This window comes from Leptospira andrefontaineae, assembly GCF_004770105.1.
Classification (GTDB): Bacteria; Spirochaetota; Leptospiria; order Leptospirales; family Leptospiraceae; genus Leptospira_B; species Leptospira_B andrefontaineae.
Window position 1 is genome coordinate 57672 of record NZ_RQEY01000019.1, and the last position, 57671, is coordinate 115342.

General features: G+C 39.6%; 54 protein-coding genes and 1 tRNA gene (2 of these 55 cut by a window edge). 30 read left to right on the plus strand and 25 right to left on the minus strand.

The features are described 5' to 3' along the window. Nucleotides 1-314, plus strand: partial view of an LA_0442/LA_0875 N-terminal domain-containing protein gene (locus EHO65_RS14350; RefSeq protein WP_244243541.1) — the 3' portion only. Its footprint begins 970 nt before the window's first position; 314 of the gene's 1284 nt are visible here — the last part of the coding sequence; its start codon lies beyond the left edge, outside the window; it ends in the stop codon at nucleotides 312-314. Nucleotides 315-334: 20 nt separating this feature from the next. Beyond that, nucleotides 335-1639 carry an LA_0442/LA_0875 N-terminal domain-containing protein gene (locus EHO65_RS14355; protein WP_425269352.1) on the plus strand — a complete coding sequence of 435 codons (1305 nt, stop codon included), beginning with the start codon at nucleotides 335-337 and terminating at the stop codon, nucleotides 1637-1639. Here EHO65_RS14355 and EHO65_RS14360 read toward each other — a convergent pair. Together EHO65_RS14360 and EHO65_RS14365 are read right to left on the minus strand one after the other, a co-directional pair. After that, entirely contained in the window at nucleotides 1633-2394 is a 762-nt protein-coding gene (locus tag EHO65_RS14360; protein WP_135775276.1) for a HesA/MoeB/ThiF family protein, read from the minus strand. The two genes, EHO65_RS14355 and EHO65_RS14360, sit on opposite strands and share 7 nt — an antisense overlap. Nucleotides 2395-2403: 9 nt before the next feature. Beyond that, nucleotides 2404-2877 (minus strand): HEAT repeat domain-containing protein, encoded by a 474-nt coding sequence (locus EHO65_RS14365; RefSeq protein ID WP_135775277.1) that lies wholly within the window; start codon nucleotides 2875-2877, stop codon nucleotides 2404-2406. A gap of 102 nt (nucleotides 2878-2979) precedes the next feature. On the opposite strand from EHO65_RS14365, the gene EHO65_RS14370 reads away from it, so the two are divergent. After that, entirely contained in the window at nucleotides 2980-4140 is a 1161-nt protein-coding gene (locus EHO65_RS14370) for an LptF/LptG family permease (protein ID WP_135775278.1), read from the plus strand. 70 nt (nucleotides 4141-4210) lie between these two features. On the opposite strand, the gene EHO65_RS14375 is transcribed toward EHO65_RS14370, so the two are convergent. Further along, the gene (locus EHO65_RS14375; protein WP_135775279.1) at nucleotides 4211-4732 is read right to left on the minus strand and encodes a hypothetical protein; all 522 of its coding nucleotides are present in this window, start codon (nucleotides 4730-4732) and stop codon (nucleotides 4211-4213) included. A gap of 324 nt (nucleotides 4733-5056) precedes the next feature. Between EHO65_RS14375 and EHO65_RS14380 the strand changes: the two genes are divergently transcribed. From EHO65_RS14380 to EHO65_RS14400, 5 genes are all read left to right on the plus strand, one after another. After that, complete coding sequence (locus EHO65_RS14380; RefSeq protein WP_135775280.1) at nucleotides 5057-5788, plus strand: ABC transporter ATP-binding protein; 732 nt, start codon at nucleotides 5057-5059, stop codon at nucleotides 5786-5788. Continuing rightward, the gene (locus EHO65_RS14385) at nucleotides 5782-8124 is read left to right on the plus strand and encodes an ABC transporter permease (RefSeq protein WP_135775281.1); all 2343 of its coding nucleotides are present in this window, start codon (nucleotides 5782-5784) and stop codon (nucleotides 8122-8124) included. Before EHO65_RS14380 ends, EHO65_RS14385 begins: the two co-directional genes overlap by 7 nt. Nucleotide 8125: 1 nt before the next feature. Continuing rightward, a complete protein-coding gene (locus EHO65_RS14390) occupies nucleotides 8126-8998 on the plus strand; it encodes an efflux RND transporter periplasmic adaptor subunit (RefSeq protein ID WP_135775282.1) in 873 nt (290 codons plus the stop codon). Between the two features lie 211 nt (nucleotides 8999-9209). After that, entirely contained in the window at nucleotides 9210-9737 is a 528-nt protein-coding gene (locus tag EHO65_RS14395) for an LIC10415 family protein (protein WP_135775283.1), read from the plus strand. Nucleotides 9738-9772: 35 nt separating this feature from the next. Continuing rightward, nucleotides 9773-10858, plus strand: a complete 1086-nt coding sequence (locus EHO65_RS14400; RefSeq protein WP_135775284.1) for an SH3 domain-containing protein — start codon at nucleotides 9773-9775, stop codon at nucleotides 10856-10858. A 49-nt stretch (nucleotides 10859-10907) separates the two neighbouring features. On the opposite strand, the gene EHO65_RS14405 is transcribed toward EHO65_RS14400, so the two are convergent. The 5 genes from EHO65_RS14405 to EHO65_RS14425 form a co-directional block, all read right to left on the minus strand. After that, nucleotides 10908-12011: an alkene reductase gene (locus EHO65_RS14405; RefSeq protein WP_135775285.1), complete on the minus strand. Its 1104-nt coding sequence runs from the start codon at nucleotides 12009-12011 to the stop codon at nucleotides 10908-10910. A gap of 131 nt (nucleotides 12012-12142) precedes the next feature. Beyond that, nucleotides 12143-13249, minus strand: a complete 1107-nt coding sequence (locus EHO65_RS14410) for a CapA family protein (RefSeq protein ID WP_135775286.1) — start codon at nucleotides 13247-13249, stop codon at nucleotides 12143-12145. Then, entirely contained in the window at nucleotides 13246-14331 is a 1086-nt protein-coding gene (locus tag EHO65_RS14415; protein ID WP_135775287.1) for an LIC_10091 family lipoprotein, read from the minus strand. The genes EHO65_RS14410 and EHO65_RS14415 overlap by 4 nt, the downstream gene beginning before the upstream one ends. Before the next feature lie 134 nt (nucleotides 14332-14465). Then, entirely contained in the window at nucleotides 14466-15254 is a 789-nt protein-coding gene (locus EHO65_RS14420) for a hypothetical protein (protein ID WP_135775288.1), read from the minus strand. A gap of 166 nt (nucleotides 15255-15420) precedes the next feature. Further along, nucleotides 15421-16602: an acyl-CoA dehydrogenase family protein gene (locus tag EHO65_RS14425; RefSeq protein WP_135775289.1), complete on the minus strand. Its 1182-nt coding sequence runs from the start codon at nucleotides 16600-16602 to the stop codon at nucleotides 15421-15423. 158 nt (nucleotides 16603-16760) lie between these two features. On the opposite strand from EHO65_RS14425, the gene EHO65_RS14430 reads away from it, so the two are divergent. The 9 genes from EHO65_RS14430 to rsmA all read left to right on the plus strand — a co-directional run bounded on the left by EHO65_RS14430 (nucleotide 16761) and on the right by rsmA (nucleotide 27571). Beyond that, nucleotides 16761-19193, plus strand: a complete 2433-nt coding sequence (locus tag EHO65_RS14430; RefSeq protein ID WP_135775290.1) for a glycosyltransferase family 39 protein — start codon at nucleotides 16761-16763, stop codon at nucleotides 19191-19193. Nucleotides 19194-19205: 12 nt separating this feature from the next. After that, nucleotides 19206-19502, plus strand: a complete 297-nt coding sequence (locus EHO65_RS14435) for an LIC10362 family protein (protein WP_135775291.1) — start codon at nucleotides 19206-19208, stop codon at nucleotides 19500-19502. 96 nt (nucleotides 19503-19598) lie between these two features. After that, nucleotides 19599-20360, plus strand: a complete 762-nt coding sequence (locus EHO65_RS14440; protein WP_020769329.1) for an electron transfer flavoprotein subunit beta/FixA family protein — start codon at nucleotides 19599-19601, stop codon at nucleotides 20358-20360. Nucleotides 20361-20371: 11 nt separating this feature from the next. Next, the gene (locus EHO65_RS14445; protein WP_135775292.1) at nucleotides 20372-21331 is read left to right on the plus strand and encodes an electron transfer flavoprotein subunit alpha/FixB family protein; all 960 of its coding nucleotides are present in this window, start codon (nucleotides 20372-20374) and stop codon (nucleotides 21329-21331) included. A gap of 32 nt (nucleotides 21332-21363) precedes the next feature. Beyond that, complete coding sequence (locus tag EHO65_RS14450) at nucleotides 21364-21954, plus strand: LolA family protein (protein ID WP_135775293.1); 591 nt, start codon at nucleotides 21364-21366, stop codon at nucleotides 21952-21954. 2 nt (nucleotides 21955-21956) lie between these two features. Then, the gene (locus tag EHO65_RS14455) at nucleotides 21957-23789 is read left to right on the plus strand and encodes a hypothetical protein (RefSeq protein ID WP_135775294.1); all 1833 of its coding nucleotides are present in this window, start codon (nucleotides 21957-21959) and stop codon (nucleotides 23787-23789) included. Further along, nucleotides 23786-24766, plus strand: coding sequence for a tryptophan--tRNA ligase (gene trpS, locus EHO65_RS14460; protein WP_135775295.1), 981 nt, complete (start codon nucleotides 23786-23788; stop codon nucleotides 24764-24766). Before EHO65_RS14455 ends, trpS begins: the two co-directional genes overlap by 4 nt. Nucleotides 24767-24831: 65 nt before the next feature. Beyond that, nucleotides 24832-26721, plus strand: a complete 1890-nt coding sequence (locus EHO65_RS14465; RefSeq protein ID WP_135775296.1) for a ComEC/Rec2 family competence protein — start codon at nucleotides 24832-24834, stop codon at nucleotides 26719-26721. Continuing rightward, entirely contained in the window at nucleotides 26693-27571 is an 879-nt protein-coding gene (gene rsmA, locus EHO65_RS14470; protein WP_167482039.1) for a 16S rRNA (adenine(1518)-N(6)/adenine(1519)-N(6))-dimethyltransferase RsmA, read from the plus strand. Before EHO65_RS14465 ends, rsmA begins: the two co-directional genes overlap by 29 nt. 35 nt (nucleotides 27572-27606) lie before the next feature. Here the strand turns inward: rsmA and rsgA are convergent, their stop codons facing one another. From rsgA to EHO65_RS14490, 4 genes are all read right to left on the minus strand, one after another. Continuing rightward, nucleotides 27607-28734, minus strand: coding sequence for a ribosome small subunit-dependent GTPase A (gene rsgA / locus EHO65_RS14475; protein WP_135775298.1), 1128 nt, complete (start codon nucleotides 28732-28734; stop codon nucleotides 27607-27609). A 177-nt stretch (nucleotides 28735-28911) separates the two neighbouring features. Then, a complete protein-coding gene (locus EHO65_RS14480) occupies nucleotides 28912-30435 on the minus strand; it encodes an HDOD domain-containing protein (protein WP_135775299.1) in 1524 nt (507 codons plus the stop codon). 85 nt (nucleotides 30436-30520) lie between these two features. Then, nucleotides 30521-31336 carry an ABC transporter permease gene (locus tag EHO65_RS14485; RefSeq protein WP_135775300.1) on the minus strand — a complete coding sequence of 272 codons (816 nt, stop codon included), beginning with the start codon at nucleotides 31334-31336 and terminating at the stop codon, nucleotides 30521-30523. Continuing rightward, nucleotides 31333-32250: an ABC transporter ATP-binding protein gene (locus tag EHO65_RS14490; RefSeq protein ID WP_135775301.1), complete on the minus strand. Its 918-nt coding sequence runs from the start codon at nucleotides 32248-32250 to the stop codon at nucleotides 31333-31335. Before EHO65_RS14490 ends, EHO65_RS14485 begins: the two co-directional genes overlap by 4 nt. A 99-nt stretch (nucleotides 32251-32349) precedes the next feature. Here EHO65_RS14490 and sixA point away from each other — a divergent pair, with 99 nt between their 5' ends. Together sixA and EHO65_RS14500 are read left to right on the plus strand one after the other, a co-directional pair. Further along, nucleotides 32350-32832, plus strand: coding sequence for a phosphohistidine phosphatase SixA (gene sixA, locus EHO65_RS14495; protein WP_135775302.1), 483 nt, complete (start codon nucleotides 32350-32352; stop codon nucleotides 32830-32832). Nucleotides 32833-32913: 81 nt separating this feature from the next. Next, nucleotides 32914-32985 (plus strand) — tRNA-Pro (locus EHO65_RS14500). A gap of 22 nt (nucleotides 32986-33007) precedes the next feature. Here the strand turns inward: EHO65_RS14500 and EHO65_RS14505 are convergent. Further along, nucleotides 33008-33838 (minus strand): penicillin-binding transpeptidase domain-containing protein, encoded by an 831-nt coding sequence (locus EHO65_RS14505; RefSeq protein ID WP_135775303.1) that lies wholly within the window; start codon nucleotides 33836-33838, stop codon nucleotides 33008-33010. 34 nt (nucleotides 33839-33872) lie between these two features. Continuing rightward, entirely contained in the window at nucleotides 33873-34130 is a 258-nt protein-coding gene (locus EHO65_RS14510; protein WP_100705174.1) for an LIMLP_16025 family protein, read from the minus strand. 121 nt (nucleotides 34131-34251) lie between these two features. On the opposite strand from EHO65_RS14510, the gene EHO65_RS14515 reads away from it, so the two are divergent. Together EHO65_RS14515 and EHO65_RS14520 are read left to right on the plus strand one after the other, a co-directional pair. Continuing rightward, nucleotides 34252-35292: an SMP-30/gluconolactonase/LRE family protein gene (locus tag EHO65_RS14515; protein ID WP_135775304.1), complete on the plus strand. Its 1041-nt coding sequence runs from the start codon at nucleotides 34252-34254 to the stop codon at nucleotides 35290-35292. 35 nt (nucleotides 35293-35327) lie between these two features. Then, nucleotides 35328-35825 carry an acyl-CoA thioesterase gene (locus EHO65_RS14520; protein WP_135775305.1) on the plus strand — a complete coding sequence of 166 codons (498 nt, stop codon included), beginning with the start codon at nucleotides 35328-35330 and terminating at the stop codon, nucleotides 35823-35825. On the opposite strand, the gene EHO65_RS14525 is transcribed toward EHO65_RS14520, so the two are convergent. The 3 genes from EHO65_RS14525 to EHO65_RS14535 all read right to left on the minus strand — a co-directional run bounded on the left by EHO65_RS14525 (nucleotide 35826) and on the right by EHO65_RS14535 (nucleotide 38445). Continuing rightward, nucleotides 35826-37322, minus strand: coding sequence for an ArnT family glycosyltransferase (locus EHO65_RS14525; protein WP_135775306.1), 1497 nt, complete (start codon nucleotides 37320-37322; stop codon nucleotides 35826-35828). It abuts the gene before it with no gap. Between the two features lie 22 nt (nucleotides 37323-37344). After that, nucleotides 37345-37680: an STAS domain-containing protein gene (locus EHO65_RS14530; RefSeq protein ID WP_020769420.1), complete on the minus strand. Its 336-nt coding sequence runs from the start codon at nucleotides 37678-37680 to the stop codon at nucleotides 37345-37347. Between the two features lie 180 nt (nucleotides 37681-37860). After that, nucleotides 37861-38445, minus strand: a complete 585-nt coding sequence (locus tag EHO65_RS14535; RefSeq protein WP_135775307.1) for a tyrosine-type recombinase/integrase — start codon at nucleotides 38443-38445, stop codon at nucleotides 37861-37863. 319 nt (nucleotides 38446-38764) lie between these two features. Here EHO65_RS14535 and EHO65_RS14540 point away from each other — a divergent pair, with 319 nt between their 5' ends. After that, complete coding sequence (locus tag EHO65_RS14540; RefSeq protein WP_135775308.1) at nucleotides 38765-39805, plus strand: alpha/beta hydrolase; 1041 nt, start codon at nucleotides 38765-38767, stop codon at nucleotides 39803-39805. A gap of 1 nt (nucleotide 39806) precedes the next feature. Here the strand turns inward: EHO65_RS14540 and EHO65_RS14545 are convergent, their stop codons facing one another. Further along, nucleotides 39807-42182, minus strand: a complete 2376-nt coding sequence (locus tag EHO65_RS14545) for an ATP-binding protein (RefSeq protein WP_244243542.1) — start codon at nucleotides 42180-42182, stop codon at nucleotides 39807-39809. 295 nt (nucleotides 42183-42477) lie between these two features. Next, complete coding sequence (locus EHO65_RS14550; protein ID WP_135775309.1) at nucleotides 42478-42909, minus strand: SET domain-containing protein; 432 nt, start codon at nucleotides 42907-42909, stop codon at nucleotides 42478-42480. A gap of 174 nt (nucleotides 42910-43083) precedes the next feature. On the opposite strand from EHO65_RS14550, the gene EHO65_RS14555 reads away from it, so the two are divergent. The 4 genes from EHO65_RS14555 (at nucleotide 43084) to EHO65_RS14570 (ending at nucleotide 45527) form a co-directional block, all read left to right on the plus strand. Then, entirely contained in the window at nucleotides 43084-43566 is a 483-nt protein-coding gene (locus tag EHO65_RS14555; protein WP_135775310.1) for an RNA pyrophosphohydrolase, read from the plus strand. Beyond that, entirely contained in the window at nucleotides 43567-43995 is a 429-nt protein-coding gene (locus EHO65_RS14560; protein WP_135775311.1) for a globin domain-containing protein, read from the plus strand. Between the two features lie 35 nt (nucleotides 43996-44030). After that, a complete protein-coding gene (locus tag EHO65_RS14565) occupies nucleotides 44031-44318 on the plus strand; it encodes an acylphosphatase (protein ID WP_086447896.1) in 288 nt (95 codons plus the stop codon). An 84-nt stretch (nucleotides 44319-44402) separates the two neighbouring features. Next, nucleotides 44403-45527, plus strand: a complete 1125-nt coding sequence (locus EHO65_RS14570) for a TolB-like translocation protein (protein ID WP_135775312.1) — start codon at nucleotides 44403-44405, stop codon at nucleotides 45525-45527. A gap of 36 nt (nucleotides 45528-45563) precedes the next feature. On the opposite strand, the gene EHO65_RS14575 is transcribed toward EHO65_RS14570, so the two are convergent. Beyond that, complete coding sequence (locus tag EHO65_RS14575) at nucleotides 45564-46844, minus strand: MFS transporter (protein ID WP_135775313.1); 1281 nt, start codon at nucleotides 46842-46844, stop codon at nucleotides 45564-45566. Nucleotides 46845-47025: 181 nt separating this feature from the next. On the opposite strand from EHO65_RS14575, the gene EHO65_RS14580 reads away from it, so the two are divergent. Next, nucleotides 47026-48942 carry a gamma-glutamyltransferase family protein gene (locus tag EHO65_RS14580; RefSeq protein ID WP_135775314.1) on the plus strand — a complete coding sequence of 639 codons (1917 nt, stop codon included), beginning with the start codon at nucleotides 47026-47028 and terminating at the stop codon, nucleotides 48940-48942. Nucleotides 48943-48953: 11 nt separating this feature from the next. Continuing rightward, entirely contained in the window at nucleotides 48954-49973 is a 1020-nt protein-coding gene (locus tag EHO65_RS14585; RefSeq protein WP_135775315.1) for an aldo/keto reductase, read from the plus strand. Here the strand turns inward: EHO65_RS14585 and EHO65_RS14590 are convergent, their stop codons facing one another. The 5 genes from EHO65_RS14590 to EHO65_RS14610 form a co-directional block, all read right to left on the minus strand. Continuing rightward, nucleotides 49974-50672: a DUF4136 domain-containing protein gene (locus tag EHO65_RS14590; RefSeq protein WP_135775316.1), complete on the minus strand. Its 699-nt coding sequence runs from the start codon at nucleotides 50670-50672 to the stop codon at nucleotides 49974-49976. A gap of 99 nt (nucleotides 50673-50771) precedes the next feature. Beyond that, nucleotides 50772-51461, minus strand: a complete 690-nt coding sequence (locus tag EHO65_RS14595; RefSeq protein WP_135775317.1) for a potassium channel family protein — start codon at nucleotides 51459-51461, stop codon at nucleotides 50772-50774. 12 nt (nucleotides 51462-51473) lie between these two features. Then, nucleotides 51474-53276, minus strand: a complete 1803-nt coding sequence (locus EHO65_RS14600; protein ID WP_135775318.1) for a TrkH family potassium uptake protein — start codon at nucleotides 53274-53276, stop codon at nucleotides 51474-51476. Nucleotides 53277-53282: 6 nt separating this feature from the next. Then, nucleotides 53283-54056: a hypothetical protein gene (locus EHO65_RS14605; protein WP_135775319.1), complete on the minus strand. Its 774-nt coding sequence runs from the start codon at nucleotides 54054-54056 to the stop codon at nucleotides 53283-53285. Nucleotides 54057-54058: 2 nt separating this feature from the next. Further along, the gene (locus EHO65_RS14610; RefSeq protein ID WP_135775320.1) at nucleotides 54059-55384 is read right to left on the minus strand and encodes an amidohydrolase family protein; all 1326 of its coding nucleotides are present in this window, start codon (nucleotides 55382-55384) and stop codon (nucleotides 54059-54061) included. A gap of 108 nt (nucleotides 55385-55492) precedes the next feature. Between EHO65_RS14610 and EHO65_RS14615 the strand changes: the two genes are divergently transcribed. Next, complete coding sequence (locus EHO65_RS14615; protein ID WP_208744100.1) at nucleotides 55493-56857, plus strand: MATE family efflux transporter; 1365 nt, start codon at nucleotides 55493-55495, stop codon at nucleotides 56855-56857. Between the two features lie 98 nt (nucleotides 56858-56955). Next, nucleotides 56956-57671, plus strand: partial view of a GDP-mannose 4,6-dehydratase gene (gene gmd / locus EHO65_RS14620; RefSeq protein WP_135775322.1) — the 5' portion only. 307 nt of this gene lie beyond the right edge of the window; the window shows 716 of its 1023 coding nt (coding positions 1-716); it begins with the start codon at nucleotides 56956-56958; its stop codon lies beyond the right edge, outside the window.

The window sequence follows — 57671 nt, forward strand, 5'->3', positions numbered from 1 at the left end:
ATCAAACTCAATCAGAAGATATAGATGTGTACAATAAATGGGTCGCAAAAGGAGCGATCATTGATCTAAAATTTCTGTACCCTTGGAAATATGGAGTCAGCTTCTGGATGGGACTAAATAGTATGAGTTGGAAGTATACTATGTCAGAGACCGCTTTGGCCGTAGGTAATGCAGATTCTTCCGGAGTGGATCCTCAAAGTTATATACTAGGAAAATTATTGTTCGAATCCCTGATCGGCCCTGGATCACTCAAAGAAACAAAGGCAACAACAATCCAAATCGGGGCTACTTATTCGTACGACTTTAACAAATAAAATCGTCTAATATTTCCGATATGTTTTATCTGAAACGAATTTTCGTTTTAAGCTTAGTTGCACTTATTCCAATAAATATCTTTTCTGAAATACAATATGTTTACATGAAAGATGGAAGAATTTTAAAAGGAGAAGTTCTCCATCAAAGTGCATTCAAAATCAGATTTAAAAGTGAAGAAGGAAAAGAAGAAGAAATACTAAAATCTACAATCCGAAGAATTACATTCAAAAATCCTGGGGTAAAAGAAATTCCTAAACAAGAAAAGATCGAAACCCCTACTCCTTTGCTCGAAACAAAATTAAAAGCAGAAGAGCCAAAACCTTCTCAAGAAAAAGCCACCTCTATTCTATCTAATCGCCATAGTTTTGAAATTCTGGGAGGAATAGGAAAAAGTAGTTATGAAAGTCAGGTAGCCAACTTCCACAGAAATGTGGAACAATATGGTACGATTTTAGGAGGAAACGGCGGATTTTTTTATAATTCTCCGGATCGAAAAGATTCAAACGCAAAAACTATTAACCTAAGATATACTTGGAAACGTTTTGTAGGAGAACTTGGCGGATCTCATCTCAACTCTCTTGAATCAGTAAACAATTTCGGAACTATAGTATATCCGGATCTTTCCGGAGCAACAACAGTTACACAAGCTGCATTTACACCGGGCGTCCCCTATCATACGATCAGTTACAAACAATTAAACGTCCAATTTTCCTACACGGCATATTCTAGGTCCGGATTAGAAATCAGACCTATATTAGGTTATTATAAAGTCTGGCAGAAAGGAAAAGATGATTCCACTTACGAAATTTCTCCAAAAGATCCGGGAAATACGGACGCAATAGATTGGACCATAAAGTATGGAACCAGTTTTAGTGATTATTTGAGCGGCCCTTCCGTGGGAGCTGCGCTTGAATACAAATGGAAAGAGAAATGGGAAACCAGGTGGGAATTTCAAAAACAATTTTTACAGGGAAATTCGATCTATACTAGAGACCAGATCGCTTATCTTGTAGGAAGTTTTTTCGAAGAAAGAGCAGCATTGAATAACCAATGGAAAGTAAACTCCCAATCTATTTCAGGAAAGTTAGTCTACCATTGGAGGGATTCAGTCTTCTTTTGGTCAGGATTCCAATATTCTAAACTCACTTATAAAATGGAACATTTGGGAGGAGATTTGGATTTAAATGGAAGTCCTTTCGAAGCTTATATAAACACGGTATTGATCCAATCTTTAACCCAAGGACTTGCGGGAAATTCTACAGCAAAAGCGATCTTTGTAGGAGCCGGATATTCTTTAGACTTCTCCAAAAAAGAAGCTCAATGAGATAAACCGCAAGCAAAACAATCTTTACGTCTAGTTGTAGAGATAGTCCTGAATTCCATAAATTTAGAATCTACTTGTAAAATTCTGCCGAACAAACCTGAATCTCTCTCGGAATCACTTAATATAAATTGAATACTTTCTGTGGCTTGAATTGTGCCTATCATTCCTGCCATACTACCAATCACTCCCGCATCCGCACAGGAAGGTACATACTCCGGAGGTGGGGGATTTTCATAAACACATCTAAAACATGCGTCTTTTCCTGGGCGAACTCCCATCACCATTCCTTCAAAACGAAGCACACCTGCGGTGATAAATGGGATCCTCTTCTCTATACAGATATCATTCACAAGAAACTTAGTATCGAAATTATCGGAACCTTCTAAAACTAAGTCGGACCCGTTCAGTAGATCTTTTGCATTTTCTCTATTAAGTCTAGCCTGTATACCTTCTACCCTTATATAAGGATTTAAAGATCTAAGGTTTTCTGAAGAAGCTTCTGATTTGGATCTTCCTATATCAGAATGTTTGAATATGATTTGTCTTTGTAGATTAGTGGTTTCGACGATATCGGAGTCTATGATCCGGATATTTCCTAGTCCGGCAGCCCCTAAATACAACAAAGCCGGAGATCCAAGACCCCCGGCTCCGATTACCGTTACTACGGATTTTTTGAGTTTTTCCTGACCTGCGCGCTTAACTTCGTTTAGAAGAATATTCCTGGAATAGCGACTCAGTTCTTCCGGACTCAACACCGAAAAGGATTAACCCTTCAGTTTTTTAGTGAGAACGTTTAAGAAATCGGAAACAAACTCATCGGATCTACGGTTTTTATCCGCAAACTCAAGAGCTTCTTTCGCGGCATCTTCTGCTTTCTCATTTTTGATAACGATGTTTAGGATAGAAACAAGAGCAGTGTAAACGATATCTCCGTTATCGGAGCTGATCACTTTGTTTTTCAAAGCGATAGTGGAATCACCTGCTTCTCCGATTTGACCCAGAGCAATCCCTGCAGGAACTGCAACTTTAGGATCGTTTGTACGGTTCAGAAGGTTGATCAATTCCGGAATTGCGGATTTTTCTTTTTTATCTCCCAAATAAAGAGACGCTTCGATTTTTTCCTGATCGGATCCGCTGGAAAGTGCCTTAATATGATCTTCCGTACTTTTTTCGGCAGAAACCGAAACGGTAAAAATAAGAGTGGCGAGTATTGCGAGCGTAATGGCGCTTTTTTTCATGATCTCCTCCTGTAACCGAGGAATCTTCCCTCGGGAGCCAAGATCGTCAACCCAAATAAATGGTTCGTAGGAATCGATCGGGCTTTTGATGATGGATTCGGAATGCAATTCAGTCTTCCAGAAATCCGTCCCAAAGAATGGATCCATAGAATAAAGGAGGAATTTTTTCCTCCTAGGATCCTGGATAAGTATGTATTCTCAGAGTTTGTAAAAATATTTATCGGGGCTTTGATCACTTTAGGATTTTTGGCCCTTATGTCTTCCTATAGCGATATCAAGGGGGACATGGCTTCCTCAAAAGGTGGAAAGATCCACGGTTGGCTTTTCATTTTATTCCGACTTCCCCAGATGCTCATTCAATACATCATGAACATCGCTATATTATTCTCGGTATCTTTCACTGTGGGACAGTTTTCGGCGAACAAAGAATTGGTCGCAATGATGGCTGCAGGTATCTCTTTCAGAAGAATTGTAGCTCCAATCGTTGCATTCAGTTGTGTACTCTGGTTTGCGGCATTCTTCTTAAAACAAACGGTCGTTGCCCCCTTAAACGCGAGAGCAAACGAAGAACATAAAATGTTAAAAGAAGGAGACCTGAACACTTTAGTTGGAGTGGTCTACCAAAAACATTTTAAAGGCCAAGAAGGTTTTTATTATATCTACTACTACGATACCAAGGAAGAAGAGATCAAAGGTGGATTCAATTATATCTGTCTGACAAAGGAACAAACTCCTGATTATCTTTTAGTAGCACAAAAAGCAAAGTTCGACTTTCAAAAAGAAGTTTGGATCTTAAAAGGTGTAGAAGAAACCAAATTCGACGATGAACTACAAGTAGTCTCCGTTCAAAAGTTTACGGAAAAAGAATACACTCTTCCGGAAAAGCCCGACTATTTTAAAAAGTTAAAAGGTTCAGTAGAAGAGATGAATTTTTTTGAACTTTCGGAAGAAAAGGAAAATCGTATCCGAAAAGGTTTATCGTATGGAGATGTGGATATAGCAAAACATACATTGTTTGCGGAACCTTTGCTTATTGTGGTCTTAACTTTGGTAGGTTGTGCCAGCGGATTTTTCACCAAAAGAATGGCGATTGTTTCTTCCTTAGGAGTGAGCATCGGAGTAGCACTTCTTTATATGATCATGGACCCTTCTTTCAAATCATTGGGAGAAAACGAAGTCATTCCTATTTGGCTAGCAAGTTGGATCACACCTTTACTTTTCCTATCAGGGCTTTACGTAATTTATAAAAGGCTAAAAGTCTGACCTAAAATAAAAAAGCCCCCTATGAGGAGGCTTTAAGAATCCCTTCAGAAAAAAAGAATTCTATTAAATATTATTTTCCACCTTTAGGTGTAACAGTCGCTTTCGGTACGATCACTCTTATATTATTCTTTTGGATCTTATATCCTCCGGAAACAGTAATGATCCCTTTGAATAGATCGGAAGTATCGGTAATTTTTGCCATGAACCAGCTTCCAGTCCTAGCTTCTTCCTTGGATTCAGGAGCTCTGTATCCGTCTTCCGTTCCCATATCAAACATGATTACTTTTACTCCCAGCTTCAGATCCTTATCCGTAGCGAGTCGGGTCATGTAAAAGTTTTTGGTCCAATACTTCTTACCGTCAGTCACTTGTAGGAATTCCCCTTCTCCTTTTGTTTTGGTGGCAGAAGCGGGAGTCATTTCCTTAGCGATATATACGTTGATATAAGTTTGGTCGTTATATTCTTCCCTGGAAACGAAAAAGTCGTCCGGTTGGATGTAATGATCATCCTCTTCTGCAAACAAACCTGTCGGTAACATGCTGAGACAAAACGCAACGATCGCCATCACTCTAAATACATTTCTGTTTTTCATTCCTAAACTCCGTGAAACCTATCCATTCACCGAAATAATTTCGGCGGTGAATAATTTATTGCATATTAAAGATCGCTCCCTTTTAGTCAAGGCTTCCAGAAGAATGACTCGGTTTGTTTTTTGTAAAGTTTTCGATTCTACTGATCCGATTTTTTTGATCAGGCAGTCTTTAATCGTAAAAAAATGGATAGATTACTTTTCCGAAAAGGGCTAACAATCCCTTAAACCGATCCTATATAGAAACTTTAAAAAATATTAACATAGATCAATCCCGGTCTTTAAAATTTTATTTTACTTAGGCCACTAAACATAAATAGTCTTTATATGAAAAATTCCGGGAAAAAAGATTTGAAAGATCCGGTCTTCGAAACTAAAAAGCTCGGCAAAATTTACGATATGGGCCAAGTGAAGGTCCCGGCTTTGACAGATATCAACGTTCGATTTTTCCGGTCCGAATTTTCAGTTCTATTAGGGCCTAGCGGTAGCGGAAAATCCACCCTATTGAATATATTGGGCGGATTAGATTCTCCCAGTTCCGGAGAGGTACTTTTTAATAAACGACCTTTGCGTGGGGACCAAGACGCAGACCTTACCGAATTCAGAAGGAAATACGTGGGATTCGTATTCCAATTTTATAATTTGATCCCCAGCTTAACTGCAGAAGAAAACGTAAAACTCGTTACCGATATCTCCGATAATCCGATGTCTTCTTCGGATGCATTAGAATTAGTCGGCCTTACGGAAAGAAAAGACCATTTTCCTTCTCAACTTTCCGGAGGAGAACAACAAAGGGTCGCAATCGCAAGAGCAATTGCCAAACGCCCTGAAATACTTCTTTGCGACGAACCTACGGGAGCCCTGGATTTTCAGACAGGAAAGATCGTATTGGATGCGATCTCTAAGATCAACAGAGAGTTAGGCACGACCACAATTATAATTACACATAATGTAAGTATCACTTCTATCGCGGATAGGGTCGTCGAAATGAGGGACGGGTTGATAATCTCCGATAAACAAAACCCGAAAAAAACCTCCACAGAGAGTCTTCATTGGTAAAGATCCTAGACAAAAAAGTCCTTAGGGAGTTGCTCGCCTGGAAGTCCCAGGCCTTGACAATCACATTAGTGATCGCTTCCGGGATTACGGTCTATTTAACCTCCTTAAGCGCTTACGATTCACTTCTCGTTTCCAGAAATAATTTTTATGCGGAATACTCACTCTCTCAAGGATTCGTTTCGCTTCATAAGGCGCCTGAATCTATAATTTTAGATATTTCTAAAATACCCGGAATATCCTACGCGGAAGGAAGGATCATCAAAGATATAGTTCTGGATTTCGAATCCGAATCTATTCCAAGCGGAGGACGAATAGTCACCTTAACGGAAGGTCTGAACCGATTAGCAGTCTTGCAAGGAAGATTGCCTAGGGAAAAGGACGAAACCGTGATTAGCGAGGCATTCTCCTTAGCAAATCGATTAGCTCCGGGCTCCAAACTTACCGCACTTTTAGAAGGAAAGAGAAAGATACTAACAGTCTCAGGGATCGCACTTTCGCCTGAATATGTTTACGTTTTTCGGCCAGGGGGATTCTTGCCCGACGATAAACATTATGGCATCTTATGGATGAAGAAAGAAAGTGTAGAAGAGATCTTCGATATGAACGAAGCAGTAAACGATATTGTATTCGATTTTGCTCCCAATGCAAAGAAGAGCTCAGTGTTAAAGGAAGTAGATCTAAAGTTGAACATATATGGAGGACTAGGCTCTTACGATAGAGACAAACTTCCGTCCCATTCCTTTCTGAGAGATGAATTCAAACAATTAAGAACTACTGCATTCTCCATTCCGATGGTATTTTTGGGAGTAGCAGCCTTCCTGCTCCATATAGTCTCTTCCAGAATGATCTCCAAGCAGAGGGAACAGATCGCCACTCTAAAAGCGCTTGGATACGGGAACAGAAGTATCGCATTCCATTATTTAAAAATAATATTATTCGTCTGTATTCTAGGTTCAATTTTAGGGATCCTATTCGGATATTATTTAGGGACCCAGATGGTGGATCTATACGGGGACTATTATAGATTTCCTAACTTAAAATTCTTATTCGACCCTAGATTGGTGATCCAAGCGGTGTTGATCGGTATAATTTCAGGTATGGCGGGTTCTTTATTATCTATCCGAAAAGCCACTTCTCTCCAACCTGCCCAAGCAATGAGACCTCCTTCTCCGGAAAATTTTTCTAAAAGTTTCTTGGAGGAATATTGGAAGGATCTTCCTGTAATTTATAGGATCGCAATACGAAATCTGATCAGAAGGCCAGGAAGAACAGTTTTATTCGTATTAGGAGTTTCTTCTTCCGCAATGATCATGATCCTGGGTTTGTTTTCCAGGGATACGATGAATTCTATTATTAAAATACAATTCGAGGATCTGCAAAGGGATACGGTTACATTAAATTTTCAGAATGCGATTTCTTCCGATTCCATCTTTGACATAAAGAAGAAGGAAGGAGTCTTATTGGCGGAAGGATATAGATCCGTTCCTATCCGCATCCGTTACGGAAATTCCAGCAAAGAAATCGTTCTGACAGGAATGCCTAAAGGTTCATCTCTCAGAAGATTGATAAATGAAAGAGGACAAAACGTTCCTGTCCCGGAGGACGGGGTCTTGTTAAATTCCGGTTTAGCGGAAAAATTCGGAATCCATAAGGGAGATAAATTACAACTTGAAGTATTGGAAGGACAAAGGATCAAAACAGAAGTAGAAGTAACCGGGATCATTAACGAAATATTAGGACAAGGAGCCTACAAAGAGATCCAATCTCTAAACAGACTTTTAAGAGAAGGAGATCAGATAAATACGGTTGCACTTTGGACGGACTCCTCCAAAGAAGAATCCTTATTGAACGAATTAAAATCCTACCCTAAGATATCCGGAGTTTCTACCCGCAGCAAAACCTTAAAAATATTCTATGAATTGATGTCTAAAAGTGTATTAGCTACCTCTTTAATCATAATGATTTTTGCATGTATTATTTCCGTGGGAGTGGTTTATAATACCGCATTAATCTCTCTTTCCGAAAGAGCATTCGAATTAGGTAGTCTTAGGATCTTAGGTTTTACAAAAACGGAAGTTTTCATCATATTATCCGGAGAATTGACCATCGTAATCCTAGCCTCTTTACCTTTGGGATGTTTACTCGGCTATTTTTCAGGACACGCTATATTGAGCACCGTCGAAACGGAAGGGTTCAAGATACCGTTATTCATTGCTCCGAAAACGTACGTAATTTCCATCTTTACAGTATTGGTTACTTCTTTATTTAGTTTCTGGATACTTTACGTTAAAATAAAATCATTGGATCTGATCTCCGTATTAAAGGTAAGAGAATAAAATGCAACTTAAGGAAATCCTATTAAACTTATATTCCAACAAAATAGCCCGTATCTCCACTGCCTGTATTTTAGTTATCCTTGCTGGCTGGTGGATCTTCAGACCTAAACCTGTACAAGTTGATATTGGAAAGGTAGTAAAAGGAACTTACCAACAAATCGTGGAGGAGGAAGGTATCTCAAGGGTAAAGGAAAAATTCACCCTCTTCTCCCCAGTAAACGGCGTGCTACAAAGATTAGAAAAACATGTAGGTGAAAAAGTAGATAAAGGCGAAACAGTTGCAGTCGTACGTTGGGATTATGATAGAAAAATAAAGTCTCCCATCTCGGGAAGTATTCTATCCATCCAAAGAGAAAGTGAAGGTCCTATCTCTATGGGAGCACCGATCTTGGATATAGGAAATACTTCTTCTCTTGAAATCGTATGCGATATCCTTACGCAAGATAGTACTCATATTCATCCGGGAGATCCGGTCCTGATTGAAGGATGGGGAGGAGAACCTTTTCAGGGAAAAGTCAGATTGATAGAGCCGGCAGCATTCACTAAAATTTCATCCTTAGGCGTGGAAGAACAAAGAGTCAGGACTATTATAGATATAACCCCTCCTTCTCAGATGGGAGATTCTTTCCGGGTTCAAACCAAAATTATATCCTTTAGCAAAGATAACGTGCTGATCCTACCTACAGCGGCATTATTTCGAGAAGGAGAGAACTGGGCTGTTTTTAAAGTAGTGAAAGGTAAGGCACAGAAGACTAACGTTAAGATAGAAGCAAGAAGTGGAAAGTCTTCCCTCGTAACGGAGGGCTTACAAGAAGGAGAAGAAGTGGTTCTTTATCCTACGGAAGAAATACAGAACGGTAAAAGGGTCAAATAACTCAACTTTACCTATTCGGATTTTTTTATAAAAAAACTGAATATTTTGAAAAAAATTCATTGGTTCCCTAAAGTTTGACCGATACTTAGTACAGATATGCCTAGGGAGTAACCGCTTAGATGCGACATAAACTCTTTGGAAAATGAAGAATCGGGTTTATCTACCGATTTTTCCAAGAGTCGCCGGATACGCCGAAAGGAGGGTAAAGAACATGGACGTTCAACTTACGAATCTAGTCTCATCAGCAGAGAAACTTCTCCGCGACAAGAGATCTTCCGTTCCAGGAAAGACGGGAGTACCCTCGGAAGCCCAAAACGCAGCCGACAAAACCGAGTTCTCTAGCAGCTTAACCTCTAGATACTTGAAAGTTCAAGAAACCTTGGGGAACCTCCAAGAACAACTTTCTAAAGAACAAATGAAACTCGGAGTATTGAGCGAAGCTAAGAGCACACCTAAAGAGGAATTGATCAATGTCCTTTTTGGAGAAACTCCTTTGTTCAGAGAATTGGTAGAAAATCCAAATCAGGATCTAAACCAATTGAGAGAACAGGTCCAAGTGAAAAAGGACCAACTAATGGATTCTATACGCAAATACGAAGTGGAATCCGAAAATGTACTCTCCGTCGGAATGCTTAAGAACCCTGAAAATTTCCGGAAATCGATCGAAAACCTTTCCGGCAAAGATATTCAGATGAAGCAGCTATCCGAGAAAACGATAGAAAGACTGATCCAAGATTAAAAAGCTCTTGCGGGCCCGGATCTTAAAACGATGCTGTGGCTGCAATGGCGCTTAAACTCCGGATCTTATTAGTATTACTTCTTCCTCCATTGTATTTTTCTTTGGTCGCTCAGACCTCAGATCCATATCACTATATTCTAATCACATCAGGCGTGTTAAACGTTAGAGAGGCTCCCGAAAACGGAAAGATCATCTTTACGTTAAACAGGGGAAATAAGGTCAAAATCCTTCCGGACGAAACAAAGGGTCCAATTGATTGGGCTAAGATCAAATCCGAAGACGGTAGAACAGGTTTTGTTTCTAGAAAATATTTAGGGCTCACACCACCGGACACATTAGATGAATATAAACTGATTGGATTTGTTTGGTCCGGATATGATCCGAAGGATCTTCCAATTTTTGTTCCACTTGCATTCTTCAGTCCAAAAGGTTGGCAGGAAGCAAAAGACGAATACGAATTCGATTATAAATTCAGAAGTGGTGTGAATACTTCTCTTCCTTCTTTTTCATTATTAGAAGGAGACAAGGGTCCTTCCTTTTCCGCTGCCTCACCGACTACATACGGATGCCAAGAATTCCCTGCTTTAAAAGTAAAACCTGCAGGAGACATTAAGGCCAAGAAAGATTGGTTGGTATATTCTCCTGATCTAAAGCTGCAATCCATCCCACTCCAAGAATTACCTAAAACGGATGCCGATTATACTCTTTTCAAAAACTTAGCAGAAACAACTTGGAAGGCGAAAGGATATCCTGAAACGGAATGGCTTCATTCTACAATGGAAGAAGTGTATTCTTTCAAAAATAATAAAAAGGAAACCTTTATTTCAGGCAGGATCGCTTATCATAAAAAAGGCGCAGAAAGAAGATATCTTTACCTATTAGGGCGCAAGTTCGGAACGGACAGGATTTTGATCTCGTACGAAAAGTCCGAAAAACTTACGGAAGAATTAGGATTTTACGGCGGTTCCTATCATTTGATCGGAGTCATCTATAGAGAAGAAGACCCGGTGCCTATATTATTATTTACTGATATAGGTTACGACTCTTCCATTAAATCCTTATATGAATTAAAGAATGGGACCTTGCAGTTATTATTAAAAGGTGCAGGGGACGCCTGCTGAGATTTTTATACTCCCGCAGCTAATACAAACAGCGGGAGTCCGATTTTTCTTAAACTTGAGAAAGTGCCGCCACCGGATAATCAGTGTATCCTTTTTCGCCAGGGGTATAAAAGAGAGAAGCATCCGGCTCTGCAAGAGGAATACCCTTCTCTAATCTTTCCACTAAATCCGGATTTGAAATAAAGTTACGACCGAACGCGATCAAATCAGCATTTTTTTCTTTCAGATCGGAATTTGCACGTTCCGAGTCATAACCTCCCGAAAGAATATAAGTCCCGTTCGGATTTTCAGATTTATATGATTCTCTAATCAAAACAACTGTGGAATCTTTAGGTGCAGGAGCTCCCATAGAGGAATGGTTCACGATATGGATATAAACCAATCCCAATTTTCCGAAAGATATCGCAAGGTCTTTGTATTGTTCTTCTATTTCATTATGAATTTCTAAATCGTTAAATACACCGTATGGAGAAAGTCTGATCGCTACTTTATCTGCACCGATCGCTTCTACAACTGCGGTGGCAACTTCTACAGCAAATCTATTTCTTTTTTTCCAATCTCCGCCGTATTCGTCGGTTCTATGATTTGCACTTGGATGTAAAAATTGTTCTATCAAATATCCATTGGCTCCATGAAGTTCCACTCCATCAAATCCTGCTTTGATCGCGTTCTCTGCAGCATTTACATATTCTCGGATAGCAACTTGGATATCTTTTGAGTTCATTTCTCTAGGGGGAGAATAAGGTTGGTTTCCTTCAGCATCGGTCCAAACAGTTCCCTTCAATCCAATTGCAGAAGGTCCTACTAATTCAGCACCTTTGGGAAGATTGAGATGATTCCCTACTCTTCCGGAATGCATAAGTTGTACGAAGATCCTACCTTGCTTCGCATGCACTGCATCCGTTACCTTCTTCCAACCCTGAACTTGCTCTTCTGAAAAAATTCCAGGGATCCTGGCATATCCTAAACCATTGGGAGAAGGAGAAACACCCTCCGTAATTTGTAAACCGGCACCTGCCCTTTGAGAATAATATTCCGCCATCAAATCGTTTGGAATATTTCCAATCGCTCTGGATCTGGTCATTGGGGCCATAACAGTTCTATTTTTTAGCTTATTCTTTCCTAACGTATATTCTGTAAATAATAGGTTCATTTCTTTCCTCGGATCTTAGACAGGGAAATACTTTATGATTGAACCTTTTTTGTATAAACTAACGAGGAAAAGATAAGAAGAAGGTACGGAATTTCTCACCGACCTAAGTTCAGGAGATTGTTCGATCGAGACTAAGGACCGAGTAGATCCGTTGTGTCTTTATAGAATTGTTTCATTCTTTGGTAAGCAGTATCAGGAAGTTTTCTTTCCTGATCATTATTTAAATATTTTTTAACAGGCAATAATCGGAACTGCGCCTTAGATCCGGTCCTGTCTATATAAACCCAGACAGGTTCGTAATCTATATCAAAAATATTTAATTTATCGTTTTCTTTGGATAAGGAGAATTTTAGGATAAGACCTCCATCCACATAACGTCTATCTTGTCCGGAGATAAAATTACCCAAAGAATAAATATAAAATCTCTCTTTCGAGATCCCGAATTTATCTTTAATCGTTTTTTTACCGAATTTCTGGAGAGTGTGGGGATGTCCTCCCAGGACTATATCCGCTCCGGACGAAAATGCATGGTCGACCATTTCTACTTGGAAAGGATCCGGTTGGTGCAAATATTCAGTTCCGTAATGATACATTACGATAATTGCATCCGGTTTGGATTTTTTCGCCAGAGCAATATCTGCAGCGATCTGGTCCTTATCGATCAGATTAATCACTGTGCCGACAGGAATTTCCAAACCGTTGGTTCCATATGTATAATCCAAAAATGCAAGGTTCAGATTTCCTACAGGGACGAACAATATTCTGTTTTTCTCATATTCTTCTTTGTCCTTGTAAGTTCCTAAATGTTTCAGACCTAATTGGTCCAATACGGAAAGAGTTCTTACAACTCCCAACTTGCCTTTATCGCAGGAATGATTGTTTGCAGTGGAAAGTACATCGAAACCTATATCTTTGATCGCTTTTGCAAGAGAATCCGGAGCGCCGAATTGAGGATATCCAGTGTATTGTTTTGGATCTCCAGGAAGAGTGGTTTCTAAATTTCCAACTGCAAGATCCGCTTCGGTGATCGTAGAAGATACTTCTTGGAATACTTCGTCGAATTTCCAGCAGTCACATTCTTTATCGTAAGCTGTATCTATCTGGGTTTGATGAGACATGATATCCCCTACTGCTACAATTCGAACTGCATCAGTAGAAGAACCTGTCTTAACGTTCTGAGAAGAACAAGGGACCGCAAAAAATGCAATCCCTAAACAAAAGATACAGCTTCGGATCATTTTTTAGGTTCCGGAGGCAAGGCTTCTATTAAAGAAAATCCTTTTGAGATCGGTTTACGATTACGAAGAAGTATCGTTGTATATAGAACATTTTCCTTGGTCAGCCAAGTTTTCAGATTATCCAAAGATTGGATGTTATAATGAAAAGGAAACGCTACAGGAAACATTTCTCCATCCGGAAATCCATACACCTTCGCACCCTTTGTCACAGTGCGGATCACTATACTTTTAGAATCTCCATATAAATTCAGGAAGTTCTTTCGCATTCCTTCCGGGTATCTAAAGTATTCTTCTGCATTAGAAGTGTATAAAATACGGATTGGGATCTCTAATTCTTTAGCTTTTTCGGAAATAGAATTTATGGTTTTATCTCCCAATAAATTCCCATCAATTGCGATTATTTTTCCTTCTAAAACCAGATTTCTTAAGTAATCATAATCTTTTGTATCATTATGGAAAGAAGTAAACTCGGGATATACTTTAGAGATCTTATGTAAATCTCCCAAACGTTGAGGAACTGCTCCTTTTCTAAGAGCGATCTGATAAGACTTTAGAATTACTTGATATTCCGGATCATTCGAAAATCTTTTTTCAATAATAGGAAGGACATCATTCTTATTTTTAGGATCCCAAAGTTTTTCATACTCCGGATAAGTAGGAGAAATTTCTATAAAATGTAGATGAAGTCGATTAATAGAAACCGTTACCGGATCAAAATCGAAAAGATAAGCGAATTCACTTCTTGCCCAAGCGATCAAAGTTAAGTTCTGATCAGTTCCAACTCCCATATATCCGCCGCCTAAACCCACTACTCTGGATTTAAACAGGTCCAATCTTCTTTCATTAGAAGAAGGATAATGTTCTGCATGAAGATGACGATCTGCTGGCGGAGTATCGATTGCTGAAAGTTGTAGTCCTTCTCTAGTTAAAGAAGCTTTTCTGCCGAAAACAGAATGATCACCCTGGCCTTGGCCGGCAGAACAATCGATAAGATAGAAAACCGAACAAATGAATAAAACCGTTAAGAATAGATTCTTTTTATTTTTGTGTAAAACGACCGTATTAGGTCCTTTTTTTATCATGAAATCCTGCATCCCCTGGACACTAAATGCCCTTGCAGACAGAACTTATTAAACGGCTTTTATACGGGAAGAACTTTACGAATGGGGTCTCTTAAGAGATCGGCGAGAAAGACCTCGCCGAAAAAAGATGCAAATTATAGATACAATCCAAATCCAATGCTAGCCTTAGGACCTTGCATTTGTAAGGCATCTTCGATCTCAGTATATTTGAACCAATAATTAGTATATTCTGCCTCAAAAAAAGTATAAAGGGCCCCCATATTTACTTTTAGCCCCAAACGCCCGAATACTTTTCCTGCATAACAATTATGGGCACAACCTCCAAGTCCTAATCCTAACATAAAGTATGGATCTAAGGTTTTTCTAGGATTCATATGGAAATTTATCCCGAAGTCGAATGTGCTCGCATTCACACTCGATTTTTCCATGGCTTGAGTTGATAAGACGGATGAAACAGTATAAGCATCATACGGGATGGATCCGTTAACGACTCCTTGGAGCAAATATAAAGCGGCTGCATCATTTTTAGGAAAAGTCAATTGGACTATATCGGAAGATAATCCAAATACGAATCCGATTCTGTTCGGAGCATATTCTGCATAAAATCTAGTGCTATATACATCTCCTTTCGGAGCCGGCATAGGCTGGGACATCAAGTATAAGAGCGCCGGGTCAGCGTTTCCACTAAGGAGTAAACCAGGAAGAATATCTGCATTCGGGTTTCCGAACCATCCAAGGTTTTGAACGTTCGCGTTTCCATATCCAAATCCATATTGAATGGACCAGTTGCTGTTCTCTTGATTTCCCGATTCTCTATCAACTGCGCCCAAACTTGTTGTAGAAATTAGTACGCCAAGCATACATAACGCGCTGATTAGTTTTCCGATTGTATTTTTCATTCTTCCTCCAAGATAACTTTTCATATTAACATCCACAGTATATTATCACACTGCAGATATAAAGCTTATCCGAAATGGGAGAAGAAAAGACAACGTTAGGTGGAAACCCAACGATATTAGATTTATTTTCGTATATATTAGAAAGATTTTTACAAGAACCTTACCCCATTTTGGGTAAGGTTCTCTAAATTCAGGAGCTCGCATATAACTTCTTCAAATCAGCAGCTATATTCTTTTGCATTGCTTCGTTTGTCCCACCTCCAATGGAAAGTAAGATTGCATCTCTATGTAATCTTTCCACCGGGTATTCTCTACAATAACCGTAACCGCCCAGCACTTGGATTGCGTTTCTGGAAACTCTTTCCGCCATTTGGGTAGATACTAATTTTGCAGAAGCAGCTCCGAGCGAGTTTCGATTTTCAGGATGGATCTTAGAAGCAACATCATATACCAATGCTCTTGCGGCTTGGTAGTCCGCATAAGACTCTGCAAGCAACCTTTGGATCTGCCCGAATTCGATTAACTTCTTATCGAAAGCTTCTCTATGAAGGATAGAATATTCGCACATCACGTCTATACAACGTTTTGCAATCCCTAAAGATTGAGCAGCAAGAGTCACTCTTTCGATCTCTAGGTTTCTCATCATATGAGTCAAGGCGCCATCTTCTGCACCGATTAGATTTTCAGCAGGAACTTCCATGTTCTCAAAGATCAGCTGGGTAGTTGGAGAAGATCTCATTCCCATCTTCTCTTCTTTTTTGCCGAAACTGAATCCCGGATAAGAACTTTCTACAATGAAAGAAGTAGTTCTACGAGAATCCTTGCTAGTTTTTGCATATACCAAAAATACCTGTCCCACGATCCCGTTTGTGATAAACTGTTTTCTTCCGTTTAATACAAATTTGTCGCCTTTACGAGTAGCGACGGTCCCCATTCCAAGAACATCAGTTCCTGCTCCAGGTTCTGTCATTCCCATTCCGCCGATCCATTCTCCAGAGAGGACCTTAGGCATATATTTTGTCCTTTGGGAAGGATTCCCACTGTGAAAGAAATTATTTACGAAAAGTACTTCATGAGCTAAATATGATAGAGTAAATCCAGGATCATAGGCGGAAAATTCCTCGTGGATGATCACACTTGCCACAGGATCCAATCCCATTCCTCCGTCTTCTTGAGGAACTGTTACTCCGAAGATCCCTAATTCTGCTCCCAGTCGACGGAATAGATCCTTATTAAAAGATTCTTCGTCGTCATGATCCTTTGCTTGCTGATCCAAATTTTCTTTTGCGAAAGCACTTACATTCTCTCTCAAAGAAAGATGATCATCAGTTGGATTATATAGATCTATTTTTTTTTCTTGGATTCCCTTCATTCTAATGCCCTATTCAATTTCAACTTAAGTATTTTGGACCCGCTGTAAATTGCAACCGAGTTACTGGACTCAATTGTATTTAAAAAGACCTAAATCTTGATCTTCAAATACAAGCTTTACAATTCGAGGATAAGATAATATTTCGTATAGAGTAGGTAATGGCTTCCTTGGTAAATTTATTATTCTTTTTAGGCATTATCCTAAATACTTATTTTATATCAGCCATTCTTCATAAAAAAGGACTTTCACAACCCCTATCCAGAAACTCAGTATCCTTTACTCTCTCCATTTTAATAGTCGGCTCCATTTCTCTCCTACTAGTTTCCATTAAGTATTACAATATCCTTTCTGTTGTCTTGATCCAATTTTTGGTTTCCGGATCGTTTATCGGATACATCGTCTTTCATAAAATTGATCTCCGATTAAATCCAATCGCCGGTTGGAATAGTTCCAGAAGTATAATTCCAAAAATTATTCTATTCTTATTACTCCTGAGTGCAGGCGCGATGTATTCTCTTTTTCCGATCGAGTATATTAAAGGAGATAGAGACCATGGAGTGTATCTGGTTTTCGGAAGTACGATACAGAAAACAGGAGGACTAAATTTTGATGATCCCCGTTACCAAGATCTAACTCAGATTTTCGGGAATAATATAATTTACGGTTATCCCGCAATCCATTCGGACCATTCTCCTTCTTCTCCAATCGGTTCTCTTTCTCCTCGTTTCTTCCCGCTCTTCCCTATTTACTTAGCCTTATCTGCCGATCTATTCGGATTAGATGCAATGTTCCGAGTAAACACAATCTTCGGAGTATTATCGTTAATCTTTATATTTCTGATAGTGAAAAAATGGATAGGTCCTTGGGGAGCATTGATCGCGGTAGCTTTCTGCGCGTTTAACCCCGCACAGCTTTGGAATGTCAGAACTACCCTATCCGAACCATTGGGGCAATTGCTGATCCTATTCTCATCTTACTTTGCTCTTTATTTTTTCCGGAAGAATAATGGATGGATGTTCTTAGCAGGAGGTATTTTAGGCTTAAGCAGTTTTAATAGGATCGATAGTTTAATATATTTTCCTGCAATCGTGATCTTTGTGGCTTACTTATTACTCTTAAGAAAAAAATCTCTTTGGAAAGGATTTAACTTTCTATTCGGATATTCGGCGATTTCGATGTTGGGTCTTTTGTATGGATACATCAACTCCAAACCGTACATGATCGATCTTTGGAGAAGTAAACAATTGCTGAAACTAACTTTCTTGTGTGTCTTTTCTTCTATTTTATTATCCGGACTATTATTCTTCTCTAATTTAAAAATTGGAAAAAAAGCGATCGAATTGTTTAAGAATACGGTCCTCAAGAATAAAAAGGTTTTAAAGATATCAATCTTCTCCCTCGTGTTTCTCTTAATCATATTCGCTTATTTTATACAACCAGTGATCAGTAATTCAAAGACCATAACTGATCACCTTTACTTTAGAAAGAATGGTTTTATATTCTTCTTATTTTATGTTCCTCTTCTCCTTGTATTATTTGGTATAGGAGGCTACGATCTACTAGTATTCAGAAAACAATCTTCCGGGTCGCTGGTATTTCTAATATTAGGCTCCCTCCTCTCATTCGTATATTTTTATGATCCCAGTATCTTTCCCGATCATTACTGGGCATCCAGACGTTGGGTCTTGTTCCCGATCCCTTTTGTATGTATTATGGGAGTATTAGGGCTTTATTCTTTGCCTATCAAAAGACAAACTATTAAGTTCACTCTAATCGCGATTGTCTTTGTAGGTTGTATGTACGATCTATATAAAAGAGATAGATTGATCTTATTTGAAAGAATGTTGTCTGGTTATTCAGAAGAATTCGAAAGATTATCAATATCCCTTCCAAAAGAAAGAGCAATTTATTTTACTAAAAAAGAAGATCTCGCGAGCCCACTTCGTTATCTAAGCGGAAGAGATACCTATCTCATCCACAAGACCCGTCCTTTTTTAGAGAAAGCAAACCGATTGATCGAAGCCGGTTGGAATGTATACCTAATTGATGAGGATGCTAATCTGGAAGACCAATCAGTTACTTTAGAAAAAGTAGATAAAATAAGTTTAGAAGGAAATTTTCCAATAGAAACCGTAAATCGATATCCTGATACGCTTATACACAAAGGAACCTTCTTACAAATTTATAAAGTAGGGATAAACCCTAAAGCTCCTACTCAGGTGAAAAAAATAACTTCAATAGACCCTGGCCAATTCACATACATATTAACAACCCTTAGATCGGAACGTAAAAACCAATCGAACCTTTACGAAGAAGTAAAAGCCTACGATTATTATATTCCGAAAGATCCCAAAGGAAAGTTTCGAGTAGAATTCGAAGGAGAGGCCCTGAGCCAAGCGACTTTCAGTGTGACTGCTAATGAATCTTCCTCTGTAATCTTTCCCGAATCCTCAGGAATTGGGAATGATAAAAAGATGAGCATCGAATTCTCTGTAGAAAATCCGGAAACAGACGATGTAATGATCAGGTTCCGCACTCAAAAAAACAAACAAGTAATTCTAAAATCCCTGCAATTATCTAGAATTCCCTAAATGAGGATAAATATGCCGTATTCTGTCGTATTAACTTTAGTTTGCCTTCTCGCTTTGGTTCTCGCGATCCGCAATCTAGGAAAGTTTCCCAAAAGTTTAGAAGAGATCCGCTCGGAAATCGAGGCCTCATTCGCTACCCCGTTTAGCGGAAAGTCTTGGATCTGGTTTTTATTTCTGATCAGCTTTTTCCTTTTACCGTTTTTCTGGGGCTTAACCTTCTTCCTTAAATCCGATGCAAATGTGTTGGTTATCATTCTAGGATTATTTTGGATCTATTTTTGGAGCAGAACACTCATTCTGTTTCGATAGGCGAGATTTCCGGAATACGTGCAAAAAAGTAGTTTGCATTCAAGCTTTTCAGAAATTTCGTGTTTATAGCCCTATTTATTTGGAGAACGTAAGTTCATGAAGATCATCGTTTTAGTGAAACAGGTGCCTGACACCGAAACGAATATCAAAGTCGGGGACAAGTCCATCAATGAAGCCGGAATTAAATGGATTATCTCTCCGTACGACGAATTCGCAATTGAAGAAGGACTTAGATTACGCGAGAAAAATGGTGGAGAGGTTATTGCAGTCTCTCTAGGACCAGATCGCGTTCAAGAGTCTTTACGCCAAGCATACGCAATGGGAGCGGACCGTGCCGTTCAGATCAAAGTGGACAATTACGTTCCTTTCGACACCGTTTTAACCGCAGAATTGATCGCAAACTTCGCGAAAGCTGAAAATGCAGACATCATCATCGGCGGACGCCAATCTATCGATAGCGATAGTTCCCAAGTAGTGATCCAAGTTGCAGAAGGACTCGGAATCGCTCATATTTCTTTCGCAGTTAGTTTAGAGATCAGCGGAACTTCCGTAAAAGCTACTAAAGAGGTAGAAGGTGGAACACAAGTTGTAGAAACCAGTCTACCAGTAGCAATCACTGCTCAAAAAGGATTAAACGAACCTCGTTATCCTAACTTAAAAGGTTTGATGGCTGCTAAGAAGAAGCCTATCGAAACTAAAACGCCTGCAGATTTAGGAAATCCTGCAAGCAAGATTGAAGTAGTGGGCCTGGAGCCACCTCCACCTCGTATTCCTGGTCGCAAGTTAGAAGCGGCTGATGCGAAAGGTTACGCTGAACAATTAGTAAAAGCTCTTCGCGAAGAAGCTAAGGTTATCTAAGGAGAACACCCGTGAGCAACGTTTTAATCGTAGGCGAACTCAAAAACGGAGAACTCAAAAAGATCTCCAAAGAAATCACTTCCGCTGGCCGCAAGATTGCGGACGCACTCGGAGGAAAAGTTACCGCTCTTCTCATCGGATCCGGAGTTGAAAAATTCGCAGGGGATCTAGGAGCAGTCGGAGCAGACAGCATAGTTACCGTAAATGCTGGAGACTTCAACGCAGAAACTTGGGCGAATTTAGTAGCCGGAGTTATTAAGGATAAAAATCCTTCTGTAGTTTTAGTTCCTCACACTTCTCAAGGAAAAGATTATTCTCCAAGAGTAGCTGTAAAAGTAGGAGCGGGAATCATAGCGGACGCAGTAGGTCTTTCAGTAGACGGCGGAAAAGTAGTAGCTAAGAAGCCAATCTATTCCGGAAAAGCATACGGTAATTTCAAAGTTACCAGCCCAATCGCTATCTTCACTGTTCGTCCAAACTCTCAAGAAGTAGTACAAAAAGCTGGAGCAGGAGCTGCTGAAGCTGCAAGTCCATCCGCAGGAGACGCGAAAGTTAAAATCGTATCTTCCGATCTAAGCGGCGGAAACAAAGTTCAGTTGGCAGAAGCTTCTATCATCGTATCCGGCGGACGCGGAATTAAAGGACCTGAAAACTGGCCTGTTATCCAAGGTTTGGCGGACGTTTTAGGCGCAGCTTTAGGAGCGTCCCGTGCTGCGGTCGATGCAGGCTGGATTTCTCATAGCCATCAAGTGGGTCAAACTGGTAAAACCGTTTCCCCGAACTGCTATATCGCATGCGGAATTTCCGGAGCGATCCAGCATTTGGCCGGAATGGGTTCCTCCAAGTATATCGTGGCTATCAATAAGGACGGAGACGCTCCAATCTTTAAAGTAGCTACCTACGGAGTCGTAGGGGACCTTTTTGAAGTCGTACCGGCTCTGACCGACGAGTTTAAAAAAGTACTTGGATAATTTCGTCTAATGAAGCCATAGTAGGAACGATTATGGCTTCATCCAAGGGTATATTATCCTTTTTGGGTGCCGCAGCTCTACTGGTCTGCGGCACTTCTATTTTATCCGATCCTGGCAAGGAAAGGTTAAACGGTGTCATCGGAAAGATGGCCGAAATTTCCAGTTTTCGGGCGAGTATTACGATCAATAACGAACTCACCGGAACTCTTTCTTACCAAAGACCAAATCATATACATGTAAAATTTTCCGACGGAAGGGTTATCGCCTCCAACGGACGTTACCTTTGGTTTTATTCCCCTTCGAGAGGAATTGTAGGCAAGCAAGACGTAAAAGGTATGACCGGTGGAATGGCCGGTCTTCTTTCGGGATACGAAGAAGTAACTCCAGTGGGAGGTTCACTTCGACTAAAATCCGCGACAAGGACTTACGAAGAGATCGTAGTCACCTTAGGTCCGGATAATACTCCTCGTTCCCTCAGAATGAAGAGCAGATCCACCGGAGAATACACCTCCGTAAGTTTTTCCGGAGTCCAAACCGGTATAGGTTTACCTGCGTCTCTCTTCAATTTCGGAGCACCTTCCAACGCGCAAATTGTGGAGAACCCGCTTAACGAGAGGGAATAAGTTTGTCTACTTCTCGCACAGACGCCCATAAGGTCTTCGCAGACCTCTATCGAAAGACACGTTCTCCGGAACATCAACAGAAGATAGACGAAGTCATACAAAAATCGAACGATATATTTATACGTATCGACTTGATGAAAAAAGTCGACGAAGAGTTCGAGCAGAAGAAAAAAGAAGAGTCAGGCAAAAAACCTGAGGAAGAGGACAAGTCTTCTAAATCTTCTCAGTCTTCTTCCGCTTCTTCCAAAACAGCACCTAAACCGGTAAAGAAAACACAAGATGCCGGACCTGGTTTAGGATTCCTCGCAAACCTTTTCGGTGGAAATGCAAACATTACAAAATTTGCAAAGGACACCGGAACCGTAGAGGTAGGTTTCTTAGGAAGAAATTCGAAGATCGCTCCTTCCGTAGAAAGATTATTCAAAGCATTAAAAGAAGATCAGATCATCTCCACATTACAGGCGCTTAGACTTGCAGAAAGCCAAGGTTGGAGACATTGGAGACCTTTGGTTTATAATGTGGTCTTGAATTTTAATAAATTCTTTAATAACTTTATCTCTTTAGATTCACTCTTTATAGATGAAATTTCTCCTGAGATCTTTTTGAACAGATCTTTGAAGATGCAGATGTATTATGCACGTCATCTTTCCAGGAGCGACGCTAGAGACATTATCCTAGGCCATGTTCCTGAATTAGTGAAGAAGGACGAAAAATTATCCGTAAAACTTCCTTCTATCATATCCGGATTGAATTACGGATTAAATCTGGAAAACGGAAGGCCCAAACTTACGGACGCGATCCGCGCATTCTACGTTGTCTCCAACAAAAAGGTGATCAGTTGGGAAGAAATATTAGATTCTTTAAATGTTCCTCCGATCAACGAGACCAAATTCCAAGGATCTCCAGACATCACCAAAGAAGTTGAAACAACATTGATCAAATTATCAGACGATATTTTGACCAGAATGAATAAGAAAGAAGAGCTGCACGGTCTAAGACAACGTTATTTCAAAATAGACGATAACGGAAAGATCTCTTTCGACTTCTTGAACGGTGTGGTGGACGATTATTTTGCCCATCATATGCCGGAGAACATGAACTCAGCTGCATTCAAGTCCTCTTACAAAGGAATGCCTCATAAGCTGATCCATATACTTCTCCGCGACTTTCAATCTTGTTACACCCCTATTTTAGAAGGAACAGTTAAGATAGGGACCAAAAACCATAATAGAGACGTTTTGGTAACACAACCGGGTTTATTTAAAGCTGAAATCGAAGAGATCAATAATCTTCTCAGACAATTGGATGCATTCAATAAGAAGTATCCAAGCTTTCAGTATACCTTCTCCAATTTTAACCAAAACACTTCAGGTGGATCCGTAGAAGACCAGATTACGGTAAACTTATTAAGATTACTTTCAGAAGCTTCCGCTTTTATGGGAAAATTCGCGGAGAAGATCAACGTATTGGTTGAGAACCATTTATTGGCAAAAGATTATGAAGCCAAAGGACAGCTGAACGAAAGAGTTTTAGCTTCTAAAGAAAAAGTATTAGAAGAAGTGAAAGTGCTTCACCGATTTATACCATATTATGATTCTACGATGGTTTCCGGAAACCGTTTGAACGGTAAAACTTTGGAATATGTTTTTGTGGATATGGCTCAGTTATTATTTAACTACGCGGTCATCTATAAAGACAAGTTTACTGTAAATAAACTAACCGCTCACAGAAAGTTGGATGCGGAACTCAGTGCATTAAAAGCAGAGTATGAACGCCTTTCCGGAAAAACTTTCGATGATCCGCAAAACCGATTCGCTTCCTCGGAGGAACAATGAGGATATTGACCGGGGTACAACCTTCTGGTAAATTACATTTAGGAAATTACTTCTCAGTTATACGCAAGTTAGTCGATTACCAAAACAAGTCCGATCTATTCTGTTTTGTGGCTGATTTGCACGCTTTAACTACTTTTAGTTCTGCAAAAAACCAAACAGAAAATACTTATGATGCTGTTTGTGATTTTTTAGCATTAGGGATCGACCCGGATAAATGTGCATTCTGGATACAATCAGAAGTTCCTGAAGTCACTGAACTTACTTGGTATCTGAGTATGTCCATCACAGTTCCTAAACTGGAATTAGCTCATTCTTATAAGGATAAGGTTGCAAAGGGAATCGTTCCAAGTGGAGGACTTTTCTTTTATCCTGTGTTAATGGCTGCGGACATTCTTGCATTTAATAGTGATAAGGTGCCTGTAGGAAAAGACCAAAAACAACATTTAGAATATGCAAGAGATATTGCGGAGAAGTTTAACTCCCAATATGGAGAAACCTTCAAACTTCCTGAACCTGAAATAGACGAAGAGACTGCAATCGTACCGGGAGTAGACGGAGCGAAAATGTCCAAGTCTTACGGAAATACGATTAACTTTTTTGATGATGAGAAGAAGTTAAAAAAATCGGTAATGGGTATCTTAACTGATTCCGCAGGAGTAGATGAAGCGAAGGATTATGAGAAAAGTATAATATACTCCATCCATTCCCTTTTCTTAGATGAGTCCGGTAAAAAAGATCTACAAGCCAGATTTACGAATCCAGGAACAGGGTATGGGGATCTTAAAAAAGCATTATTAGAAACTGTCTTAGACTATTTCGGTCCATACAGAAAAGAAAGAGAGAAGATTGCCACTGATCCTACTTACGTAAGATCCGTAATGAAAAAAGGATCCGATAAAGCAAGGGCAGCTTCTTCTCAAATCTTAGATAATGTAAGAGGAAAACTCGGTATCGGTATCTCGAAAGTTTCGGTTTAATATCAAAATTCGGTGCGGAATGAGAATTCCGCGCACAGTCCTAATTTTCCATAACAGGTATTCGTATGGGCGAATACTTGGAACAAAACTACCAGGACTGGATCCCCTCCTCCTTATTTTCCTATATTGTTCTTGGGCTTCTATCCGGCTTATTCTTAGATATTTTCTTTCCGGATCTCGCCCTAATTTGGACAGCAATACATTCAATTAGTATAATATTCTTTTCCTTTTTATTCTTCAGCAAAAAGGCCCCATACTTTTCCTGGGGAGTAATTCTATTTTTTATTTTAGCGATCTGCGGTTATACCAAAAGAACCGCTCCTTTTTTAGAAAAATCCGCTTCTTGGAAAAAAGAATTCTCTCAAAAAATCAACCAAACCTTAGATAGAGCAGAAATACAAGGCAGAGCCAGAGAAATCTCCTTAGGTTTAGTTTTAGGAGATGCAAAAAGTTTAGATAAGGAATTTAAGAAGAATGCTAAAGAAGGCGGAATTTTACATTTATTCGCGGCCTCAGGCTTACATTTAGGAATTTTAATCGGATGTATGTTCGCTGTCCTAAAACGAATTCCTTTTTTAGGTTATCATATTCCTAGAATACTTCCTGTATTATTCGGACTATTATACTTGGTCAGCTTAGGTTTTCCAATCTCGCTCGCAAGAGCTTGGATATTTTCTGCATGGATACTTTTACAATCTTTGTTTTTTAGAAAATCTAGACCGGTGGATCTATTGATCTCTTCTGCCGGACTTGTATATCTTTGGGATCCTGTTCGTTCCTTTGGAGTTTCTTTTTTACTTTCTTTCGGCGCAGTTTCAGGCATTCTACTATTACTACCTTGTTTCAAAAAATGCCTTCCCCAAGCTTCAGAAGATAAAACGATCTTAGCTAGGTTTGTCGGATTTTGGAGAGAAAATCTTTTAGTTTCTTTATCCGCGGGGATAGGGACCTTACCGTCCTTGATTTACTTTTTCGGATATTATAGTTTTGGATCGCTGGGATTAAATCTGATCTTAGTCCCAATTTGCGGGATATTGCTTCCCCTATTATATTTTTCTTTGGTATTGGAATCAATATATCTCTACTTATTTGCACAACCCGTATGGAAGATCGTTTTATTCCTCTTGGAAATTTTAGAAAAAGCCACTCTTTACTGGGGAGAATCCAATTGGAATTGGGTGCATCATTATAGAGGAAATACGAAATTTTTCGGATTAGGGATCTGGATCTTATTCTTATTCTTCTTATTCCTTTGGAAATTAATTCCTTCTAAAAAAATGGAAAATTCTACATTAGATCTTTCTAATTCTGTAATTGATAAAACACTTAGAACTGCTCTCTTCAAAAATATATGGATACTGGGATTTTGTATATGTTGTGGTTTCCAATTCTTATTAGCAAACTCTTCCACTTGGATCCAACTGCCGGATGTATTTTTTGGAGATCAATTCACCTTCTTCCTTCAAGAAAAGAACAGATTGATCCTCGCAGGAAAATGTAAGTATAGTTCCAAAATTTTATACAAATCGTTGGGAAAAGATCCGGAAAGATTCTGTGGAAATTCTAAAACCGTTCACGAGATCTATATAGAACATGAGTCTTGCCTGGATTGGGTCTCGGAATGTTTAAAAAGAAACCAGAATCTATCTCTAAAATACGGGGGAAAAGAAAAACCAAAGATCGCCGGTTTCGAAAATTGGATCTTAATTCCTAAATTAGGGGAATTCCATCTACCGGATCCGGACCAAAAGCTAATACGATTCGAAGTAGGAAAAGATTCTCTCCAAACTCTCTTAAACCGTACCCAAAAAGGAGAAGGGATCATACTGATCCTTCCAAGATTTCGGATCAAGGAAGATCCAAGAGAATGGAATCGATTTAGAAAACAGCTTGGAATCGCTCCCGGTTGGAAGTTTATTGGAAGTGATGAGCTCCCCGGAATACCCGTTTTATAAACCAAATGTCATCCGGGAATTTTTGTCAGAAAGATCTTCTGCTCCTCTCAAAAAATGGGGACAAAACTTTCTAATTGATCCAAACGCTGTGAAAACTTTGTTCTCTAGTGCTGCACCCGAACTTCTGCAAAAATCAGAACTGATCTTGGAAATCGGCCCGGGTCTTGGAGCACTTTCTCATATACTCTATGGATTGGGGAAAAAGCTGAGATTATATGAGATCGACCCGGTATATTATAAATGGCTAAATGAGTTTCTTCCCGGAACTGAAATCATTCTAGGAGATGCAAGAGATACTCTCTTAGACCAAGAGAATAGAAGCTGTTTTCTATTCGGTAACCTTCCCTATTATATCACTTCCGAACTTATTATTCTTTCTTTAGAAAAACTTCCGAATTTGCAAGGTGCAGTCTTCCTGGTCCAAAAAGAATTCGCTCAAAGGATCACTAAAGAAATTTCTTCTTTATCAATTTATGCAGGAGCATACGGAAAATTCCAAAGTAAAAAGACGATCAAGGCCGGATGTTTTTATCCGTCTCCCAATGTGGATTCAAGTGTTCTAACATTTGTTTCAGATAAAAGATTTTCCAAAAAAATCTCTTACCAAGTTTTAGAAATTTTATGCAGAACCTTGTTTTGGGGAAAAAGAAAAAAAATAGGTTCTTCTATCAAAGAAGCTCCATTCAATTCTTTTTATCCGAATGGGCTTACTCTTCCAATCTCAGAAGAGAATTTAAGATCTAAATTAAAAGAATGTATAGAGTCAGCAGGAATTTCCTTAGATAAAAGACCGGAAGAACTAAAAGCAGAAGACTTTTATAAGATTGTGGACCTTTTCCAGATCGATTAAAAAGAGCAGAGGATATCTCCTCTGCTCTCTCAAAACTAACGATACCTTTCTCGGTCTCGCTGTTGTTGCATTCTTTTTTGTTCTTTGTGGATGGATTTCCACTTCGCTTTTTGTTCTCTAAATTCAACTGAATTCGGAGCACTCAAATTCGCAGTTCTTTCTAATTCTCTTTTGAGTTTCAGATAACTTTTGAATCTTTCTTCCGAAATTTTTCCTAACTCGATCGCAAGTTTTACCCCACAATCAGGTTCACTGATATGAGAACAATCTTGGAATTTACAATCAGAAGAAGCTTCGAAGATCTCAGGAAAGGTTTCTTCCAAACCTGAACCGTCGGACCAAAGTTGGATTTCCCTCATACCTGGAGTATCCAAGATCCAAGCACCTGAATCCAAACGGAACATCCATCTATTTGTGGTGGTATGTCTTCCTTTTGAATCAGATTCTCTGACTTCGTTAACTGATCTGATCTTTTCTCCGATCAATAAATTGAGAAGAGAAGATTTACCTACTCCAGAAGATCCTATAAAAGCGGAAGTAGATCCGTCCTTCCAAAACATTTCCAGTTCTTCCAAACCTTCTTGTTTATGATTGGAAACGGAGAACACTTCAACACCGGGACAAGATTTTCGAACGATGTCGATCTTCTCCCTTAGTTCTTCTTCTTTGCCCGAATACAAATCTTTCTTTGTAAGTACTACAACCGGTGTAGCCTTACTTTCCCAGATTTGGATCAGAGTTCTTTCCAATCTTCTTGGTTGAAAGTCACCATCTAAACCATGTAGAAGAAAAATTCGATCCATGTTTGCACAGATAGGATCCGGTTTTAAAGTTTCTCCTTTCACTTTTCGAACGAGTAGACTTCTTCTAGGAAGAACCTTATGGATTAGATATTCTTCTCCGCTTAATTTAGTAACGAGAACCCAATCTCCTGCAACTGGTAGATCCAAACTAGAACCCGCATTAAAGCGAAGTGCACCGGTTAACATTCCGGTACCTTCTTCTTTTAAACTTCCTAGTTCGAGTCGGAACTCTTGTCCTTGCTCTCCGATAATCCTTGCAGAAACCGGATCGGAGACACCTAGGTCCTCTGAAATTTTAATAAATTCTTTTTCTCTATCCGCATCCCATACGGATAAATTCAAAGATGGTTTTTGATCCATTTATTTTGCCCAAACCTATATGCATAGGTAGTCAATAAGACTAATTAATGTAACTCCCTCGTGATACGAGGGTCCTTTGAGGAAAAGGTTGTAAACAATCAGGCAATCATATGCAAACTTACTTTTAGACTTTCGGGCCTAAGTAGAGTTGTAAAGTTTTTTTTGAGAAGAAAAAGGTCAGGTAGAATATTTCTGGAAGGCTTTATATTCTTCTATAACCTTCTTACCGAACTCCAACCATTCCTCGTCTTTTTTAAAACCGAAATGTTGAAGAACTTCCCAGTGAATTGCAGCCGGATCCGCTTTCCCATCCAGACATTCTATGATCCAATCGGATAAGTAGACCGCAAATACAACGTCTCTGGATTCTTTTTTGGCCATCAATGGTCTATGATGGTATTCCGCAGCAACCTTGATAGTATCTGAGAAATTCCATTTTTCACAGATCATACCCCCTAAGGAAGTATGAGTAATTCCAAGTGCAGCTTCTTCCAATCCAAGAGTAGAAGGTAAAAGTTTTTTTCCGGAGATATCGGCCAATTTTGCGATCGTATCTCCCTCTAAAGAAAGTAAAAGTACAAGTCCTATATTATGAAGAAGAGCGGCACAGACCAGATTGGTTAGGAATGTTTTTTTCCAGCCCATTCTTTCTCCAAGCCTTCTGCAAATATAAGCCGAAAGACTGGACATTTCCCAAATATGTTCAAACTCTTTGTATCTCTCTTCCAGGATCTTCTTGGTTCCAAGACTCAAAAGAATATTATTTAATTCTGATAGACCGATCAACTTGATCGCATCTTCTAAAGTTTCTACTTTTCTTCCTTGTGCAAAAGAAGCTGAGTTTGCGAGTTTTAGGATATTGGTAGATAAGGAAACGTCTCTCCCGACTTGTTCCGTAATCTGCTGGATAGAAGAATCGGGCTTATTGATCAGACTCATGATCTGATTTAAGTTTTCAGGGAATGTAGGAAGTTTATCTATCTCCGCGATAATTTCAACGGTCCGTTGGTACGAAACGTTTCGATGTTTGAAATCCAATGGAATTTTAATATAAGCGGAAGTGATCCCACCTTCCGCCTTTAATTTGTAAGAGTCGGCTGCTATTCCTTCATTTTTTAGCATCAAAAGGGACATTGCAAGTCCAAGGCCTGCGCCTTCAGAATCATCCGCATGATCTGCAAAAACTTCGCCCAAATCGTTGTATTCTTTGCTCTTTCCGATCCTGTTCTCCACACGTTTCAATTCTTCCGCAATAATGGGTGCGTTATTCGATACTCTTATTAGGAAGCTGGTTCGATTGAAAGCGAGGGTGATCAAACAATGGAATTTCACTTTTTCCAATAAGGCTGCGTATCTTTCCTTATCTTTGATCATTTCCTTTTTAAAATTCGCCATCCCTCTCACATAGTCGTCGGGATTGGAAATGTTCAGATTATTTTCTGCGAAGAAGATACGTTTGGAATTTGCCTTAACGGCGTTCATCGCACTTTCTCTCAAGATAGAAAAAACGGATTCTTTTAGAGTGATCGCATCCAAATAGACCAGGTACCTGTCCAGGAGGATGCTAAGTAATTTATCCACACTTTTGTTCAAAGTGGTAAACCGAATATAGAGAGGATTTAGCTTTTCAATACGTTCGTTTACGTTACGAACGCTAAGATAGTATCCTTCCTTTTCGAAATGGTACCAGTTTATATTCATTTTCGCTCGGCGGAAGGGCCTGCTATATCCTACTGCTGAGCAGGTTTTGTCAACCCTAGATTAAATTCCCCGAATCCCTTAGGGCCTAAATCTCTTTGTGCCGAGTACTCAACCATAGAGTGGATTTTAAAATTACGATCCATGCTCCTACTTGGACGAATGAATAAGGTCCGTAGAAATTTTTAGGATCAGCCTTCCCCAAAAAAAGAGCGAAAGAATGATAAAAAACAGTCCCGACCTGGGGCAGAACCCAGTAGATCGTTTTTAGAACGAATTTTTTGATATCACTCGCTTCCGCAGACATATCGATATTTTGGTTATAAGCTACGAAATCCAAAATGCAGCTGAAAAGTATAAGACCGAGAGAACTTACGATCGCGAGGGATTGGTTCGAGAATAGAGTTACCAAAAGAACCAATAGAACAAAAAACGAATACACCAACATCATTGTTCCCTGATACCAAAGGAACTCCCAAGGAATTTCCAATGAGAACCAAGAGCTGATCCCGAAAGCCAGAAGTACGAAAATCACAACGCATATAAGCAGCGCGAGCCCCTTACTTCCTACATAAGCATACGGATCCACAGGGCGACTTAACCAAAGAGTATGGACCTGAGAGTCCATGTCTTGGCGGAGAAGGTCCGAAGTCAGAATTACCAAAAAGACCAAACTCCAAAAAGAAGTCAGAATAAAATACATATAAGAAGAAACACCATGACTGGTCTCTCCTCCTACGGAAGTAGTGCAGGTCCATTCCCCCAAAAGGAAAAATCCAAGTAGGGAAAAATAAAAGAATATTGCCTTACGCCTTATAATTTGGACGAACGTTAGCCGAAGTAGGGTGCCTATCTGACGGAACGCGGAGGATATAAAAAATTTGAAATCAGTTTGAGAGCTCAATTTGATCCTCCATTCTCGGAACCTTGCGTAAGCCTGAAGAATACATCCTCTAAAGATTCAGTCTTTCTTTCGTATAGGAAAATTTCCGCACCCTTCTCCACTAAGATCGCAGGAAGTTTTTTCAGATCCACTTCCGGCTTAGGACGAATTTCCCAGATCTTTCCGTCTTTCTTATACTCCAAAGAGATCTCTTCCAGATAAGATTCAGGTGCTGACTCCAAACGAATACGTATCCTATCTTTGCCTTGTTTTAATTCGTCCAGCTTGCCCTGGGCCATTAGATTTCCTTTATGAAGGATACCAATCTCAGTACAGATCTGTTCTACTTCTAACAAACGATGAGAGTTGATGAGGATGGTGACTCCTCTCTTCTTGTTCTCTTCTAAAATTAATTCTCTGAATTCTTTATAACCCGCAGGATCTAAACCTGTGCCGGGCTCATCTAAAAGCAAAAGTTCAGGCTCTGCACCAAGTGCATTGGCAAGCCCCAATCTTTGTAGCATGCCCTTAGAGTATGTGGAAATTTTTCGATCAGCAGCTTCTGCCAATCCTAACTTTTCTAAGAACTCAACGGTTTTCTTTTTTGCAACGGAAGAAGGTATCAATGCGAGTTTGAAACTTGCTTCTAAAAATTCTCTCCCACTCAAATAAGTAGGGACCGCCATTCTTTCCGGAAGATAACCTATCTTAGTTCGTGCAAGCGGAGAAGGTTCCAAACCCAAAACTTTACAGTGACCTTCGGTCTGTTTGGAGAAGCCAAGAAGGATACGGACCAAAGTAGTTTTACCTGCTCCGTTCTGGCCGAGTAGACCGAAAATCCCACCTTGCGGAATTTTCAGATCAATTCCTTGTAATGCTTTTACTTTCGGATAAAATTTGCGTAAGTGCTCTATTTCAATTGCAAATTGAGGCATTCAAAAATCCTTAGACCAAGTGCCGGAGACAATAGTTCCATTGCTTCTCGAAGCAATTCTTTTTATTAGAACGCGTACGCACAATTCTACATTTATTCTATGAAGATCATCATAGCCAGACATGGGGAAGCCGATCCCAATTCAGAAGACGGCAAAGATTCCTCCAGGGTTCTAACTCCCAAAGGGATCACAGATATAGAAAAAATGGGCCGGTTCTTTCAGACCGGATTTAAGATCAAAAAGATCTACCATAGCCCTTACGTACGCACAAAAGCCACTGCGGAAATTTATTCCAAAATCCTAAAGCCTGAATTGGAAACTGAATCTGCGGAGTATCTTCTTCCGGGAGAAGATTATTTTAGGATCTGTCCTCTTCTTAAAGATAATTCAAACTCGGATGCGATCCTTTTAGTAGGTCATAGCCCTGATGTGAGCGTATTCGCAGAAACTCTTTTGGGAATTTCAGGAGTAGGAAAATCTTTTCTATTCACTCCCGGTTCCGCACTTGCAGTCAATATTCCTCGCGAGAAATTCCAAGGAGGACAGATCATTTGGTTTGTATCTCCTGATTTCCTTTGTTGATCTTCTCATAATAGCCAAAGATCTGTTTTCAAAAACCGGTTTACATTGGGATCTGCTCTGAAAGATCATACAACTGAGGACCGGGGTGTAGCGCAGTGGTAGCGCACTTCTCTGGGGGGGAAGGGGTCGCTGGTTCAAGTCCAGTCACTCCGAAAGTCCTCTTTTTAAACTCTCTTTATTCCAAACTCGGAACCTTACATCCCACTAATTCATAAAATCTGTTGATCGTTCCTGTTCTAGATCCTGATTTGTTTCTGTTTAAGATGGTATAGAGAATATAATCGTTTTGCGATTTGACCAAAGCACCTTGAAACCAAAAACTTCCTTCCCAAGAGCCGGTCTTTCCATACACGTTAGCCGATTTATCTACACATTCTGACCAAAAAAGGGTCTTTTTCCATTCTTCCATAATATCCTTAGGCAGCCCATAACCATTCTCAAAAATTTTGGACCAAGAAGAATGTACACTTTTAGGAGTTAATCTGATCCTTCCTCCATGTTTTAAACTTGCAAGATCGATCCACCAATCTCGGACCTTAGGATCCAATTTAGAATTCCCTAAATAACCGATTTTACCTAAGGTAATGTCCAATTTGTCTTTTCCTAATTTAGGAAAGACTTTTTCAAAATAATCATTGGAAGAATAAAACAATGCATCTCTTAAATTCAAAAGTCTGGGCGAATTAGGAATATGTTTGTCTGCACATTCTATCTTTTCATCCGGATCAATGATTTGATTCTCAAGCAAAGACAGGACCAAATATGTTTTAAAGGTAGAAGCAGGAGAATATTCCTTTTTTAGGAATTCAGATTCACCATAGACCTTTTCCGATCTGGGTTTACCGGAACTTACCTCAGTTATAAGGATCAACTCTTCTGAGTTAGTCGTTATAGTTTTGGAAGAAAAATTTTGGGAATATAATGGAGTTAGAAGAAAAAGAAAAGAGAGTTGAAAGAGTAAAAAGCGGCCTTGAGCGGAATTCTTTCCCACTGAAAATCGAAACATGATCGTTTCCTATTCCAGGGGAAAAATCCGCCCATCATTTCTTTAAAAATTGTTTTAAGATATTCTCACGAATTTCTTCAATTTTAACGATTCCCCAAGCCAGAGGAACTTTGAATTTCAACGCGTTATCGCTCAGGTCTTTTTCTCCCTGTGCTTTTAGCTCGTCGAATCTCTGTTCCACCTTCTCCTTTCCGTCGTTTAGATCCTGGAGAAGTTTATCGAAAATCTCTTTCGAAGTCTGGACGGCCCCAATCCCGGCATTGATGATATCGTTTAGTTTTTGGTTGTCCATGCCTTGCTATTCCTTTTTAACTCCATTTTTATGCACTGCACAAAAATTGCAAGAATAAAATTCCTGCTCGGTCCTTGAATCTGATTGCCAGTGCCGGATTTAAGGCAGATTTTGGGACCCCATGCGAGTTTCCATTCTACCCTTAGTATTCGCCATTTTCGGCCTGCTTTTTAGCAATTGTTCTGGAGATATCAAAGATATCCCTTTAAAAGGCTGCTCCAAGATCTCCGGAATGCCCGGCCCTGAAGATCTAGCAATCGATAGAGATGGAGGATTACTATATGTATCTTCCCACGAAAGGAGGATCAAAGATCAGGAAGGAAAGATCTACTTTCTGGATCTGAATTCTTCTACACTTGAGCCCAAACTATTAGAAACTGAATACCCTAAAAATTTCAGACCTCATGGGATGAGCCTTCTAAACCAAAATGGAAAGTATAGATTATATGTGATCTCTCATATCACATTATACAAAGAACATTCTATAGAAGTTTTTGAAAGAACAGAAAAACCTTCCGCAAAATCCAAAGCAGGAAAATGGAAACATATCCAAACTCTGCAAGATCCTTTGGTCACAAGTCCTAACGATCTATCGGTAGCCTCCGAGAATGAAATTTTCGTTTCTAACGATCATGGAGAAGGCGGATTCATGCTTTATCTCTTTCATGATCTTTTCAGAATGAAACGTTCTGAGATAGCTTACTACGACGGAAAATCCTGGTCTTCATTAGGAAATCCTGTCTCCTTAGGAAACGGGATCCTTTATGTAAAAAGACCCGATGGAAAAGAAGTTTTATACAGATCCTCTTTTAACGAAGGCACCGTTTTAAAATTCGATATTAAAAGAGAAAACGGAAAAATCGTATTAGGAGAACCTAAATCGATTTTGTTGGGAAGCGGACCGGATAATCTGGAGATTGATGAAAAAGGGACAATATTCACTGTCACTCACCCTTCCGTCATGAAGTTCCTAAAACATGCGAGCAATGGAGAATCACATTCTCCTACCAAGATATTTACGATTTCTGCGGATGATTCTATTTTAGAAATTTTTTCTAACTCCGGTGAATTGATTTCTGCGGGAAGTACTGCGCTCACCTATAAGGAAAGAGTTTATATCGCTCAAGTATTCAACGATTTTATTCTGCAGTGCCAATTATAAGAACGTAATACTAGGATTGTTAGTCTAAACGATAGATGTCGGAAGAAATTACAAAAACACCGAAACAATCCGCTGCGGAAACCAGGCATATAGTTATGCCTGACCATACCAATCATTACGGTACCCTCTTCGGGGGGACCTTAATGTCTTGGATTGACTTGATTGCGGTCATGGTTGCCCAAAGACATTGTGGGAGAGAAGCAGTTACCGCGAGTGTAGACAAACTGAATTTTCTGGAACCGATCTCTTTGGGAGATCACGTGATCCTGAAAGCCTCCGCAAATTATGCAGGGAGATCTTCTTTAGAGATCGGTGTACAAGTCTCTAAGGAAAATCCTTATACAGGGATTGTGACTCGTGCAACTACTGCATATCTCACATTCGTTGCATTGGATGAGAATAAGAAGCCCTGCCCTATCCCTAAAATAAAACCGGAAACAGAAACAGAGATCAGAAGATACGAAAACGCGATCTTAAGACAAGAAGCGAATCGAAACCTTGTTAAAAAGATCAAGGATAACGGAAAAGTCTAATTATCTTCTGCGATATACTTCTGCTTCTACATTTGCAACTTTTCTAAGTGTAGAAGGTTCTGCAGTGATTTTGAATTTTCTGAACTTGGAAGAATTCTCTTCTAAATACGCCTGAACGAATTCATTCCTTTTTTGGCGGTCGGAAAATACGAACGTATCGATCGAATCCAAGGTCTGGATGAAGTCCTCTTTCGGAATAGGAAGTTCTCCGGGGATAAATTCAAGAACCTTTAAATTTGGATATTCTTTTTGAATATGGAAATAAGGATCCGGAATTGCTTGTAAATACAACTTTTTAGAACCTTTTAGTTCCGGTCCCAAAACCTCGTAAAATCTATCTTTAAGATCGAATTCCGGATTTCCGAATCCTATTCTTTTATAAGCATTCACTAAAATTGCAATATTTGAAAATACTAATATAGCAGCGATAAACTGTACTCTTCTACTTCTGATCCTTTCAAAAAAGAATCCTCCCAAAGCGGATAAAGGAATACATAAATACATTACGTAATAATATTCTGTGGATAAGATCAAAAAGAATAGAATGGAAACTGTCCATACAGAGAAGAAGAACGCAGACTTAGGTTTGTCTTTAATTTCTCCTCTTACCACCCAAAGCCCATAAGCTAATGCCAGATAAAAGAATAATCTTAAACCAGGAGATTCATATCCGCCCAACAAGACTTTGATCTTTGTAATTGGAGAGAAGGATTGGAATAGATCTTTTTTACGTCCAAACTGCGCTCCGAACTGATAGAAAAAGATTCCCCAATCAGGATGGATCCAAATTCCCCAAACAAGTATAGGCAGCGCACCGCCCAACCAAAACATCCAAACCTTCCACGCTTTTGCTTGGTGGATCAGAAGTAATGCTGGCACTCCGAAAATTGCACCGAATGGATGTGATAAAAATGAGATCCCTAAAAAAAATCCGGATAAGAATGCTTCGTACTGTTTGAGAGGATTATCTCCCTTCCATTTTGCTTTTCTTGCGAGTACTAGTAAGGACAGAAGGGCCCAAAATAAACAGAGCGCTTCCATTCTCGCAGTCCAACCTACTCTTAAAAATAATAGATCAGTAAATAAAAGTAAGGATGCGCCTAGTCTTGCAATCGGAGAATAATCGAATGTTTTTAGTATAAACCAAAATATCCAAATACTCGCAACGGATAAGATCGCAGCGAATAATCTGAGAACTTCGAGACCATCTCCCCAAAATTGAAGGACCCAACCATTTAATAAAAAGAAAACTGGAGGCATCCAAAGTGTTTTGGTCTCCATTCCTTTTACTAAACCTTCCAACACATCCGTGCGGAAGGATCCATTTTTCGCAAAATCTAAGGAGGGAGAATAGAATAAGACCTCGTCAGGCCAAACTGGCGGAAACTCCAACCCGGAGATCCTAAATATTAAAAGTGAAAGTATGGATAAAAAGAAAAGACCGATGAGTCCGTAAATTTCGGAAGATCGGTCTTCTGTTCTAACGGGGGAACCCATGATACAAAGCGCCCCCGGCTGATTATTTTAAGGTAGCTAATGCTTCTTGTTCGGTTTCGTAGACTTCGAAAAGATCCAACAATTCCACAACATCGAAAACTTTTTTAACGTTAGGTGTGATATTACAAAGTTTGAGTTTTCGATTCTGCTTTTCTAGTTCCCGGACCATTCCCACAAAGATCCTGATCCCGGAAGAAGAAATATAAGAAATATTTTGCAAGTTAATAACGATATCACCTGTTCCAGCTTGGACATCGTCTAGAAGTTTTGCCTCTACCTCGTCCGAATGTGTGATATCCAGCCTGCCATCCAATTGGACTAGGGTGTGTTTCCCTACTTTTTTCGTTTTAATTTCCAAGCTAGGCTCCGAGCGACGATCCATAAGATCATATTCCGACAAAGAAAATTTCCTTTTTTAGTTACAAAAGGGGAACGGAAAGTTCGCCGTAGACTAAAATAGTGAGGAAATGGGGTTTTACAAGAATTTTTTCCCATCCCCTCAATTCTCCTATAGTTGGAAAATCCTAAATTTTGAATATTATGCCGCCGAGCCGTTAATTTCCTCCAACGGAAATTTTTTGATCGGAGCCAGTTTGGGTTTCTGTCCGAGCAAGTCTTTCAGAGATTTTTGAGAAGAAAGCCCCAATTGTTCCTGGATACTTTCCAGGTCCCAGCCCGCTTCTATCAGGTGAGAAGCCAAACTTCTCCTTAATCTAAAAACCGAAACCCAAAGACCCGTCAATTCTTCTAGTTTGGAAAACATTTTTTGAACAGTCCTGGGCCGAAGTTTGCCAAGCCTGCCCGAAAACAAAAAGTCCTCTCCCTGCTTGCCCTGAGAAATAAACCATAAATCCCTTCTTAGCGAATATGGAATGGAAGGATTTCTGGGGTTTAAAGTTTGGGAATGATGGATCAATATTTTGTGATTCGACCAATCTAAATCTTCCACCCTCAAAGAGACCAGCTCGGAAAGTTGGAGCCCGAAAGAGTATAACATTCGAAACCAAATATAATGATTTTCGTGTGTTCTGGATGCATTCAGAAGGAGTCGGATCTCTTCCTTACTTAATGGAGGATTGTCCTCTGGCAGAAGATTTCTTCTGCTTCTTTTCTCTTTTTTCATTGGAATACCTTAATGTGATCATGTGATTTTTTTCTCGGAGAATGAGATTCGTGAAAATGCCTGCAAAGTAGAATTCGCCATTTCGATCGATTGATTTGCGGAATAGTGGTTACCGGGGTTCGGAATGTGGATTCTCCGATCCGCCTGAAATACATTGAAATACTAAGCGACAGCGATCGCAGCGGAAATCCCGCGGAGCGGATTGGAGCGTAGAGCGCGATCACGAGCAAAGCGAGTGAGTCGCCCGGCTGCTCCCCGACATTTCAAATCGTCATAAAATTGTTATCCGATCTTAACGAGTTCGGGTTTGGATACAAATATGAAATATTTCTGGAAGGCTGCCAAGTTTGCCCTTCATTGCCAATTACCAACTCCTCCTAAAGTCTCTGAACAAGAGATTACGATTAGAACGGACAAATTTGAAATTCCTGCGATTCTTTATTCTCCGAAAGGGAAATCTTGCGGAACCATTTTGGCAGTAAATGGATTGGCTTACTTGGGAAATAAGGACCCAAGATTTGCTGCGGTTTGTAGATCTGCAGCAGCAGTGGGTTATACGGTTATTTCTCCTTTGCTGGTAGAAGTTACCCAGTTCCGAATTCGAAAAGAGACTGTTGAAAAGATAAAAGATCTGATACTTCATATCTCTTCCGATAAAGAATATTGCCCGGATCAAAAACTTTCTTATATTGCTCCTTCTTTTTCGGGAAGTATGGGACTGATTGCGGCTTCTGATCCGGAAGTAGGAAAAAAGATCTCTTCCATTCTTACAATCGGCGCTTATTGTGATGTTCAATCCACTTTGGACTATGTGATGACTTCTGACGAGGGAGACGAGTATGGAAGGATGATCCTTCTTTATAATTTCGTAAAGTATGCTCTCAAGTCCGAAAACGAAGAGTTGGAATTCGCATTGAAGGCTTGTGTTTTGGACGGAAGTTTTTCCAGAGAGTTCTTGGAACTTCCTACCGTTTTGGAAAATATCAGCGCGGAAAACAAAGAAGTATTCTTCAAACTTAGAGAAGATAAAAATTTCAGGGAAAAGGTCTGGAAAGAGATCGTAGCGAATGCAGGATCCCAAAGTTCATTCTTACAAGAACTACAAGTAAAAGATAAACTTCATCTTTTAGATTGCCATGTTTCCATCGTTCATGGTTTGGGGGACAATGTTGTCCCTGCGAAAGAAGCTGTGATCTTAAAAGAAAATCTTCCTCGTAAAAAATCAAAACTAGTGCTAACACCTTTGATCTCTCATGGAGATGTAGGAATTTCTTTGGCTCAGCTACCTGCGATCTATGATCTAGTGCAGGGTTTTGCATTCTTCTTTAAGAATGCGAAGGTAAAAGAGAAGGCGGCCTAATTTAAAAACTTTTCGTATAAAAGAATTCGATCAGGTCCCTGATTTTATAAGGTTTTTCCAGAAGATCGTTAATTCCGAGTGCGGAAAGTTTTTCCTTAGTCTCATTTCCGAACTCCGTTCCGGAGACAAAAATTTTCAACTCAGGACATTCTTTCTTAATGGTTTCCAAAAATTCCAAGGAAGAAAGATTTTCAAAATCCAGATCGATCACTGTTAAAACCGTGGTTGATTTAAATTTATTTAATATTTCGTGAGCCTTTTTAGTGCTGTCTGCACCGATCAATCTAAATCCCAAGGCCAACATTTGATCTTGTAGGATTTCCGACAAATAAGGGGATTCTTCGACAACTAGAATAATACCCGTAGATGTTTGAGGATCTTTTCCTGGGGTTTTTAGTAATTGAGAAGTTTTCGTTTTTGCAACCGGGAAGAATAATCGAATACTTGTGCCAATGCCTAATTGGGAACTGACCTGCACCATTCCTTCATGGTTTTGCATGATCCCATAAACCATGGACATTCCAAGTCCACTTCCTTGTGTCTTGGTTTTTGTACTGAAGAACGGTTCGAATATCCTTTTTCTAGTCTCTTCGCTCATCCCTTCTCCGTTATCCGAAACTTCGATACAGAGATATTCTGCAGGTTCAGAAAGTGGGAAAGATTCCCTGATATTTGCTCCTTGTACTTCAAATGCGCGTATAGATATCTCTCCTCCTTCCGGAAGTGCATCTCTTGCATTCAAACAAAGATTGATTAGCACCTGCTCTAACTGAGAATAGTCTCCCACAATTGTAGGAAGTCCTTCTTTACATTCTTTTCTGAATTTTATTTTTTCGGAGAATGTTGGTACCAATAGATCTACTGTTTCATTTACTAATTGGTCGGCTAGGATCGTTTTAAATCCTCCTCCTCCTTTTCTAGCCAAGGAAAGAAGTCTGCGAACTATAATTGCTCCTCTTGCAGCCGCAGCATTGATAGAACGGGACATGTCCGTAAGAGAAGCGAATTTGGACGATTCCAATTGCATTTTAGTCGCATATCCCGAGATGATCTGCAGAATATTATTAAAATCGTGAGCGATCCCACCTGCCAAGGTCCCGATCGTTTCCAATTTTTTAGATTCTATCAATTGCGCTTCTAACTTACGACGAAGAGTATCATCCAATAGATATCCTCGGATAGAATCTATACTTCCTGATTTATTGAATGAAGCGAAATAATTTCCAGTTGTATGGATGGGTAGGCCATTTTTGTCCTGAAAAAATTCTTCATGAGTTTCTAATCGGAAACTGATCTGTATTTTCTGTAAGAAGAAGGAATAATCATCATAAGAAGGAAAAAAATCTGCAAAATTCTTAAGAGAAGCTTCTGATTGTGTTTCGAATCCGAACATCTTTAGGAAGGAAGAATTAGCTGCCAGAATATTCCCGGAAGGATCTGTGATAAAATTTGCGGAAAGATTTTCTTCGAAAAATTTTCGGTACTGTTCTCTGCTCTGTAGAAGTTTACCTTCTATCCTTCTTCTTTTTTGTAACTCTTTTCTGGAATCGCTCGTAGCCCTTCCTGTGATCAAAGAGACTACACATAGGATCCCCAAGTTTATTAAAAAGATAAGTTCTTTATCGTCCTTAAACCATTGATAATGTTCAGATCGATCAAATAGAACTGGAAATACTAAAGTGATTATCTGCACCCAAATATTTGCAGTCAGCGCCATCGTGATTCCGTATCTTAATGCGGCCCAAAGAACGAATAATGCAAATACGAACCAGTATTCTAAAGTAGGTATGATCGCCCCGAAAATCCCGCAGAGTAAAAATACGGCGATAATTTCCGCGATCTTTCTAGGTTTAAGATTTCTGAGCCTAGTTCTGTCCCAGTTTGTTTCCCTATTTTCCCAAGAGCCTTCCGTTCTTGCCCAACCTTTGTGCTCCATCCAAGGAGTTACCCATAATAAGATCGGAACGGAAACACTCAGTGTGTCAAATAACGTGGCACTCATCCCTTGAAAAGAGGATACTAACAACTTTTCCTGAGGTAGATCTCCGAATAAGACAAGACCTTCTGCCACTAAAATCCCGTTACAGATCGCGGCTGGAAATGCTACCCAGAGTACAAATCGTACTGTCTCTCTTAGATCAGGTAACCAGGCTTTCCCTTTTCTCCATTTAATAAAAAAGAACCAGGAGATAGCCACTGCCAAAACTTCCCAGAGACAATAGATTGGATATTTATCTACATCATGAAGTCCCCAAAGATTGGCGGTGAACAATGCGTTGGCATACATTGCGGGTAACGTGCGTGCCGGTCCCCACCAAAAACATAATACAATACCGACAGGAATAGGAAGATAGGATATGGAGATCCCCGTATCCACTTGGAAGGCTAAAGAAGCCTTAGAAGCGAAATGAAATAGGATTAACGGAAGGACCCAAGTCCAATAAGGAAGTGCCTTATTTTCGATATAGGGAGTTCTTCCGCTGTTCTTTATGTCGGATAGTAAATTCAGAACCGGCTCCCGAGTTCCAATATTCTTTATTGTTTAGAGAGAATCCACTCTTTGCGGGAAATAGAACTAAAATTAATAAACAATCACGAAAACTTTTTGTTTTCTTTGGGAAAAAAGCTGTGCTATTCGTTGTTAAACGGGAGTTGAAGCGTCAAAGCAGAACTTAGTTCTGCTCTACAGGAGAAATATCTATATGGATCCAATACTCGTCGCCATAATCGAAAAATAACTCTTCGCCTGCTTTGATCTTACGCATTGCCTCGAATCTTGCGGTCTTCCAACGAGTGGATACCACTAGTTTCACATTCGGCTTAGAGCTATGATTGATATAACGAGTGTAGTTGGACTCTTTACCTTCTCCGTAGATCCAATGATCTTTGCAGATCCAAAGTAAATATTTAGACTCACAGTATTTAGCTGAGTTTGCGGACTTATCGTTAAGCACTCTACCGGTATAAAATCCTACGGTATCACCTTTGACTAAGTCTTGTTTGGAGAATAACCCCATTCCGATTCCTGGTATATCGGATTCCCTAATTTCGAAATCCTTCTCTGAAAATACTTGAGGTCTGCGAATTTTATATCTGACCGACATCGTAAGAAACACATCCACCTATTGGAATCGGAATATTAATCCAAAGAATCTTATGGCCTCTCTTTGTCCATCCGCAATTGATTTATCATGTTTTTCTACTAAATGCGTATTACTTTAGGTCCAATTTTTTTTATAGGCTTGTCTATCGAATATATGATGTAAATCTCTACTTAGATGGACAAACCGTATAGAAAGAACGTGGGAATGGTAGTCTTCAACTCTAAAGGAGAGGTTTTAGTAGGAGAAAGACTGAATTTTAAAGGCTCTTGGCAGTTTCCTCAAGGTGGAATAGATGATGGAGAAGATCCTAACTCGGCTGCTCAAAGAGAACTTTTAGAAGAAGTAGGCATCGAAGACGCTAAGATCATTGATGAATATCCAAGCTGGATCAATTATGATTTCCCCGAGTCCTTACATTTAAGCTCTAATTTAAAAAAGTATAAAGGCCAAACCCAAAAATGGTATCTTCTATATTGGAACGGTAAAGCAGAAGACTGTGATCTAACGGCTCATGAGCAAGAGTTTGAAAGAGTTAGATTCATTCCATTCCAAGAATGTCTTTCGACCGTAGTATCCTTTAAAAAAGATGTGTACCAAAAGTTAGTCCAAGAGTTCGAACCTAAGATCTTGGATTTTATGAAGAAGGGATCTTTCTAGATGAGTGCAACATTTTATACTCCTCCCGGAGGCCCTCCTCCTCCCAGTCCTCGTCTTAGAGAATTGTTCTCAAAGGTTGGAGAAGATTCCATTAGGGAACTTGTTTCTGTTTTTTATGATCAAATAGCTATCAGCGAAATTCGTGGAATGTTTCCAGAAGATCTAGAAGAGAGCAAAGTAAAGTCTGCTGACTTTATGGTGCAAGTTCTAGGAGGTCCGCCCTATTATGTTCAAAAATATGGGCCTCCAAAAATGAGAGCCAGACATCTTCCGTTTCCGATCGACGAAAAAGCTAGAAGAGTCTGGCTTTCCTGTTACCGCAAAGCGATAAAAGATTGGGAAGCAGACGAAGAATCTAAAGAGATACTTTGGCAGTTTTTACAGGATTTCTCCTCTTGGATGGTAAATAAGGCTTCTTCTCAAGAATGAGGGAGTATAATTTAGCTGTAGGAGTTACAACGTGAATGGCTGCAAAAAACGAATCTAGAGCAAAAATTAGGATCCGAGGAACCGTACAAGGAGTTGGTTTTAGATATTTTGTGCTACAAAGAGCACAAGAATGCCGACTGAAAGGTTACACCATGAATCTTCCAACTGGAGAAGTAGAAGTAGTGGTTGAAGGAGACAAAGTTTTTATAGAAGATTTGTACAAAGCAGTTCAAAGAGGGCCTTCTAAAGCAAAAGTAACGGAAGCTACAATCCATTGGGAAGATGCTAAAGGTACGTTTAGGACTTTCGAGATCAAACGTTAATCTAATAATCCCTTTGGAAGGCCGATCCAGTTCGATCGGATAAATTTTACTGACGAAACCTGGATTTTTTCGGAGAATGACTGTATGCAAGCGAAGGATGCACATAAAAATAAATTTCTGAAACTTGCGCTCCTCCGGATCCTCGGATCCATCTTTATCGTAATTATCTTACAAAACCCGATCTTCTCAGTCACTCCCACCCCTGTTTCTTTTATGAGTCCTGTTTATGCAGTTCAGGAAGACAAAGGTATCTTAAGACTGATCTCCATTTCTTCTATCAATGGAAAAACTGGACTTGTTTATACTGGAACCCAAGAGAAGGGTATTCCGGTTTTTAGAAAACAGAACTATATTCTTTTTAGAACTTCTAAAGAACTGAATCTATTAAATTTAACTAATTCTAAAGTTAAGGCAATCAAAGGAACGAGAGATGCATTCCCAGGCAACAGCGGATTTTTAAAAGATAAATCCATTGTGATCTTCTCCAGAAAAAATGCAGATCGATGGGAAACCGTTTTATACGATTACGAAAAGGAGAAAGAGATAAAATCTCTGCCAGGCTACCAACCTTACGTTTCTCCAGACCAAAAAAATTTAGTATTGATAGGCAACGAAGTTCGTTACTCTGAACATGGAGAAGAATCTCTCAGAGTCCCGATCCATAAATATTCTTTAGAAACTTCCGAATTAAAAACTCTAGCTTGGATAGAAAGTGGGAAATTACAGATCACTGACGTATATACGATTGCGGAAGATCTGGTTTTAGTACGTGTAGCAACGGAGAAGGAAAACAGACTTTATAAACTTCCTTCTTTAACGGGAGAATTGATCAAATTTTCGGATCCATTCTACCCTTTTCCGATAAACCCTCAGTCCAAAGAACCAAGAGAAAACAAAGAGCAAGTAAATATCAGTTTTAGTCCTGACGGAAAAGTTCTATCCTTCACAGAAAGAGCGGACGGAAAATTGGGGAACATAGTAGTTGTAGATCTAAAAACGAAACAAAGATACGATTCTTCTTTTGTCGGTTGTTTCCCTGTGGTTAAAAACGGATCTGTTTATTTTTTAGGAGATCCTGAATTCGTAAAACAATCCAAGGACCAAGAATACAGACCTTATAATAATTATACTCTATACGAACTAGATTATAAAAAAGATAAGATCCGCTCTATTACTCCTATTTCCGGAAAAGTAGAACTCCTAGAATAGTCCAAAAACGTTTTCGTACTTTATTGCATTATACTTTCATGATGCAAATTCAGGTGTTTCTGAAAGTTTTGCTTCTTCCTTCTCTGTTGATACTGCAAAGATCCCGAGAGCAGTGATTACGCATAATGCTCCCGCAAACATAAATGCGAGATCGTATTCTCCTTGTACAGTTCGGATATAACCCGCTCCGAATGCAGCGACTGCAGCTCCGATTTGGTGGAACGCAACCACCCAACCGAACATCAATCCCACTTTTTCTCTTCCGAATATTTTAGCAGTTAATGCAACTGTAGGTGGAACAGTAGCAATCCAATCTAATCCGTAAAACACTGCAAATATAGAAAGTTTATTTGATTCAGGATCAAATGCTTGGGGTAATAATAATAAGGAGATACCTCTCAGTCCATAATACATAAATAACAGAATTTTGTTATTCACTCTATCGGATAACCAACCTGAACCGACTGTTCCGATCAGATCGAAAATTCCCATGAGTGCCAAAAGACCTGCAGCTCTTACTTCCGGAATTCCATGATCAGAACATGCCGGAACTAAGTGAGTTCCTACGAGACCGTTTGTACTTGCTCCACATACAAAAAAACTTCCTGCAAGAAGCCAAAAGTTTCTGGATCTTAATCCGACCTTGAGAGCGTTGATGGCTTCCATGAATGGATTTCCGGAAACAGGTAGGATTCCTTCTTCTTCACTTTTTGCCCCATAAGGTAAGAGTCCATATTGTTTAGGGGAGTCTTTCATTAAGAAAAATACTGTAGGAAGAAGTATCGCTAATATAGAAGCCACCGCATAAACTGCGTTTCTCCATCCTTCTTGCTCAGTTAGAGAGGCTAAAAACGGAAGAAAGACGATCTGTCCAGTAGCGGTACTCGCTGTTAAAATTCCCATGAGAAGTCCTCTATGAGAAACGAACCAACGATTAACCACTGTAGCCCCTAAGACCAAGGCTGCCATTCCGGAACCGAATCCTACCATCACACCCCAAAGAACTACTAGTTCCCAGTTTGTTCGCATAATCGTCGTTAGCAGAATTCCCGAGATCAATAGTCCGAGCGCAAATACCATAATTCGTTTTATGCCAAAACGATTCATGAGTCCTGCAGCGAATGGTCCAACTAATCCATACAATAAAAGATTTACGGAAACCGCGAACGAAATGGCAGATCTATCCCAACCGAATTCTTTTTCGAGAGGAACTATCAAAATTCCTGGCATGGATCTCACTCCAGCGGCAACGATCAAAGTGAAGAATGTAACGATCAAAACGATCCAGGCATAATGAAAAGAAAAACGTTTGCTCAAAGCTAGGCCTCTATAATTCGGACCGGGAGATTCTCTCGAATTCCCTATCTATGATTTGACTATGGGGCTATTCAAAAGTTATAAATTACGTTCGTTCCTTTCGAGGCTTTCTAATATAAAAAAATCTTGCTCGTTCTTTCGGAAGAATTAGAAAGATCCTCTCCACAGTGAAGAGGAAATCATGAAAAAAATCCTAACGTATTCTTTATCGGGAATGCTAGTAGTCGTTCTAGTTCTTGTAATATTCTATTACGCAACTTCGGGGCCTGGAGAAACGATAAGTTTCCAAGATCCGTATCATACGGAGAGGCCTAGTGCGCAAGGATCTAAATTAATGGTAGCAAGCGGTCATCCTTTGGCGACCAAAGCGGCTTTGGAAATATTAGAAAAAGGTGGGAATGCAGCGGATGCAGGAGTGGCAGCTCTTTTAGTCTTGAACGTGACCCAAGGAGAAGAGGCTTCATTTCCCGGAGTGGCCCCTTTACTTTACTATGACCAAGCTGATAAAAAAGTTCATAGTTATATCGGAGTTGGGACTGCACCTGCAAAAGCTACTATAGAATATTTCAAGTCTCGGGGACATGAGTCTATTCCAATGTTGAAATATTCTTCACAATTGGTTCCTGCATCTCCGGATGTGATCGTTGCATTACTAAAAAAATACGGCACAAAATCTTTTGAAGAAGTAAGTAAACCTGCTATCCAAATAGCAGAAGAAGGTTTTCCAGTTCATAAAATTCTAATGAGGAATTTGAACATAGGAGTATTCAAAAGATTAGGTCTTAAGTTTTTACTTCCTTATAATGCAAAAATTTATGTGGGAGATAAATGGTGGAAACCACTTCATGCAGGAGAAAGATTTAAAAGACCAGCGTTATCCGCAACATTAAAAGAGTTGGCAGAAGCAGAGAAGGCCGCTTCTTCTTCCGGAAAAAACCGACTAGAGTCTCTGGAAGCTCTTAGAGATTATTTTTATAAAGGACCGATTGCAGAAAAGATCGCCAAAGCCCACGAAGAACATGATGGTACTATGGCTAAGTCGGATCTAGTTAGATACAGCGCCGACTGGGAAGTTCCATTACAAGGAAATTATGGGCCTTATACAATCTTTTCCAATCGTACTTGGAACCAAGGTGCTGTTGTTCCGATCGTTCTACAAATTTTAGAAGGGATAGATCTAAAATCCATGGGGCATAACTCCAAGGAGTATGTTCATTCAGTGGTTCAGGCAATCGAACTAGCGATGGCGGATCGTGAAAAATATTTTGGAGATCCTGCTTATGTTTCGGTTCCGGAAAAAGGCCTACTCAGCAAAGAATATGCAGCGGAAAGAAGAAAACTTCTGCAATCCAAGGCCTTCGGAAAAATTCCGCCGCCGGGAAACCCATTCTTATTCGAATCTCCTGCTAACGCCAAAAAGATCGCATATCAAAAAGAAGATATTCTTGCAGTTAATGAGGAACCTCTCTTTGATCTTACTCCAAGTTTTTGGGAAAGGACAAATTCCGGAAAAATAGGAAGAGACACGACTTATCTAAGCATTATAGACTCTAAAGGAAATTCCTTATCCTTAACTCCAAGTGATTTTCCCCAATCACCAATTATAGAAGGTGATATCACTTTAGGAATTAGAATGACCCAATTCCGTTTAGACCCAAATCATCCGTCCGCTTTGGTTCCGGGAAAAAGACCTACAATTACGCCTAACGCTTCCATGGTATTTAAAGACGGAAAATTTTGGATGAGCTTCGGGACTCCAGGCGGGGACATGCAAACTCAGGCAGTGGTCCAAGTATTCTTAAATTTAGTCGTTTTTGGAATGGATCCACAAGAAGCAGTGAATGCTCCACGTTTCCGATCTTTGAACTGGCCCGACGCCTTCTCCCCTCATAAATATTATCCGGGAAGAATAGAATTAGAAGAAGATATCTATAAAAAAGAAGGAAAAGCTCTCGAAGCTCTCGGTTACGAAGTCAAAGAAAGAGAAAAATGGGAATATGATTTTGGGGCTCCTTGTATTTCTTTAAAAGATCCTAAAACTGGGATTTTATATGGCGGGGCCGACCCAAGAAAAGAATCCTGGGCGGAAGGAAAATAAAAGAGGTAAAAATGAAAAAAAGAAGGCTTGGAAAAACCGGGATGGTGGTTTCCGAAATTTGTATGGGGACCATGACTTTCGGTTCCAGTTGTGATGAGAAAGAAGCACATCGAATTCTAGACAAAGCCTTCGATTCAGGAATAGATTTTTATGATACTGCTGAGATCTATCCTGTTCCTCCAGAAGCGGAGTATGTCCATGCAACTGAAAAAATTTTTGGTAATTGGTTAAAGACTAAGAAAAGAGAATCTATTCTGATCGCGACAAAAGTCTGCGGTCCTGGTCATGGATGGTTCACTCCTCCAGTAAGAGAAGGTAAAACTGCACTCGATCGCAGAAATATCAGGGTAGCCATCGAAGGAAGTTTAAAAAGACTCGGAACAGATTATATAGACTTATACCAAACACATTGGCCTGATCACGATTTCGGATTCGAAGAAACTTTAGAAGCTTTGACCGAATTGATCGACGAAGGTAAGGTCAGATACATAGGAAGTAGTAACGAAACCGCTTGGGGAACCATGAAAAGTCTGGAAGTTTCCCACACGAATAAACTCGCAAGATACGAATCTATCCAAAACAATTTTAGTATTTTGAATAGAAGATTCGAAGACGCTCTTTCTGATATTTGCAGAAGAGAACAGATCAGCCTTCTTCCCTATTCTCCTTTAGCAGGAGGAGTATTGACTGGAAAGTATAACGGCCCCACCCCACCTGAAAACGCAAGATTCACACGTTATTCAAAACTTCCAACAGAAAGACAAAGAAGGATGGCGCATCGTTTTCTGAATGAGGGAACACTTGCCTCTACAAAAGAATTGATAGAGATCGCTAAGGAAGCAGGGATCAGCGTAACTACTCTTTCCGTAGCTTGGTCAAAACAACACGATTATGTTGCTTCTACAATTATTGGAGCAAATACAGTAGAACAATTAGAGGAAAGTTTAAAGGCTTCTGATCTAATTTTGTCTGACGATATCTTGAAAAAGATAGATGAGGTTTCTAAAAAGATTCCTTATCCTATGGGATGATCAATTCCCTCTCCAAACTTCTTCTTCGGAGATGACTTCATTTTTTTCTCCCGCGAAATTTGGAAATGATTTAAAAAAGCCGGTGATCAGATAAGGGATCACATCGAACATCGGCCCAGATCTACCTTCTCCTTCCACGTTTGCTTTTAAAAGTACGCTGGAAGGAAGCCCCCTATAACGTTTTCCATCATAGATCACTAGTTTAAAGATCACATCGTAAAAATTTTCATAATAAGGACTAGCGCCCGAAATTCTGGAACTACCAAAATTTCCCATAAATGCAAAAGGAGAATATCCTCCGACACTTCCTAAAATAGGTACTGCTGCCAATCTACTAGAAGTGCCACCATATGAATGATATCTCATACCTCTTGCACTAGTCCACCCTCCGAAAGCACCCAGATCCGTTTTATGATCGATTACACTTCCCCTTGGAAATATTAATATATCATAATGTATTAGTTGGTCTGCTCGGGAGATATCCACCTCTTTGTAACCCTTCTCCGCCAATTTTTCACGGATCAAATCCTCATTCTCACGGATGATAATAGGAGGCGCCTGGCCAAAAAAAGGAAGGAATGCGTAGGTTTTTTCGTAGTAACGAATATGGTCCGATCTTTCTACCTCTACTTGGGATTTTACCTGTAGAGGAGAACAAAAATTGCATCCTAATAATAGCAAAAGGATCAGAACTCTCATTATATTCTTTCGACCGGATCGAACTTAATTTTACTCCCAAATCGGATCGTTTTCATTTAAAATTCGATCGTTTTGTGTAAAAGTTTTAGAAAATGGACCTTACCGATTTCCGATCATCTGTTCCAGGTCTTCTGCTTTTCCGAATAGAACTAATATATCTCCTTCCGACAATACCAGATTAGGAGAAGGAATTCCTAAAACTTCTTCGTCTTTTCGATCCGATTTTCTTCTGGTCTTTTTAGGTCTTTTGACTGTGATCAGATTTAAGTTCCATTCTTCTCTAAGTTTTGCACCTTGAACAGTTTTGCCTTGCATATGTTTTGGGACAACAGCTTCTAAGATCCTATAATCCTGTCCAAGTAAGGTTACACCTTTTACGCTACTATTTGCAAGTTGTTCCGCCATAGAATGAGCGGCTTGTTCTTCCGGATTGAATAAGTTCTCGATCCCTAACATCTGCAAAACTCTTTTATTCAGATCAGATTGGTATCGAGCGAATATATTGACCGCACCTATCTTTTTTAAAGAGTCCGCAGTAACGATCAGATTTTCGAAATTATCTCCGATAGCTAAAACCACCGCATCCATCTCATCCAAACCATGCTCTTTCAATTCCGATTCGTCAGTAGAATCTATCGCAACACAGTAAGTAGAAAATTCTCTGATACGATCTATCTTGCTTTTATCCTGATCAACAGCTGTGACTTCTTGTCCGTCTTCATAAAGTCGTTTTACAAGTTCTATCCCGAAATCTCCGAGGCCGATGACAGCGATCCTTTTCTTTCTCATGCAAACCTTCCTTTAACCGACCACAACATATTCTTCGGGATACCAGTATCTTCTAGGTTTCCGTTTTGGAACAAAAGCTAATAACACAGTTAGCACTCCAACTCTTCCCACGAACATTACAAAACATAAAAGTAATTTTCCAGGCGCTTCAAACTTAGAGGTGATCCCTCTAGAAAGACCGGTGGTCCCGTACGCGGAAACTACCTCGTAACAAATATCCAGAAAAGGCATAGGTTTCTCGAAACAGACCAAAAATAAGATCCCGGAGAATATTATAAACATTGAAAGTACAATTGCGACAGATGCTCTGGAAAGAGAATTTTCTGCGACAGTTCTTCCGAAAACATCCACTCTTTCCTTTCCTGTAAAGAATTGATTAAATTGTAAGACCGCAAGCGCTAGTGTAGAAGTTTTGATACCTCCTCCGGTAGAATTTGGAGAAGCGCCCACCCACATCAAAAATAGACTTACGAATACCATCGGGATTCCCATGGAAGAAATATCCAGTGTATTAAAGCCCGCCGTCCTTGTTGTGACTGAATAGAATAAAGAATGAAATGCCTGGTCATACCAGCTCAAGTCCTTCAAACTAAAATTCCTTTCTAAGATCCAGTAGGATATCCAACCGAAGAGTAATAAGAACAATGTAGTGATCAGGATCAGCTTAGAGCCCAAGGAAAAACGATACCTAAAAGATTCTCCATCGAATCTAATTTTTTTTAAAAGTTGATTTACGGTCGGAAAACCTAACCCGCCGAGCACAATCAAGATCATCAATGTAGAAATAAATGTATAAGACTCTCTAAAATAAGGTTCCGCTAATCCTTTTGGAAAAAGTGCAAAGCCCGCATTACAAAATCCTGTTATAGAATGAAATATAGATTGAAAGATAAGTTCTTTTTGGGAAAACCCCAGGTCTTTCGGAAAAGTAAAGTATAGAAAAACGGAACCGATCCCTTCTATCGCAAATGTTTGGTAGGCAACCTGTTTTAAGATCGAACCTGCTCTTCCTATCGATTCTTGGCTGAACAGATCTTTTACGATCAGTTTTTCAGTAACAGATACCTGTCCTTCCAGAACCAATGCAAAAAATACGGTCAATGTCATTAGCCCCAGACCACCTAGCTGAACAAGAACCATCAAGATGACCTGTCCCGTTCCGGTTAAATCCTGGGAAACATCTATCGTACTTAAACCTGTGACACATACTGCACTTACCGCAGTGAAAAAAAGATCCACTAATTGAAGAGGTCTTGCTTCTGCTCGAGGAAGGCATAATGCAGCTGTTCCCAAAAAGATCAGAATCGCAAAACTTCCAGTCATCACTAAAGAAGGAGAAATTTTTCCGAGAGAAAGTCTGGCCCTTCTTAAAAAATGTGCGAACCCACCGAATGCTAAGGTCAATTGGCTTAATGTTAAAAACAAGAGCACAACTTCTTCCGTTCTCTGTTGGGAAAGAATGGATTCTATTTTTTCTTCGAAGAAGAATTGCAAGATCACCAGTAAGACTACAAATGTTTCTATCTTATGAAATTTTAAATAAGCCTTATATGGATTTAATGTGAATAGAAAACTTAGAAATTCATAAATTACCAGGTACCAAACTATGGTCATGGTAACTAGACGAAGCGGATGGATCCATTCAGGTGGGTAATAAAACCCGTATAGAAAGATCAGTATAAAAAGAGAAATAACCCCGGAGACTCCGAATATAAATCTTAAAATAGGTTTTATATTCTCTTCGAAGAAGATAGAGATCCTTCCCCATTCGGAAACTAGTTTTGTCCGTAACGCGGGATCTAAAAAAGGATTCATGTTCTATCAGAAACGAGTGCTGAAAATTTCGAATTCCATTCTATATTCGAAATTTCTGGAATACAATCCATATCCAGGGATAGCCTTAGGATGTATCGTTTCGGAAAGTTTATCAGGCATTGTTGGGTTCGGACTAGGACTTTGTGGTTGATTCTCCAACTTCATACGATCGTAATCTCTTAAGTCCAACCAAGCATTTGCCAAAGACAAGGTAGAGGCTACTCCGAAGACAATCCATCCGCCCTCAAATGTTTTTTGATAACCCGGCTCTACAGCGGATAAAGCACCATACGCCATTCCTGCTGCAATTGGAAGTGTCATAAAAAATATGATCGAAAATCGACGAAGCCTTGATTCAGTATAAGGTTGCGGATCCTTACCGAATTCTTCTAATTTTCTTTTACGATCTCTCGCTTGATCTTGTTGTCTTTGTAATGCCTCGGTATTTACTTCCCCAGTAACCGGATTGAAGAGCCCATCCTCACTTCTACCTTGCACCGGGTTAGTAGTTCTTCTAGTTCCTTGATTTCCAGAAGAATTAGGTAGCCCAGTTTGAAAAGGGATCTGCACATTCCTAGGATTCACCAAAGTAGGTTTATCCATTTTAGGGGGAAGGGAATACTCCCTAAATCCATCCGGAGATTTTTCATCTTTATAATTTCTTAAATTATAATCGTACGGATCCGAGAAATCGCTTTGGTTCTGGGAAAACACCGGAAAAGAAAATGTAAAAAGTATAGAAAGAACAATTAAATTGTTTAATCTAGAAAAAGATCTCATTTTTAGAGAACTGCTCCTTGTTCTGATTTAATTCTTCCGGAAAGAATTTCGGATGTATACTGAAACGAATTCTTTCTGATCTTTTCCAAAAATTCAGTATCCAATCCCAAACTTTCGGCTTTCTCATATTCTTCTTTGATATTGGTCCCGAAAATTCCAGGATCATCAGTAGAGATCGTAAATTTTAGATCATTACGAGCGAATCGGACCAAAGGATGATGTGCCTTGTCTCTTACCATTCCAATATACTCATTGGAACTAGGGCAAGACTCAATGACAGCATTCGTATTTTTGATCCGGTCCATACAATACTCTTGAAATGCCTTTGTTTCAGAGACCAGGTTTTCAGTAACGGAAATTTCTACCTTCTCCTTATGTCGGATCGAATCCAATTCGGATTCTAATCTTTTTTTAGGAGGTAATTCTCCATATTTGGAAATTTCTTCCCAATGATCCAATTCGAATCTAAGAGTATCTTCTCTTTCGGAAACTAGTTCTAAAATCTTTTTTCCGAGATAAGCGTTAGGATCTAGGCCGACTGCAATCGCATGTCCAAGTCTATGAGCTCCCCATTCTGCAGATTCGACAACCCAACGAGATGCAGAGAGAAGAGTTTTATCCAGGAAAGATTCTCCCACATGATATAAAACGGTAAGTGCTGTAGAAGTTTCCGCAATATTATCTTTTTGCACTTCTTTTAGAAATTCCCTTTTACCTTTGGGCGGGAAACCTTCTTCAATATAACAAAAATCTAATCCAACTAGATATTTTTTGATGAGAGGATCTTTTTCCATCATCTCTTTTAACATCTCGTATTCTTTAAAAACTTCTCCGTCTCTATGTAAGGAAACTACTAAACGAGATTTTGCCTTTCCGGAAAGTTCGGACTCCGCTTCTTCGAAACCTTCGCAAGCAGCTAAAGTTTTAGAATAAATACCCTCATAAGTATCGAGTGGAGAGTACATAATACGGTATTCTCCAAATACTACACCTTCTTCGTATTGATCCTTGGTGATATGTTTAGATACAAATTTGATCTCTTGTGGATCGAATTTAGAAAGTGCAATGATCAGATTAAACTTTGCTTGGAACTCGGGAAAAGGACCTTGATGATTAAATAAGTAGATCTTTTTAAAATCTTCCAAAGATTTATGATCTTCGAAGAAAGTTTCTGTGTTGATGGACTTTCCATAAAGTTCTTGGAAAGGTTTTGTAAAAATTTCCCAACGAGGAGACGGATTATTTAATCCCATCTGCCTAAGAAGTTCAGGTTTCAGGCTACCGTATAGATGATTATGAAGGTCTGCAAATCCTAGATTCGAATCCATGTATCTTCTACGCTTTTAAGTCATCCTAACTCTATCGTTACCGGGATAAACCGTTTTTCATGGAAAAAATGTTGTTTGCACAACCCTCCTCTCAAAGCTGGAAACTACTTGGCCTCTTTATATAAAAAAATACTCAAACTGTATCGCCCTAGTCGATTAAACGTTAAAATCCTTTCCTTAGCTCTGCCGGTTGTTTTCGGAATGTTAAGTCAATCTTTGGTTTGGATCACTGATACAGTAATGGTCGGATATCTTGGGCAAAATGCAATCGCGGCTATCGGTATAGGTGGAACCTGTTATTACACTCTTGTTGCATTCCTGATCGGATTTTCTATGGGAGTACAGATCATAGTCGCAAGAAGGTTTGGGGAAGGTAAAAAATCCGAAATAGGAAAAGTAGGAGTCTCTACACTTTATCTCTCCGTACTTTTAGGATGTTTCTTATCAATATCCGGACCTTGGATTTCAGAATCGCTTATGTTCTGGATCGGTCCGGAAAAAACGGTCAACACACTTGGAACTGAATATTTATATTTTAGATTTATAGGCAGCGGATTTTATTTTTTAGGATTCTGTTTCAGAGGGTTCATGGATGGTCTTGGATTAACCAAGGCAGGCTTTGTTTCCATGGCAGTAACCACTATCGCAAACATAATCTTTAACTGGCTACTGATCTACGGAAATTTAGGATTTTCTCCTATGGGGATCGGAGGTGCCGGACTTGCATCTTCGATAGCAGGATTTGCAGGGCTCTTAGTATTTCCTATATTCTTTTTTTATTATAGATTAGGAAAATATTTCGAAGGAGTAAACCTTCTGCCAAGCAAAGAACATTTAATAGAAATATTCAAAGTAGGAATTCCTCCCGGCTTTGAAGAAGGTTTAGTAAACGTTGCTTTCGTGATCTTCTCCAAGATCCAAGGATTAGTTTCTATACTTGCAGTTGCCGCATCAAATGTCCTGTTTTCGACATTAAGTTTTGCATTCTTACCCGGATATGCGTTCGGAGTAGCTGCGACTACGATTTTAGGTCAGGCAATGGGAGCTAAAAAATACAAGCTAGCTTATCATTCTGCATTTCGTTCCGCATTCATTTCAGCGCACGTCATGGGATTCATAGGTTTATGTTTTATCTTCTTAGGAAAAACGATCGTGTACGCGATGACCAGAGACCAAACCTTGGTGGAAGAATGTTATCCTGTGCTTCTATTATTAGGTGTTATCCAGATCGGAGATGCATATCATATGGTGATCGGTGCTGCCTTAAGAGGAGCAGGATTGCAGAACTATGTCTTTAGGATCTATATTCTTCTTACTTATACAGTAATGCTTCCATTGTCTTATCTTTTCGGGATCGTATGGAAAGGTGGAACTCTTGGGATATGGGCCGCGATATTCGTTTGGATCGCTTCACTTTCCCTGATTTTTATATATGAATTCAGAAAGAAAAATTGGGTAAAAGGGACAGTTTAAACCCTCGTTGGAACTCCCACAAATATTGGATTTTCAGACCTGTTTGACAATCTAATCCTTCTTGCCCCAATAACAAAGCCGGGGTTTTTGGTTCCAGAATGAAAAAGGCGCTTATTACAGGGATCACCGGACAGGACGGATCCTATCTTACCGAACTTCTTTTGGAAAAAAAATACGAAGTACACGGGATCGTCCGTAGAACCAGCTCTTTAAACCGAGATCGGATCGAACATCTACGAGGAAACTCCAATCTTATTCTACATTATGGAGACTTAACCGATTCCAGTAACCTAAACAGGGTTTTGGAAAAAGTCCAACCAGACGAAATTTATAATTTAGCTGCCCAATCTCACGTAGGAGTTTCCTTCGAAGTTCCTGAATACACTGCAGAAGTGGACGCAGTCGGAACTTTAAGAATTTTAGATGCGATCAAACAAACAGGAGTGAAATCAAGATTCTACCAAGCTTCTACTTCTGAATTGTACGGAAAAGTGCAGGCTGTTCCTCAGGACGAAAAAACCCCATTCTATCCAAGATCACCTTATGCAGTCGCAAAATTATACGCTTACTGGGCTGTAGTAAACTATAGAGAAGCTTTTGGATTACATGCTTCTAATGGAATTTTATTCAACCATGAATCTCCAAGAAGGGGAGAAGGTTTCGTAACCAGAAAAATCACCCTTGGAGTCGCTGGTCTTGTTTCTGGAAAAGGTGGCCCGATCCATTTAGGAAATATAGACGCAAAAAGAGACTGGGGATACGCACCAGATTACGTAAACATGATGTGGATGATGTTACAACAATCCGAACCTGA

Coding starts and splice junctions, on each gene's coding strand:
- sixA (WP_135775302.1), top strand. CDS start 32,350: ATGAAGATCATCATAGCCAGACATGGGGAAGCCGATCCCAATTCAGAA.
- EHO65_RS14505 (WP_135775303.1), bottom strand. CDS start 33,838: ATGTTTCGATTTTCAGTGGGAAAGAATTCCGCTCAAGGCCGCTTTTTA.
- EHO65_RS14410 (WP_135775286.1), bottom strand. CDS start 13,249: ATGATCCGAAGCTGTATCTTTTGTTTAGGGATTGCATTTTTTGCGGTC.
- EHO65_RS14420 (WP_135775288.1), bottom strand. CDS start 15,254: ATGAAAAGTTATCTTGGAGGAAGAATGAAAAATACAATCGGAAAACTA.
- trpS (WP_135775295.1), top strand. CDS start 23,786: ATGAGGATATTGACCGGGGTACAACCTTCTGGTAAATTACATTTAGGA.
- EHO65_RS14480 (WP_135775299.1), bottom strand. CDS start 30,435: ATGAATATAAACTGGTACCATTTCGAAAAGGAAGGATACTATCTTAGC.
- EHO65_RS14585 (WP_135775315.1), top strand. CDS start 48,954: ATGAAAAAAAGAAGGCTTGGAAAAACCGGGATGGTGGTTTCCGAAATT.
- EHO65_RS14395 (WP_135775283.1), top strand. CDS start 9,210: ATGGACGTTCAACTTACGAATCTAGTCTCATCAGCAGAGAAACTTCTC.
- EHO65_RS14605 (WP_135775319.1), bottom strand. CDS start 54,056: ATGAGATCTTTTTCTAGATTAAACAATTTAATTGTTCTTTCTATACTT.
- EHO65_RS14555 (WP_135775310.1), top strand. CDS start 43,084: ATGGACAAACCGTATAGAAAGAACGTGGGAATGGTAGTCTTCAACTCT.
- EHO65_RS14370 (WP_135775278.1), top strand. CDS start 2,980: ATGCAATTCAGTCTTCCAGAAATCCGTCCCAAAGAATGGATCCATAGA.
- EHO65_RS14450 (WP_135775293.1), top strand. CDS start 21,364: ATGGCTTCATCCAAGGGTATATTATCCTTTTTGGGTGCCGCAGCTCTA.
- EHO65_RS14375 (WP_135775279.1), bottom strand. CDS start 4,732: ATGAAAAACAGAAATGTATTTAGAGTGATGGCGATCGTTGCGTTTTGT.
- EHO65_RS14540 (WP_135775308.1), top strand. CDS start 38,765: ATGAAATATTTCTGGAAGGCTGCCAAGTTTGCCCTTCATTGCCAATTA.
- EHO65_RS14425 (WP_135775289.1), bottom strand. CDS start 16,602: ATGAAGGGAATCCAAGAAAAAAAAATAGATCTATATAATCCAACTGAT.
- rsgA (WP_135775298.1), bottom strand. CDS start 28,734: ATGGATCAAAAACCATCTTTGAATTTATCCGTATGGGATGCGGATAGA.
- EHO65_RS14590 (WP_135775316.1), bottom strand. CDS start 50,672: ATGAGAGTTCTGATCCTTTTGCTATTATTAGGATGCAATTTTTGTTCT.
- EHO65_RS14580 (WP_135775314.1), top strand. CDS start 47,026: ATGAAAAAAATCCTAACGTATTCTTTATCGGGAATGCTAGTAGTCGTT.
- EHO65_RS14600 (WP_135775318.1), bottom strand. CDS start 53,276: ATGAATCCTTTTTTAGATCCCGCGTTACGGACAAAACTAGTTTCCGAA.
- EHO65_RS14595 (WP_135775317.1), bottom strand. CDS start 51,461: ATGAGAAAGAAAAGGATCGCTGTCATCGGCCTCGGAGATTTCGGGATA.
- EHO65_RS14415 (WP_135775287.1), bottom strand. CDS start 14,331: ATGATAAAAAAAGGACCTAATACGGTCGTTTTACACAAAAATAAAAAG.
- EHO65_RS14565 (WP_086447896.1), top strand. CDS start 44,031: ATGGCTGCAAAAAACGAATCTAGAGCAAAAATTAGGATCCGAGGAACC.
- rsmA (WP_167482039.1), top strand. CDS start 26,693: ATGAGCTCCCCGGAATACCCGTTTTATAAACCAAATGTCATCCGGGAA.
- EHO65_RS14380 (WP_135775280.1), top strand. CDS start 5,057: ATGAAAAATTCCGGGAAAAAAGATTTGAAAGATCCGGTCTTCGAAACT.
- EHO65_RS14525 (WP_135775306.1), bottom strand. CDS start 37,322: ATGGGTTCCCCCGTTAGAACAGAAGACCGATCTTCCGAAATTTACGGA.
- EHO65_RS14490 (WP_135775301.1), bottom strand. CDS start 32,250: ATGCCTCAATTTGCAATTGAAATAGAGCACTTACGCAAATTTTATCCG.
- EHO65_RS14570 (WP_135775312.1), top strand. CDS start 44,403: ATGCAAGCGAAGGATGCACATAAAAATAAATTTCTGAAACTTGCGCTC.
- EHO65_RS14465 (WP_135775296.1), top strand. CDS start 24,832: ATGGGCGAATACTTGGAACAAAACTACCAGGACTGGATCCCCTCCTCC.
- EHO65_RS14435 (WP_135775291.1), top strand. CDS start 19,206: ATGCCGTATTCTGTCGTATTAACTTTAGTTTGCCTTCTCGCTTTGGTT.
- EHO65_RS14390 (WP_135775282.1), top strand. CDS start 8,126: ATGCAACTTAAGGAAATCCTATTAAACTTATATTCCAACAAAATAGCC.
- EHO65_RS14430 (WP_135775290.1), top strand. CDS start 16,761: ATGGCTTCCTTGGTAAATTTATTATTCTTTTTAGGCATTATCCTAAAT.
- EHO65_RS14510 (WP_100705174.1), bottom strand. CDS start 34,130: ATGGACAACCAAAAACTAAACGATATCATCAATGCCGGGATTGGGGCC.
- EHO65_RS14535 (WP_135775307.1), bottom strand. CDS start 38,445: ATGAAAAAAGAGAAAAGAAGCAGAAGAAATCTTCTGCCAGAGGACAAT.
- EHO65_RS14610 (WP_135775320.1), bottom strand. CDS start 55,384: ATGGATTCGAATCTAGGATTTGCAGACCTTCATAATCATCTATACGGT.
- EHO65_RS14365 (WP_135775277.1), bottom strand. CDS start 2,877: ATGAAAAAAAGCGCCATTACGCTCGCAATACTCGCCACTCTTATTTTT.
- EHO65_RS14560 (WP_135775311.1), top strand. CDS start 43,567: ATGAGTGCAACATTTTATACTCCTCCCGGAGGCCCTCCTCCTCCCAGT.
- EHO65_RS14520 (WP_135775305.1), top strand. CDS start 35,328: ATGTCGGAAGAAATTACAAAAACACCGAAACAATCCGCTGCGGAAACC.
- EHO65_RS14440 (WP_020769329.1), top strand. CDS start 19,599: ATGAAGATCATCGTTTTAGTGAAACAGGTGCCTGACACCGAAACGAAT.
- EHO65_RS14515 (WP_135775304.1), top strand. CDS start 34,252: ATGCGAGTTTCCATTCTACCCTTAGTATTCGCCATTTTCGGCCTGCTT.
- EHO65_RS14405 (WP_135775285.1), bottom strand. CDS start 12,011: ATGAACCTATTATTTACAGAATATACGTTAGGAAAGAATAAGCTAAAA.
- EHO65_RS14355 (WP_425269352.1), top strand. CDS start 335: ATGTTTTATCTGAAACGAATTTTCGTTTTAAGCTTAGTTGCACTTATT.
- EHO65_RS14550 (WP_135775309.1), bottom strand. CDS start 42,909: ATGTCGGTCAGATATAAAATTCGCAGACCTCAAGTATTTTCAGAGAAG.